Annotated in this window: 57 protein-coding genes and 2 tRNA genes (2 of these 59 cut by a window edge); 22 read left to right on the top strand and 37 right to left on the bottom strand. The window is 32.8% G+C overall.

Going from position 1 to position 57,671, the window contains the following annotated elements; all coding sequences use genetic code 11:
• From fusA to ACFELW_RS05880, 7 genes are all read right to left on the bottom strand, one after another.
• Positions 1–687, bottom strand: the beginning of a protein-coding gene (gene fusA, locus ACFELW_RS05850) for an elongation factor G (protein ID WP_375329922.1). Its footprint begins 1,389 nt before the window's first position; the window shows 687 of its 2,076 coding nt (coding positions 1–687); the start codon lies at positions 685–687; its stop codon lies off the left edge, out of view.
• 18 nt (positions 688–705) lie between these two features.
• Complete coding sequence (gene rpsG, locus ACFELW_RS05855) at positions 706–1,185, bottom strand: 30S ribosomal protein S7 (RefSeq protein ID WP_341749677.1); 480 nt, start codon at positions 1,183–1,185, stop codon at positions 706–708.
• A gap of 19 nt (positions 1,186–1,204) precedes the next feature.
• Positions 1,205–1,591 carry a 30S ribosomal protein S12 gene (rpsL, locus tag ACFELW_RS05860; protein ID WP_341748806.1) on the bottom strand — a complete coding sequence of 129 codons (387 nt, stop codon included), beginning with the start codon at positions 1,589–1,591 and terminating at the stop codon, positions 1,205–1,207.
• Positions 1,592–1,781: 190 nt separating this feature from the next.
• Positions 1,782–2,519 carry an RNA methyltransferase gene (locus tag ACFELW_RS05865; RefSeq protein ID WP_375329923.1) on the bottom strand — a complete coding sequence of 246 codons (738 nt, stop codon included), beginning with the start codon at positions 2,517–2,519 and terminating at the stop codon, positions 1,782–1,784.
• Between the two features lie 34 nt (positions 2,520–2,553).
• Positions 2,554–3,024 carry a crossover junction endodeoxyribonuclease RuvC gene (gene ruvC / locus ACFELW_RS05870; protein WP_375329924.1) on the bottom strand — a complete coding sequence of 157 codons (471 nt, stop codon included), beginning with the start codon at positions 3,022–3,024 and terminating at the stop codon, positions 2,554–2,556.
• Positions 3,025–3,088: 64 nt separating this feature from the next.
• Complete coding sequence (locus ACFELW_RS05875; protein ID WP_375329925.1) at positions 3,089–3,820, bottom strand: 16S rRNA (uracil(1498)-N(3))-methyltransferase; 732 nt, start codon at positions 3,818–3,820, stop codon at positions 3,089–3,091.
• Positions 3,821–4,590: 770 nt separating this feature from the next.
• A complete protein-coding gene (locus tag ACFELW_RS05880) occupies positions 4,591–5,373 on the bottom strand; it encodes a M15 family metallopeptidase (RefSeq protein ID WP_375329926.1) in 783 nt (260 codons plus the stop codon).
• A 277-nt stretch (positions 5,374–5,650) separates the two neighbouring features.
• Between ACFELW_RS05880 and ACFELW_RS05885 the strand changes: the two genes are divergently transcribed.
• Genes ACFELW_RS05885 through ACFELW_RS05895 form a run of 3 tightly spaced genes read left to right on the top strand, consistent with a single transcriptional unit; the run spans position 5,651 to position 7,066 of the window.
• Positions 5,651–6,445: an isocitrate lyase/phosphoenolpyruvate mutase family protein gene (locus ACFELW_RS05885; RefSeq protein ID WP_375329927.1), complete on the top strand. Its 795-nt coding sequence runs from the start codon at positions 5,651–5,653 to the stop codon at positions 6,443–6,445.
• Between the two features lie 20 nt (positions 6,446–6,465).
• On the top strand, positions 6,466–6,594 hold the full coding sequence (locus ACFELW_RS05890; RefSeq protein ID WP_094649133.1) for a DUF1674 domain-containing protein: 129 nt from the start codon (positions 6,466–6,468) through the stop codon (positions 6,592–6,594).
• A 22-nt stretch (positions 6,595–6,616) separates the two neighbouring features.
• The gene (locus ACFELW_RS05895; RefSeq protein ID WP_375329928.1) at positions 6,617–7,066 is read left to right on the top strand and encodes a type II toxin-antitoxin system RatA family toxin; all 450 of its coding nucleotides are present in this window, start codon (positions 6,617–6,619) and stop codon (positions 7,064–7,066) included.
• A gap of 67 nt (positions 7,067–7,133) precedes the next feature.
• On the opposite strand, the gene ACFELW_RS05900 is transcribed toward ACFELW_RS05895, so the two are convergent.
• From ACFELW_RS05900 to ACFELW_RS05920, 5 genes are all read right to left on the bottom strand, one after another.
• Positions 7,134–7,850, bottom strand: a complete 717-nt coding sequence (locus ACFELW_RS05900) for a polysaccharide deacetylase family protein (protein ID WP_375329929.1) — start codon at positions 7,848–7,850, stop codon at positions 7,134–7,136.
• Between the two features lie 89 nt (positions 7,851–7,939).
• Entirely contained in the window at positions 7,940–8,857 is a 918-nt protein-coding gene (gene secF / locus ACFELW_RS05905; RefSeq protein ID WP_375329930.1) for a protein translocase subunit SecF, read from the bottom strand.
• A gap of 17 nt (positions 8,858–8,874) precedes the next feature.
• The gene (locus ACFELW_RS05910) at positions 8,875–9,111 is read right to left on the bottom strand and encodes a DUF2312 domain-containing protein (protein WP_094649130.1); all 237 of its coding nucleotides are present in this window, start codon (positions 9,109–9,111) and stop codon (positions 8,875–8,877) included.
• A gap of 156 nt (positions 9,112–9,267) precedes the next feature.
• Positions 9,268–10,518, bottom strand: a complete 1,251-nt coding sequence (locus tag ACFELW_RS05915) for an MFS transporter (RefSeq protein ID WP_375329931.1) — start codon at positions 10,516–10,518, stop codon at positions 9,268–9,270.
• Positions 10,515–11,417: a DMT family transporter gene (locus ACFELW_RS05920; protein ID WP_375329932.1), complete on the bottom strand. Its 903-nt coding sequence runs from the start codon at positions 11,415–11,417 to the stop codon at positions 10,515–10,517. Before ACFELW_RS05920 ends, ACFELW_RS05915 begins: the two co-directional genes overlap by 4 nt.
• Before the next feature lie 176 nt (positions 11,418–11,593).
• Here ACFELW_RS05920 and ACFELW_RS05925 point away from each other — a divergent pair, with 176 nt between their 5' ends.
• Positions 11,594–12,322 carry an OmpW family outer membrane protein gene (locus ACFELW_RS05925; protein ID WP_341759358.1) on the top strand — a complete coding sequence of 243 codons (729 nt, stop codon included), beginning with the start codon at positions 11,594–11,596 and terminating at the stop codon, positions 12,320–12,322.
• Between the two features lie 197 nt (positions 12,323–12,519).
• Positions 12,520–13,089: a cell cycle transcriptional regulator TrcR gene (locus ACFELW_RS05935; RefSeq protein ID WP_375329933.1), complete on the top strand. Its 570-nt coding sequence runs from the start codon at positions 12,520–12,522 to the stop codon at positions 13,087–13,089.
• A gap of 8 nt (positions 13,090–13,097) precedes the next feature.
• Here ACFELW_RS05935 and ACFELW_RS05940 read toward each other — a convergent pair whose 3' ends face one another.
• The 4 genes from ACFELW_RS05940 to hflK all read right to left on the bottom strand — a co-directional run bounded on the left by ACFELW_RS05940 (position 13,098) and on the right by hflK (position 17,580).
• Positions 13,098–13,853, bottom strand: a complete 756-nt coding sequence (locus tag ACFELW_RS05940; protein WP_094649173.1) for a rhodanese-like domain-containing protein — start codon at positions 13,851–13,853, stop codon at positions 13,098–13,100.
• Positions 13,854–14,047: 194 nt separating this feature from the next.
• Positions 14,048–15,583, bottom strand: a complete 1,536-nt coding sequence (locus tag ACFELW_RS05945; RefSeq protein ID WP_375329934.1) for a Do family serine endopeptidase — start codon at positions 15,581–15,583, stop codon at positions 14,048–14,050.
• A 77-nt stretch (positions 15,584–15,660) separates the two neighbouring features.
• The gene (gene hflC / locus ACFELW_RS05950) at positions 15,661–16,518 is read right to left on the bottom strand and encodes a protease modulator HflC (protein ID WP_094649661.1); all 858 of its coding nucleotides are present in this window, start codon (positions 16,516–16,518) and stop codon (positions 15,661–15,663) included.
• A gap of 6 nt (positions 16,519–16,524) precedes the next feature.
• Positions 16,525–17,580 (bottom strand): FtsH protease activity modulator HflK, encoded by a 1,056-nt coding sequence (hflK, locus tag ACFELW_RS05955; RefSeq protein ID WP_375329935.1) that lies wholly within the window; start codon positions 17,578–17,580, stop codon positions 16,525–16,527.
• Between the two features lie 178 nt (positions 17,581–17,758).
• Between hflK and ACFELW_RS05960 the strand changes: the two genes are divergently transcribed.
• From ACFELW_RS05960 to ACFELW_RS05970, 3 genes are read left to right on the top strand one after another with little or no spacing between them, the layout of a single operon-like run.
• Positions 17,759–18,754 carry an Mrp/NBP35 family ATP-binding protein gene (locus ACFELW_RS05960; protein ID WP_375329936.1) on the top strand — a complete coding sequence of 332 codons (996 nt, stop codon included), beginning with the start codon at positions 17,759–17,761 and terminating at the stop codon, positions 18,752–18,754.
• A gap of 13 nt (positions 18,755–18,767) precedes the next feature.
• Positions 18,768–19,676 carry a lipoyl synthase gene (gene lipA, locus ACFELW_RS05965; RefSeq protein WP_375329937.1) on the top strand — a complete coding sequence of 303 codons (909 nt, stop codon included), beginning with the start codon at positions 18,768–18,770 and terminating at the stop codon, positions 19,674–19,676.
• A 48-nt stretch (positions 19,677–19,724) separates the two neighbouring features.
• A complete protein-coding gene (locus ACFELW_RS05970) occupies positions 19,725–20,279 on the top strand; it encodes a phospholipase D family protein (RefSeq protein ID WP_375330529.1) in 555 nt (184 codons plus the stop codon).
• Positions 20,280–20,511: 232 nt separating this feature from the next.
• Here the strand turns inward: ACFELW_RS05970 and ACFELW_RS05980 are convergent, their stop codons facing one another.
• Positions 20,512–21,390, bottom strand: a complete 879-nt coding sequence (locus ACFELW_RS05980; RefSeq protein ID WP_375329938.1) for a TIGR01459 family HAD-type hydrolase — start codon at positions 21,388–21,390, stop codon at positions 20,512–20,514.
• Positions 21,391–21,560: 170 nt separating this feature from the next.
• Between ACFELW_RS05980 and gyrB the strand changes: the two genes are divergently transcribed.
• The 5 genes from gyrB (at position 21,561) to ACFELW_RS06005 (ending at position 28,787) form a co-directional block, all read left to right on the top strand.
• Positions 21,561–23,990, top strand: a complete 2,430-nt coding sequence (gyrB, locus tag ACFELW_RS05985; RefSeq protein ID WP_375329939.1) for a DNA topoisomerase (ATP-hydrolyzing) subunit B — start codon at positions 21,561–21,563, stop codon at positions 23,988–23,990.
• Between the two features lie 266 nt (positions 23,991–24,256).
• Complete coding sequence (sucC, locus tag ACFELW_RS05990) at positions 24,257–25,417, top strand: ADP-forming succinate--CoA ligase subunit beta (RefSeq protein ID WP_375329940.1); 1,161 nt, start codon at positions 24,257–24,259, stop codon at positions 25,415–25,417.
• 67 nt (positions 25,418–25,484) lie between these two features.
• Positions 25,485–26,405, top strand: coding sequence for an Rpn family recombination-promoting nuclease/putative transposase (locus tag ACFELW_RS05995; RefSeq protein ID WP_375329941.1), 921 nt, complete (start codon positions 25,485–25,487; stop codon positions 26,403–26,405).
• A 169-nt stretch (positions 26,406–26,574) separates the two neighbouring features.
• Positions 26,575–27,453 (top strand): succinate--CoA ligase subunit alpha, encoded by an 879-nt coding sequence (gene sucD / locus ACFELW_RS06000; RefSeq protein ID WP_341759370.1) that lies wholly within the window; start codon positions 26,575–26,577, stop codon positions 27,451–27,453.
• Between the two features lie 266 nt (positions 27,454–27,719).
• Complete coding sequence (locus ACFELW_RS06005; protein ID WP_375329942.1) at positions 27,720–28,787, top strand: hypothetical protein; 1,068 nt, start codon at positions 27,720–27,722, stop codon at positions 28,785–28,787.
• A gap of 401 nt (positions 28,788–29,188) precedes the next feature.
• Here the strand turns inward: ACFELW_RS06005 and ACFELW_RS06010 are convergent.
• Together ACFELW_RS06010 and ACFELW_RS06015 are read right to left on the bottom strand one after the other, a co-directional pair.
• Positions 29,189–29,952, bottom strand: a protein-coding gene (locus tag ACFELW_RS06010; RefSeq protein ID WP_375329687.1) for an IS5 family transposase whose coding sequence is annotated in 2 segments (ribosomal slippage) — positions 29,189–29,595 and positions 29,595–29,952 — 765 coding nt in all. Because the reading frame shifts where the segments join, the coding sequence is not laid out codon by codon here.
• A gap of 98 nt (positions 29,953–30,050) precedes the next feature.
• Positions 30,051–30,814 (bottom strand): IS5 family transposase gene (locus ACFELW_RS06015; protein ID WP_375329714.1). Its coding sequence is split into 2 segments (ribosomal slippage): positions 30,051–30,479 and positions 30,482–30,814, totalling 762 coding nucleotides; the frame shifts between segments, so codons are not numbered across the junction.
• 529 nt (positions 30,815–31,343) lie between these two features.
• On the opposite strand from ACFELW_RS06015, the gene ACFELW_RS06020 reads away from it, so the two are divergent.
• Together ACFELW_RS06020 and ACFELW_RS06025 are read left to right on the top strand one after the other, a co-directional pair.
• Entirely contained in the window at positions 31,344–32,222 is an 879-nt protein-coding gene (locus tag ACFELW_RS06020; protein WP_375329943.1) for an IS982 family transposase, read from the top strand.
• Between the two features lie 343 nt (positions 32,223–32,565).
• Complete coding sequence (locus ACFELW_RS06025) at positions 32,566–33,495, top strand: N-acetylmuramoyl-L-alanine amidase (protein ID WP_375329944.1); 930 nt, start codon at positions 32,566–32,568, stop codon at positions 33,493–33,495.
• Between the two features lie 38 nt (positions 33,496–33,533).
• On the opposite strand, the gene ACFELW_RS06030 is transcribed toward ACFELW_RS06025, so the two are convergent.
• The 11 genes from ACFELW_RS06030 to ACFELW_RS06085 all read right to left on the bottom strand — a co-directional run bounded on the left by ACFELW_RS06030 (position 33,534) and on the right by ACFELW_RS06085 (position 43,085).
• A complete protein-coding gene (locus tag ACFELW_RS06030) occupies positions 33,534–34,598 on the bottom strand; it encodes a pseudouridine synthase (protein ID WP_375329945.1) in 1,065 nt (354 codons plus the stop codon).
• Positions 34,599–35,612: a COX15/CtaA family protein gene (locus ACFELW_RS06035; RefSeq protein WP_375329946.1), complete on the bottom strand. Its 1,014-nt coding sequence runs from the start codon at positions 35,610–35,612 to the stop codon at positions 34,599–34,601.
• A gap of 81 nt (positions 35,613–35,693) precedes the next feature.
• Positions 35,694–36,485: a CPBP family intramembrane glutamic endopeptidase gene (locus ACFELW_RS06040; RefSeq protein WP_375329947.1), complete on the bottom strand. Its 792-nt coding sequence runs from the start codon at positions 36,483–36,485 to the stop codon at positions 35,694–35,696.
• Between the two features lie 116 nt (positions 36,486–36,601).
• Entirely contained in the window at positions 36,602–37,558 is a 957-nt protein-coding gene (locus tag ACFELW_RS06045; RefSeq protein ID WP_375329948.1) for an Rpn family recombination-promoting nuclease/putative transposase, read from the bottom strand.
• A 40-nt stretch (positions 37,559–37,598) separates the two neighbouring features.
• Positions 37,599–38,567 carry an Rpn family recombination-promoting nuclease/putative transposase gene (locus tag ACFELW_RS06050; protein ID WP_375329949.1) on the bottom strand — a complete coding sequence of 323 codons (969 nt, stop codon included), beginning with the start codon at positions 38,565–38,567 and terminating at the stop codon, positions 37,599–37,601.
• A gap of 3 nt (positions 38,568–38,570) precedes the next feature.
• Positions 38,571–39,872, bottom strand: a complete 1,302-nt coding sequence (gene proS, locus ACFELW_RS06055) for a proline--tRNA ligase (protein WP_375329950.1) — start codon at positions 39,870–39,872, stop codon at positions 38,571–38,573.
• Between the two features lie 14 nt (positions 39,873–39,886).
• Positions 39,887–40,465: a GTP cyclohydrolase I FolE gene (gene folE, locus ACFELW_RS06060; RefSeq protein ID WP_341759382.1), complete on the bottom strand. Its 579-nt coding sequence runs from the start codon at positions 40,463–40,465 to the stop codon at positions 39,887–39,889.
• A 17-nt stretch (positions 40,466–40,482) separates the two neighbouring features.
• Positions 40,483–41,823, bottom strand: a complete 1,341-nt coding sequence (locus tag ACFELW_RS06065) for a cbb3-type cytochrome c oxidase subunit I (protein WP_341759383.1) — start codon at positions 41,821–41,823, stop codon at positions 40,483–40,485.
• Positions 41,824–42,020: 197 nt separating this feature from the next.
• Positions 42,021–42,572 (bottom strand): GNAT family N-acetyltransferase, encoded by a 552-nt coding sequence (locus tag ACFELW_RS06070; protein ID WP_375329951.1) that lies wholly within the window; start codon positions 42,570–42,572, stop codon positions 42,021–42,023.
• Positions 42,573–42,699: 127 nt separating this feature from the next.
• Positions 42,700–42,776, bottom strand: a tRNA-Ile gene (locus ACFELW_RS06075).
• A gap of 233 nt (positions 42,777–43,009) precedes the next feature.
• A tRNA-Lys gene (locus ACFELW_RS06085) sits at positions 43,010–43,085 on the bottom strand.
• A gap of 121 nt (positions 43,086–43,206) precedes the next feature.
• On the opposite strand from ACFELW_RS06085, the gene ACFELW_RS06090 reads away from it, so the two are divergent.
• A complete protein-coding gene (locus tag ACFELW_RS06090) occupies positions 43,207–43,938 on the top strand; it encodes a 3-deoxy-manno-octulosonate cytidylyltransferase (RefSeq protein ID WP_375329952.1) in 732 nt (243 codons plus the stop codon).
• Between the two features lie 134 nt (positions 43,939–44,072).
• On the opposite strand, the gene ACFELW_RS06095 is transcribed toward ACFELW_RS06090, so the two are convergent.
• The 4 genes from ACFELW_RS06095 to nuoN form a co-directional block, all read right to left on the bottom strand.
• Entirely contained in the window at positions 44,073–44,999 is a 927-nt protein-coding gene (locus tag ACFELW_RS06095) for a biotin--[acetyl-CoA-carboxylase] ligase (RefSeq protein ID WP_375329953.1), read from the bottom strand.
• A gap of 263 nt (positions 45,000–45,262) precedes the next feature.
• Positions 45,263–45,841, bottom strand: a complete 579-nt coding sequence (locus tag ACFELW_RS06100; protein WP_375329954.1) for an ankyrin repeat domain-containing protein — start codon at positions 45,839–45,841, stop codon at positions 45,263–45,265.
• 109 nt (positions 45,842–45,950) lie between these two features.
• A complete protein-coding gene (locus ACFELW_RS06105; RefSeq protein ID WP_375329955.1) occupies positions 45,951–46,775 on the bottom strand; it encodes a glycosyltransferase family 2 protein in 825 nt (274 codons plus the stop codon).
• A gap of 8 nt (positions 46,776–46,783) precedes the next feature.
• Complete coding sequence (nuoN, locus tag ACFELW_RS06110; protein ID WP_375329956.1) at positions 46,784–48,187, bottom strand: NADH-quinone oxidoreductase subunit NuoN; 1,404 nt, start codon at positions 48,185–48,187, stop codon at positions 46,784–46,786.
• Positions 48,188–48,792: 605 nt separating this feature from the next.
• Between nuoN and ACFELW_RS06115 the strand changes: the two genes are divergently transcribed.
• The 6 genes from ACFELW_RS06115 (at position 48,793) to ACFELW_RS06140 (ending at position 53,620) form a co-directional block, all read left to right on the top strand.
• The gene (locus ACFELW_RS06115; RefSeq protein ID WP_375329957.1) at positions 48,793–49,062 is read left to right on the top strand and encodes a helix-turn-helix domain-containing protein; all 270 of its coding nucleotides are present in this window, start codon (positions 48,793–48,795) and stop codon (positions 49,060–49,062) included.
• Positions 49,063–49,284: 222 nt separating this feature from the next.
• Entirely contained in the window at positions 49,285–50,547 is a 1,263-nt protein-coding gene (locus tag ACFELW_RS06120; protein WP_375329958.1) for a M16 family metallopeptidase, read from the top strand.
• Positions 50,544–51,245, top strand: coding sequence for a uroporphyrinogen-III synthase (locus ACFELW_RS06125; protein ID WP_375329959.1), 702 nt, complete (start codon positions 50,544–50,546; stop codon positions 51,243–51,245). The genes ACFELW_RS06120 and ACFELW_RS06125 overlap by 4 nt, the downstream gene beginning before the upstream one ends.
• Positions 51,226–51,888 carry a hypothetical protein gene (locus ACFELW_RS06130; protein ID WP_375329960.1) on the top strand — a complete coding sequence of 221 codons (663 nt, stop codon included), beginning with the start codon at positions 51,226–51,228 and terminating at the stop codon, positions 51,886–51,888. Before ACFELW_RS06125 ends, ACFELW_RS06130 begins: the two co-directional genes overlap by 20 nt.
• 9 nt (positions 51,889–51,897) lie before the next feature.
• Positions 51,898–52,962, top strand: coding sequence for a tetratricopeptide repeat protein (locus tag ACFELW_RS06135; protein ID WP_375329961.1), 1,065 nt, complete (start codon positions 51,898–51,900; stop codon positions 52,960–52,962).
• A gap of 121 nt (positions 52,963–53,083) precedes the next feature.
• On the top strand, positions 53,084–53,620 hold the full coding sequence (locus tag ACFELW_RS06140) for an invasion associated locus B family protein (RefSeq protein WP_375329962.1): 537 nt from the start codon (positions 53,084–53,086) through the stop codon (positions 53,618–53,620).
• Positions 53,621–53,871: 251 nt separating this feature from the next.
• Here ACFELW_RS06140 and ACFELW_RS06145 read toward each other — a convergent pair whose 3' ends face one another.
• From ACFELW_RS06145 to ACFELW_RS06155, 3 genes are all read right to left on the bottom strand, one after another.
• Complete coding sequence (locus tag ACFELW_RS06145; RefSeq protein WP_375329963.1) at positions 53,872–55,113, bottom strand: AmpG family muropeptide MFS transporter; 1,242 nt, start codon at positions 55,111–55,113, stop codon at positions 53,872–53,874.
• A 185-nt stretch (positions 55,114–55,298) separates the two neighbouring features.
• On the bottom strand, positions 55,299–56,546 hold the full coding sequence (gene hisS / locus ACFELW_RS06150) for a histidine--tRNA ligase (RefSeq protein ID WP_375329964.1): 1,248 nt from the start codon (positions 56,544–56,546) through the stop codon (positions 55,299–55,301).
• 5 nt (positions 56,547–56,551) lie between these two features.
• Positions 56,552–57,671, bottom strand: the 3' portion of a protein-coding gene (locus ACFELW_RS06155) for an amino acid permease (protein ID WP_341759397.1). It continues 275 nt past the right edge of the window; only the last 1,120 of its 1,395 coding nucleotides appear in the window; its start codon lies off the right edge, out of view; the stop codon is at positions 56,552–56,554.

Below are 57,671 nucleotides of genomic sequence, written 5' to 3' on the forward strand. Positions count from 1 at the left end.
TTCCATCAAATGATCGTCAATTTCAGCAACCATTTCAACAAGCAAAGCCCGATATTCTTCAGCTTTTTCTAGCATATCACTAGGAATATCTCCGTATGAATATTCAGCACCAAGAGATTCATCTTTCCAAATTATTGCCTTCATCTTAACTAGGTCAATAACCCCTTTAAAATTTTCTTCAATACCAACTGGCAACTGAATTACTAGAGGTTTTGCCCCAAGACGATCTTTGATCATTTCCACGCATTGGTAAAAATTAGCACCCATTCTGTCCATCTTATTGACAAAACACATTCTAGGTACTCCATATTTATCAGCCTGTCTCCATACTATCTCTGATTGCGGTTCAACACCAGCCACACCATCAAATACTGCTACCGCCCCATCAAGAACCCGCAGAGATCTTTCTACTTCGATAGTAAAATCTACGTGACCTGGTGTATCAATAATATTAATTCTCTTATTTTGCCAGTAACAGGTAGTAGCAGCAGAAGTAATGGTAATACCACGCTCTTGCTCCTGTTCCATCCAATCCATGGTAGCACCACCTTCATGGACTTCACCAATCTTATGTGATTTACCAGTATAGAAAAGAATACGCTCGGTTGTAGTAGTTTTACCAGCGTCAATATGAGCACAAATCCCGATATTACGAGTATTAGCAAGAGAAAATTCCGTAGTTGACATATAACTTAATTACCTTGGTTACGATTTTTTAGGACTAAAATGAGCAAAAGCTTTGTTAGCTTCAGCCATTTTATGAGTGTCCTCTCTCTTTTTAATAGCAACTCCTCTACTATTTGACGCTTCAAATAATTCCTCTGCTAACTTGTCAATCATCATTTTTTCAGAACGTTTATTGGCTGCATTAATAATCCAACGTGATGCAAGTGCATACCCTCTTCTTTCATCGACAGGAGAAGGAACCTGATAATTTGCCCCTCCCACCCGTACTGAAGTAACTTCAAGATACGGCTTAACATTATTCATTGCATTATTGAAAGTTTCATAAGGATCTACCTTATGCTTTTTCTCTATCTTACTAAAAGCAGAATATACTATTCTTTCAGCTAGAGCTTTCTTCCCTTCTTTCATAATATTATTAATGAACCTAGCAAGCAGAGGGCTATTATACTTCATATCAGGCAAGACAACCCTTCTCTCTGCGGCATGACGACGTGACATCTTATCTCTCTATTTCAAATTATTTTTTTACAGCTTGCTGTTTTGCTGACGTACCATAACGTGAGCGTCCTTGTTTACGATTTTTTACACCCTGAGTATCATAAGCACCACGTACTATATGGTACTTAACACCTGGAAGATCAGGAACCCTTCCCCCTCTTACCAATACTGTTGAGTGTTCTTGTAAATTATGACCTTCACCAGGTATATAAGCATTGACATACTGCCCATTACTTAAGCGAACACGTGCCATCTTACGAAGAGCAGAGTTAGGCTTCTTAGGAGTGACAGTTTTCACTATTACACAAACACCTTTCAAAAATGGATTGGATTCTAAAGCCGGGGATTTTGTTCTACGAACCTTCGACTTTCTTCCAAAACGTACTAATTGATTATTTGTTGGCATCCAATACTCCAAAATTATTTCTTTTGACTCTTAATCTATCAATTTTTGAAATGATAAGAATATATAATAATCCTTAAAGCTACGGAAAAACTATATAATCTACCACTTTCACTATTAAGAGGCAACAGGTGGAACTATAGCTAATTTTTTTATAAAAGCAAAGAGTTTTTAACAAACCTCGCTATATTAGCTATTTTTGTGAACTTAAAGTTGCAATTATCCCCCTTAAAGTTTGCAGTTCTGCACTAGATAATTTATCTATACGTGTAAAAATATTCATAATATTTTGCGTCATATGTAATTTCTTCTCAGGAACTTTAAAAAAATTCTTATTATTTAATTCAGTAAATAAATGTTCAAAAAAATATCCTAATTCACCTCTTGACGCTAACTCCTGTTCATTACTAACATTTACTCTCGACTGTTTACTACGAAACAACTCATAACATATAATAATTACCGACTGGGCAATATTCAGAGAGCTAAAATCTCCGGTATTAATATTAATAATCTTATGGGCATAAGTAATCTCCCTATTTTGCAAACCACAATTTTCACGACCAAACATAATACCTACCTTAAGACCTGCCGGACAATCTTGACTTAAATTCTCTGATAGAACATAATCTTTATTGATATTACGTGATGCTACAGTTGTTGCATATAAATAATCAATATCCTCGATACTGGCTTCTAAACTATCATAAATCTTAGCATCATCTATGATATCTATCGCCGATACCGCCACACTACGTGCCTGTTTGTTTGGCCAACCATCTCTAGGCGTAACAATTCTCAACTCTGAAGCATTAAAATTTTTCATTGCTCTGGCAGTGGCACCAATATTCTCCCCCATTTGAGGCTCTACTAAAATAATAATTGGCATACTCAAATCTTTTGAGCCTGGATGTTTTTGATTTCGTGACATATTCTAATACTTAATTATATTATATATTAATTTTTCAAACTTTTGGGGTACAAGCAAAGCAAACATAGGCTACCGCAAGAGCATCTGCTTCATCAAAGTTACTAATAGCAACTGCCCCTGGTAGTAAAAGCTTAATCATTTGCAAAACCTGATTTTTTTCAGCGTGTCCATATCCCACTACTGATTTCTTAATAACATTAGGTTTAAATTCTCGAAAAGCAACATCATATCCTCCAATAAGTGACATAACCGCCCCTCTAGCATATCCCAATTTCAAAGATGATACACTATTCATATTAACAAAAGTCTCCTCCATCGCAACAATAACAGGTTGATGTTGCGTTATTACCTTTTGCAAGGATGCCGTAATGAAAGCTAACCTTTTATGCATCAGCTCACTTGATTTAGTCTTTATCACCCCGCTAGCTAAATATTTCAGAGGATTAGTATCAATTACTCCCCATCCCATACCAGCTAAAGATGGGTCAATTCCTAGTATAACCAAAATTACTCTCCCACTAATAGATTTTTATAAAAAATTATTTAATTCTTCAAATTATTTGAGTATACTAAATATGGTTAGTTATAAATAATTTAATTTGTGCTAAACACGTTGCCACGGCAGTTTCAGTTCGTAGAACATTTGCTCCTAAACTTATTGATAAACTATTGGGTCTCAATGAAAGCATCTTAAGTTCATTTGGTGAAAAGCCACCTTCTGGACCGACAATAACTGAAATATTTGAGTATGATATAGGCATTATTTTTAATAATGTATTATTTTCATCTTCATTTTCATTAGCATATATTATAGAATTATCTAGGTTCTGATCAAGGAAAAGACTAAGTGATGTTAATGGCATAAGAATGGGCGGGGTCAAACGTTCGGATTGTTCTGTAGATTCAATAATACATTTCATCAATTTTTGATTATTAACATTACGAAATTGAGACCTTTCTGTAATTAATGGAATAATTTTTGTCACCCCAAGCTGTACAGCCATATCTATGGCATCTAACATTCTATCACTTTTAATAATCGATATCCCTAAAGTAAGCTCAGGTTCGATTATTGTTTTTCTTAAAATATTAGTAAGTTCAACATGTAAATTATTTTTTGTTATATCGGTAATTTGGGCTATAAACTCACCATCTATACCGTTAAAGATTCTAAAATGATCACCAATTTTTAACCTTAATACTGTTTTAAGGTAGTGGCTATGGTCTTCTGCAAGATTTAACGAATAATTTTCAATTAGTTTGATATTGCTATATATTCTATGAAGACGAGAAATTTTCATAATTTTAACTCCAATGATCAATTATCATAGTACTCTACAATTTTTTATTTATTTCCTTATGATGAGTAAAAAAGCTTACTACTAAGCGTCATTGCGAGGAGCCGCTAAAAGCGGTGACGCAGCAATCCATTGTTGTGTCACCCCTGCTTCAGTGCGGGGTCTAGATTCCCGCCTACGCGGGAATGACAGGGTAAAAAAACGTCATTGCGAGCTGATGTATCCCCACGAAATTCTTGCTATTTTACGCGAGTTGCCAATTAAGTTAGCTCATAAAACCTAGATGTCAAGCAGTTTACGAACTATTTGACACGTGAAAAGTATAATCAAAACGCTATGTATTTTAAAAAATTTCTAATTTTGAGAATTTATTGCATTTTTTGACCTGATTAAATGTTCTTCAAACCTTGTGAAGTCTAGGGTTTACTAAAATCAATTAATTGGCAACTCGCGTTATTTTGCCACAATTTCGTGGGGATACATCAGATTGCGAGGAGCTACTTTAGTAGCGACGAAGCAATCCATGAGAATTAGTATAGATACATCAAGACTATATGGATTGCTTCGTAGGCTCACGCCTTCTCGCAATGACGTTTTTATGCTGTTTTATACTTATAGAATAAAAATTGTAGGGTGTTATTATAAGTAATAGGCAAGCATTGAACGACAACGCCCCCAACTTCTCATCAATTGCCTATACTAAGTTAACAAAATTCTTAGTTAACTTAGTGGAGTAACAAAATTTCTATAGTATGAAGAAATGGTTGTATTAATCACTTCTTTACAATACATTTTGATAAAATTCCATATGCCTGATCTGGCGTTAGGGTTAATATTTCTGGTGATTTTTTTAAACATTGCATAAACATCTTAGAGTCTTTTTTATAAAGCTCAACAAATTGATTATTATTAGGATCAATTTTGTTAAGCATTTGCGGTGTTTTAGTGTAGAACTCAAAAAGAGCACGCCCATCATTATAGTTCATAATGGCTAATAATTGTGCCATAGCTCGAGACGTTTGGAAATGCTGCCAATCTATAGGAGTGTTCCACTTTCCTCCCCAAACACTAAAACCATTTTCAGCGAAAAGATCAATTATTACTTCACTCATCCCAGGTCTAATATTGGTTCGATTGAGATAACTTGATCCTTCTGAAGGTTTTACAGTAACAAGCCCTGCTTGACTTATGTCACTTGGAATAGAAATATAAGGATTTTGAATTGGATTAATGTCAATTGCAAGACCGTATGAATGTACTGAAGGTAAACCGCCTCCTGTAATTTCACGACAACTGAAACTAGAACTATTGTTATCTGCCATACTTCTGTCATCATCACCATCATAATCTTCAATAGTACGCGCTTTAGCAATAGGATATTTTAAATCATATATTTTTTTCAAAATGGCGACAACACGCTCAGAAACAGCATCAAAAACAACTAGTTTTCCATCATGATGTATTACAGAATTAAAATCATAATAAGAGAATTTAATAAGTCTCAATCGATTTAGAGCAACTGGACATCCATCATGCCACACTTTTTTCTTGATCATCTCTTATTTCGATGATTCAGATAAAGGTTCTATGGTAAAATCAGCAGCATTTACTTGCGATATATTTATAAAAAAAATATATAATAATAACAATCTATACATAACAACGCCAAAAATTAATTAATATTCTTGATATATTCCTCCCCCCAAAAAAAGTCAAGCACTTATTGTTATCGACAGATTTTAATAATTAAAATTGTACTTTAAGTAAAAATATATTATTAAGGAAGAAACAACAATGAAAAAAACTAACTCAAACAGAAGGAGATAATATAGTATGAAAAGAAAATTCGAAGATAGTTTGTTTAAAACACTTCACAGAAAGGGTAATCCTTTAGTGTTGTATAATGTTTGGGATGTTGGATCAGCAAAGATTGTAGAGAAGTCCGGGGCGGAAGCATTAGCTACAAGTAGCTTGGCAGTGGCAAACTCTTATGGTTATGAAGATGGTGAAAAGTTGCCCCTTAAATTAGCCTTGCAAAATTTAAAGAATATTATTGAAAAAGTTAAAGTACCTGTAAGTTTTGATTTTGAATCAGGATTTGCATCGGAGTTAAGTGAGTTAACAAAAAATATTGGTCTCATAGTTGAAACAGGTGCAGTTGGTATAAATTTTGAAGATCAAATTATTGGGAAAGAAAAAGCAAGATACTCTATAGAAGAACAATGTAAACGAATTAAAGCAGTTAAAGAAGCTATAAAGGAATCGTTATTTCCTAATATGTTTATTAATGCTAGAACGGATATCTTTCTTCAAAAAGATACATCTGAACATAATGAGCAAGACTTAAAAGAAGCTATAGAACGAAGCAAAGCTTATGCAGAAGTTGGAGCCGATGGGTTCTTTGCACCAGGTTTAGCAAATCATAATTTTATACAACAACTATGTGAATCTTCACCTATTCCTGTTAACATAATGGTGCAGGATGTAACAACAGTAAAAGGTCTCATTGATCTGGGTGTATCTAGAATTAGTTACGGTCCTTTCCCATATATTGCAGTAATGCAAGAATTGGAGAAATCTGCAACCGAAGCGTTAGCGTGTATTATAGATACAAATAAAAAGACGTAATACAGAGGATTAGTACATTTATGGATAACAAAAAAGATACTACCATAAAAGATAAAAAAGAAAAGCCAGAAGAAATAGGTGGTTTTAAAGGTCAAGAACCAACTATCCATGGAGATTGGCAGCATAAAGGCCGGGTAACTGATTTTTAATGCTGCAATTGTAAATTAATTTATGCCAAGTTTTCATCAAGTCAAACTCCTACCATATAATGCCCAAGAATTATTTCACTTAGTTCTTGACGTAAAGTCATATCCTGAATTCTTACCATGGTGTAGGGCTGCTAGAATCATCTCAGAAAATGAGAATCAAATTATAGCTGAATTAGTAATTCAGTTAAAAGGTTTTTCAGACCATTATCAATCAAGAATTATCTACTCAAATGATTTAAATAAGCAGAGATACTCCATTGAAGTCGAGGCAATCTCCGGACCATTTAAATATTTAAAAAATTTATGGCAATTTTCTCAAGAAGATAATGGTAGTAAAGTAGAGTTCTTTATTGATTTTAAAATGAAGTTTGCCATAGTTGACAAATTAGTTGGTATATTTTTTACTGATGCTACTGAAAAAATGGTCGATGCATTTGAAAAAAGAGCCGATAATATGTTGACTAAAGTTTAACTTATGCAGGAAGTCTATTAGTGAGGAGCTACTAAAAGTGGCTCCTCACAATTACTTTTGAAGCTTATCAAGGATTATAATTTTTAATAAAATCAAACTTATAATTTTTCTTACGCAATGCACTAATTAAATTTCGTAAATTCTCTTTACCATTAAAGCAATCTTGGAACATCTCATCATGCATTAATAAAATTAATTTATTAGGTAATGCAGTACCTTGTTCTGCAAATTTATTTGCTATTTCTTCTACTAGATGCTCAACAGATTGTACAGGACAACCATTATTATAGTGCGCCCATTCTAAATCCCATCCATACAGGTAAAAACCATTCTTGTATATACCATCATCATCTATCTTTTCAATGCGATCTTCCTGTTTTGAAATATACGGATCATCTCTACTTAAGTTAGGAAGACGGAATACATTTCTTCCAGGAAGTCTAGTATCAATATGAGAACCTTTTAAACCTAGCGTATCATTATTCTTTTTAAGATCATTAATTACATTTGAAAAATCGTGATAAAATTGCTGATAGTGATTATGAGCATGAGAATAACTATGATTTCCTATCTGAATAAAAGGACTTTTTTTAGCTAGCATCACAATATTTTTTGACCAACTACTAGAATCGTGGTGTAATCCTACCATAAACATGGTAACGGGAATCTTCTCCTCAGTCATAACCGTAATGATATTCTTTGTTCCTTTAAGTGGACCATCATCTGAAGTGATATAAATAGTCTGACTTGCGTATGAATAGACAGAATAAAATATACTTGTCATAAATAGTAATAAAAAAAGGTTGAATCTTGTGAAAATTTTTATAATTGTCATTATACTTACCTTAATTAATTAGATTACCCTAAATCAGGTTATTTGGTTATACTAAATTTCTTGGCAACAAATAACATTAGTATCGGAGCAGATATGAAGATAGAAGAATATGTACCAACTATTATCCCAAAAAATACTAATAAGCTAAAGCTATGAATAGCTTCTCCACCAAATATTACTAAAGCTAGGTTTGCCAACAAGGTTGTCACAACTGTTAAAATGGTTCTAGACAAAGTCTCATTAATACTCTGATTAATAATTTGTGGCATTGTTTTCTGATATGATTTCCGTAAGTTTTCTCTAATTCTATCATAGATAACTACTGAATCATTGACAGAATAACCTATTATGGTAAGAATAGCCGCTATGGAAGTTAGATTGAAGTCTAACCTCATCACACTCATAAAACCTAAACTTAGTATGGCATCATGTAGCAAAGCTATCAGTATACCAAGCCCAAAATACCACTCAAATCTAGCCCAAGTATAAGCCATTATGGCAAGAAAAGAAAGAATTAGAGCCGTTATTCCTGATTTTATCAAATGAGCTCCAACTTGTGGACAAACAAAATCTACTTTACGATATTCAAATTTATAAGGAAATTGGTTGCTTAAAGTCAATTTGATCAGCTCAATATTGTGCATTAAAGTGTCTTCACTATTGCTACCAACTCGTATCGACAAATCATTCTGGTTACCAAAATTTTGCAATACTACTTCACCAATCTTAAGGTTATTAAGTACTTCACGCATTTTGGTTAAATCAGGCGATTGATCAAGCCGTACTTCTATAACAATTCCACCAGAAAAATCAATACCAAAATTAAATTTATAAATTCCTATCCATATAATGCTCACAAGAGACAAAATAATGGACATCGTATAGCTTACTTTTTTAAATCTGATAAAATCAAAATTAACTTGCTCAGGTAATAGTCTTAACGGATATAATTTCATTATTAAATATCTTTAATTTATATACCTAAAGCTTGTCTGTACAATTCTAAGATTGCATCTTGTTCAGCCAGCTTATTTCTATCAAGTTTTTTTAGTTTTAACACAGACTTCATAGCCTTGGTATCAAAACCACTGGAGCTGGCTGCATCAAATACATCTTTTATTGCTTCAGATAATTCAGCTTTTTCTTGTTCAAGCCCTTCTATTTGATTTATATATTGTTCTAATTGTTCTTTAGCTATCACTTCTGTCATAAAATTAAATTTTTTTGTTTATCAAGACATCATAATTATACCATATATTTAGTTAACCCTTTTCGGTTTACCTATAGTATATATTATTTTTATTAGCCACTAAGTAATTTATAGATAATTTTGCTATAAATGCTAGAAAAATCTTTATAATAGTTATTACGCCGTTGAACGATCCTTATAAAAATACAGAGCTAGTAAACTTAAAATAGCACAAGCAATTATGTAATAAATAGACGAAGTAATAGTCCCCGTTTTTTGTACAAGATATGCTATCACTAAAGGCGTTGTCCCACCAAAAATACTAGTTGCTATATTATAAGATAATGATAAAGCCGTATTTCTGACATTGGTTGGATAAAATTCAGCTTGCAGGGCAGGTTCAGGACCAATATAACAGGCAGCTAAAATTGATAATACTATTTGAGATATAATTATAACACAAAAATCGCCAGTTTCAATTGCCTGTATCAAAAATGGGATAACTAAAATAATTACCAATAAATTGAACACAAAAATTTTCTTGCGACCAATTATATCAGACAAATAGCCAGAACATAAAGTAACAATTGCCATGATTATATAACAATAATTAGCTAAGTTATTAACTTCATCATTAGTAAAATTACGATTTATCTTCAAAAATGACATGAGATAAGTAGCTTGTAAATAAAATAGTACTGAGCCTGTGGAATTGATAAAGATGGATATTATCATATCAAACCAATAGACAGAGACAACTTTTTTTAGAGGAGACTTTAATATTCCACCATCTTCCTTCATACTTTGAAAACTAGGAGTTTCACTTGTATATTTCTTGATATAAAGTCCAGCAAATAAAATAAAAATTCCTAATAAAAATGGTATTCTCCACCCCCAATCATCAAATTGCTCTGCTGATAAAAAGCTTTGTATGCATTGTGAAATTCCTGAACCAAACAATAAACCAATACAAATACTGGACATTGATACGCTACTACTAAACCCACGATAGGCTACACCTGCATGTTCAATAACAAATGAAATTGAGCCAGTAAGTGCTCCGCCCATTGATAAACCTTGCAACATTCGAACTAAAATCATCAATATAGTTGCAGTAATACCTATCTCGTCATAAGTTGGTAACATACCAATTACAGCTGTTGGCAAAGACATACAAAATATAGATGCACTTAAAGCAGTTCTTCTGCCAAAACGATCTCCAATCACTCCAAAAAACACCCCACCTATTGGTCTCGTTAGATAACCGAGAGCAAATGCCTCAAAAGCATACAATAAAGACGAGCTAGGGTTTGATCCAGGGAAGAATTTTGCCCCTATAATAGGGGCAAAAAGACTAAATAGAGCGTAATCATACCATTCAAATGCATTTGCTATACCGCTTGCAAAAACTAATTTACGTTTATTCATGTGATAATTTTATCATTTTGCACCATATTTTCTTGTGTAATATTATCTTTCTCAGAATATATTATAAACAATGTTGCAGGGATTACTATCAATGCCCCATATAAATTACTACTTTCAGGAATTTCATTAAAAACAATATATCCAGCTGATGCTGAAATGATTAACTCTAAATATCTATAAGGAGCGATGGCAGTAGCATCAACTAGGGCAAAAGCCTTTAATAGAAAGAATAAAATTAGACTACCTCCTGATCCTAAAATAAATAGCAAAATAAATTCTGAAATATTAGGGGTTTTCCAATACATTATTGATGGTGGTATTGATACTAAAGATGTGATTAGAGCAGAATAAAATAACATGCTAATCATTGATTCTTTTATTACAAATTTTTTGTTAATAATATCTAACATGGCAAAAGATATAGCAGCTAATACAAAAACCAATATTTGTGGGTTAAAATCACTAGCATTAGGTTTCAGAGTAACAACAATTCCAGTAAAGCCAAATAAAGTTGCCGCCCATCTTTGCCAAATAATATTCTCATTTAAGAAGAATACTGCCAAAACCAAGGTAAACAAAGGTATAGCCAGACTAACAATTGTAGCAGTAGTCACTGGCGCAAGCTGTAAACCATAAGTCCAAGATGTCATACCAAAAAATAATAAAACCCCTCTTGCAATATGGACAAAAGGACGATTAGTAATTAGAGTTTGTTTCCCATAATAAAAAATAAACGGTACAAGAATTAATGCACTAAAGAGAAAGCGAAAAAAAGCTACCTCAAAGCTATGTAACCTGAATCCAAGATATTTTGCTGTTATATCATTAGTTACACTAGTTATCATACTTAATACAAACCAACCAATACCAATAAAATAAGTGTTTAATTTATTATTCATATAGACCTAAAATTTTTTAAGTTATTTGTTTTTTATACTTAGTGTTTCTTATATTTAATGTTATAGTATCATCGTTGTTAGACAAGTTTAAAAAATCTTATTATCATTTGATTTCCAGATAAGAAGAATATATATAGTACAGCAATATATTTAAAGCAAGAGAAGGTTTAGTAGTTATGATAAAAGTTGCAAAAAAATTAGGGATATTTCTGTTGGTAAGTTGTGCTAGTATTTCTAGCTTTGCTAATAATGATTCAGCTGATAATGATTATGGTGCTGACTATAATGCTAATTATTATGAGAATGATGGTGGTTTAGTATTTAGGATGAGAGCAATTGGTATAAAATCTAGTGCAAAGCAAACAGATTTTCCTAAGGCTACTGTCAAAGACCCAGTATCGATTGGTACCTTTGCCGAAAATGGTTATGGTATAGAGGCTTCCACCTCAGTATTTTTTGCTAATTATGTTGCCGCAGAGTTATCTTTAGGTTTCGATGTATTACGTAATAAAAATAGTAGTTTACAGAATGTGGCTTATAATTATGGCACCAATCCAGAAGAAGTTGCCAAAAGAAGAGCTCTTTATATGATTCCATTAACTGTTACAGGACAATATCATATAGCTCCTTTTGGTGCTATCAGACCTTATATTGGTGTTGGTTATCATGGAGCTTATTTTATCAATAAATCCAAAGGGTGTACAGTCAAAAATGGTTACGGTGCTGTATTACAGGTCGGGGTTGATTTATACGCTAAGGATGATACATTTATTAACGTAGATGTAAAACAGTATTTTCTTAATACCGAGGTTAATTATAAATCTCCTTTAGTAAAAAAGTCTGTCTCCTCTAAAGTAAAGTTTAATCCGCTAATGATTGCCATAGGTGTTGGTTTTAGGTTTTAGGTATAGTCAATTGATGGGAAGTTGGTGACGTCGTCACTCGTCGCTCGCCTATTACTTATAGGCGTCGCTCCATCGTTCCTAGCACCAAATCCCCCTGAATTGACTATATCAGGGCGATTTAAAAGTCTATTGTTGACTTATCAGCTAGAAGAGATTATATTTTTTAGAAAATCACATATTAATTATATTAGTTTACTATGAATTCACAACAGAAATTACCTATACTGCCTAGAGCAACTGCTATTTGGTTAATTGATAATACTGCATTAACATTTAAGCAGATAGCTGATTTTTGTGGAATTCATGAGTTTGAAATTAAAGGAATTGCTGATGGCGAAGTATCTCATGGTATTAAGGGGTTAGACCCAATCGCTGGCGGACAGTTAACCAAAGAAGAAATCATACGTTGTACAAAATATTCAACTAGTAGTTTAAGGATTTCTGTTAATGTTGCATATGATTTGATAAATACCAAGAAAAAACAACAATCTAAGTACACTCCTATTGCTAGACGTCAAGATAAACCAGATGCGGTATATTGGATACTTAAAAATTGTCCAGAAATTTTAGATAATCAAATTGTTAAGTTAGTTGGTACTACCAAATCTACCATAGATGCTATTCGTGATCGTAGTCACTGGAACATGAAGAATATTCGCCCACGTGATCCAGTATTACTTGGAATTTGTAGCCAAGTGGAATTAGACAAGAATATTGAGCAAGCAAAACTTTTACCCCAACAAGAAGAAAAAACCTCTAAAGAATAGGACTATAGTCAATCACCGCGTTGCAACCAATGCCCTTCAGCCGGCGATAGGTCACTTGCCACAGCTCTCCTATCATCAAATACAAAACATTCTCCTTGCCATAAATTGCTATGATTATGGGTATCTTCTAAATATTGTAAGATACCACCTTTAAGATGGTAAACATCATTAAAACCAAGTTTCTTTAGATAGGCTGTTGATTTTTCACATCTAATTCCACCGGTACAATACATCGCTATTTTCTTGCCAACAAGTAGGTCTTTATTTTGTTCTACCCATTTTGGAAATTGCTTAAATGTCTCTGTTTTTGGGTCTATAGCACCTTTAAAAGTACCGATACACACTTCATAGTCATTCCTAGTATCTATTACTACCACATTATTTTGGCTAATGAACTTGTCCCAATCTTTTGCTTCAATATACTCTCCCTTAAGATTGGCAATATCAATATCGCCAACTGCCATAGCAATAATTTCTTTTTTAAGCTTTATTCTCAATTTTTGAAAAGGATGAATATCACAGTAATTTATTTTAATATTTACATCTTCCGCTAACGTAAGGCTGATAATTTCATCTAATAAAAAATTTACCTGTTCTTTTGCTCCAGAAATTGAACCATTAAACCCTTCAGGAGCTAAAAGAATAGTCCCCCTAACCCCTCTTTTCTTGCCAAGATGTAAAATCTTTGGCAGCAAAACTTCAAGATTTTCTAGTTTAGTAAAACTATAAAAACTTAATACTGATATTTTAACATTATTATCCATAGTAAACATTATATTTTTTAAATTTAAAAAGCATATTTATTTCCAGCAGTCTCCCACAACTATTGTAATTCCAAGTTAAATTGTCATTCCTGCCACTATTGTCATTCCCGCGTAGGCGGGAATCTGGATACCTGCTTTCGCAGGTATGACACTAAGTCAAGCAGAGGTGACATCTTTTTATAAAAATACCAAATCTAATTTGTTACCGGCAAAGCTATAAACATAGAAACACCCCTCCTCTGTACCAATAAGATTATATTTTGTTTCTTCATAGTTCTGGCATTTTCATACAACAAATTTAACTGCTCTATAGAAGCTATCGCCTGTTGATTGCATGCTACTACTAAATCACCAATTTTAAATTTGTAATTTTTTCCATCCTTAGCAAGATCAGTTACAATAATACCATTAGCTTTATTGCCAATGGCGAATTTTTGTTTAAAATTATCGGTTAAATTACTAAAAGTAATATTATTTTTTACAATAGAGGTTTTATCACTCACCTTATCGCTTGCTATTCTAGCCTCTGGTTCCTCTTCTTGACTAATCTTACCACTTAGCTCGTGATTCTTACCATCACGTACGACTACAATTTTTACCTCTTGATCAACGGTAGCTTCAGCAACCATTACCTGTAACCTTCTTGAACTTTTTACTGGTTGTCCAGCAAACTCTATTATTACATCTCCAGGCTTTATACCAAATCTCTCACCTGCACCATCTTTTTGCACTTCCACTACTAATGCTCCATAGGCTTCTTTTAACCCAAATCCTTCAGCTATTTCGTTAGTTACTTCTTGAATTATTATCCCAAGACCACCACGATTAATTTTTCCATTTTGCCTTAGTTGGTTGATAATTGATTTGGTGGTATTAGATGGAATGGCAAATCCAATACCAATATTAGTCCCAGAAGGTGAGAACATTACGGTATTGACTCCTATAACTTCACCATCAATATTAAACATTGGTCCACCGGAATTACCATTATTGATAGCCGCATCAGTTTGTATAAAATCATCTACTATACCACTATCAATATCACGCCCTTTTGAAGATATGATACCAGCAGTGACAGTTCCTCCAAGTCTACCAAAAGGATTACCGATAGCAATAACCCAATCCCCTACCCTAGCTTTACCAGAATCCCCAAATTTTACAAAAGGCAAAGGATTTTCTGCCTCAATTTTTAAAAGAGCAAGATCGGTTTTTTGATCACTACCTACTAATTTAGCTAACATTTCTCTATTATCAGTTAATTTTACGTGAATCTCATCCGCATTAGCAACTACATTATGGTTAGTAACAATAAAACCAGCCGCATCTATAATAAAACCAGAACCAAGCGGAACAGATTTAGGATTTGAATACATTTCATCAAAATTAAAAGGTAAATTAAAACGCTCCAAAAGTTCATTTAAATAATCAAACGGAAAATATTCAAAAGATTTTTTATGAAAATCTTCTGACTTTTGACTATATTGTACGGTATAAACATTTACCACAGCTGGAATAAGTGGCTCAACAATGTCGGCAAAACTATAGCGAGGAGATTCAGAGGCTTTTATTGATGTTACACTAGATTCCTCAGTAGCAGCATCCTTAGTTAACGAAATTTGATTTAATGGAATATTTTCAGCAAAAACAGATGATGCCAACCATAGGCTCATCAGAAAAGCTATAAATAAATATTTTAGTAAATTATTATACTTAATAATATTTTGAACCATATCATCTATTTAATTAACTGTAAAACGTCATAGTCTCGCAATGACATATATGTAAACCAAACGTCATCAATTAACTATTATTTCCCCAAATTTAAATATTTAAATAACTCGGCTTCTGGAGACAACACAAAAGAAGTATCCTCTTTCTTTAAAGTATTTTTATATACTTCCAACGATCTATAGAATTTATAAAATTCTGGATCAACAGAATAAGCAAGGTTATATATCTTGGCTGACTCCCTATCTCCCTCTCCTTTAATGATTTGAGATTGCATATAAGCTTCAGCAAGCAATATTTTACTTTCTTTATCAGCTCTTGATCTTATTCGAGATCCTTCTTCTTGCCCTTCAGCTCTTATTTGAGTTGCCTCTTTTTCACGAGCAGTTTGCATACGGCGATAAATTGCCGCACTATTTTCTTTCGGTAAATCAGCTCTTAAAATTCTAACATCAATTACATCAAGTCCAAAATTTCTTGCCTCTTGATTAACTTGATTTAAGATATTTGACATTATCTCAGACCTCTCATTGGTAAGAAGGCTAGTTAAAGGTAATCTACCTATAACTTTTCTCATTGAAGATTCTAGGTTTTTATTAAGCCTAATTTTAACGCCCTGGTAGTTATGAACAGTTTTATAAAACATCACAGGGTCAGTAATACGAAATTTGGCAAAAGCATCAACGATTACCCTTTTTCCATCAGAAGCAGTTAGCTCCTTTGCCTCTGCCTCTACGTTTAAGATACGTTTATCAAAAAACTCAACATTTTGAATAAATGGAATTTTGATATTTAATCCAGGTTTTTCAATTGTCCTTACCGCTTCACCGAATTGAAATACCACAGCAGAATAACGTTGATCAACAGTAAACAAAGCACTAATAACTGCTAAGAATAATCCAAGAGCTACAAAACTTATATAATAAATTGTCTTCATCCAGTACTACTCCTTAATTTTATTTTGCTGAATTGCCATATGCGGCAAAACGCCATTAGTACCCATAATAACCTTACTGGTATCCGTTAGAATTTTTTCTATAGCTTCTAAGTAAAGACGATCCTTAGTTATCGATTTATTAGCAACATATTGTGTATAGACAGCAGCAAATCTCTTACTATCCCCTTCAGCCTTTGAGATAACTTCTTGCCTGTAACCTTCCGCTTCTTGCAATATTCTAGCAGCTTCACCCCTTGCTTTAGGCAAAATATCATTATTATAGGATAGCGCCTGATTTATTTCCCGTTCTTTATCAGCTTTAGAAGTTTGTACATCCCTATAAGCATCGATTACTTCAACTGGTGGCTCAGCTTTTAGTAGTTGTACTTTTTCAATTTCAACACCAGCATTATAATGAACAAGGATTTCCCTGGTTAAAGCCTCAATTTTATTAGTAATTTCTTGTTTTTGGTCTGATAATATTGAGGAGATAGGGGTATTGCCGATCACTTCTCTTATCGCACTTTCAGCAACTATTTTTACCGACTCTTCTGGATTGACAATATTAAAAATATATTTTTCCAAATTGCTAATATGCCACATTACGTCACAATTTAGTGCAACAATATTCTCATCACCCGTAAGCATAGTGCTTTCAGCCATTATAGCTTTTGTATTATCCATATTAGATCTAAGGTTATTTGCCGATCTATAACCAATCTCAATTCTCCGAGATTGGTTTACCTTCTCAACTACTACCTGTTCAAATGGCAGAGGAAGGTGATAATTCAAACCAGGAGACCCTTTGCGAACAAATTGACCAAACCTCATTACGGCTGCTTCTTCGCCCTCCTTAACTTCATAAACTCCGGAAGCAAACCAAATGGCAACTAATGATAAACACACTAATATCATTATGTTGTTGTTGAAACCAAAATTATTAAAAAATTCCTGGAAATTAAACTTATTTTTTTTCCTTGGTCTAGTAAATATATTATATTCACCTTTTTCATCCTCTTCATAATCTCCCCAAGGAGATTTTTTTAAAATTTGATTAAACATTTTATGCTATTGCTATTTTGTTAATTTGTATATTATATCACTAAATATAGTTAGCACTAATACCTTATAAAATAAATTAGGAGGCGGTCTGCGATAACTAATTAATTATATCTTGTATCTCTAACTGCGTCAAGTTCGTTACCAAAAAAATAACCTATTGTAACCTTATTTAAAAAAGATGATTGATATAAACCAGCAACAAATACTAAATAAAATTTCCAGTATTACCTTTAGTGACAATATGAAATTAATCGATATTATATCTAATATTGTAATTAAGGATAAAAATATTGGATTTGCAATTGATATTTTTGGCAAGGATCCTAAGGAAGTTGATGAAATAAAAATTAAAGCTATCAATAAATTAAATGAAATAGCTAATATTGGAAAAATCACTATAGTTTTAACTAGTAGCAAAAATTTATCTAAAAAATCAACTAGTCCAAAAATTAGGCATTTCATTGATGGAGTAAAAAAGGTAATATTGGTGGCATCTGGTAAAGGGGGAGTTGGCAAGTCTACTATAACCGCATTGATAGCCGAGCAACTAAATCTGGAAGGATATAAGGTAGGAATAGTGGATGCTGACATTTATGGACCATCAATTCCGCAAATATTTGGTATTAGTGATGTGCCAGAAATAGTGTATAATAAAATGACCCCTTTAAAATCTCGGGGCATTGAAATTATTTCTATTGGATTTCTTATTCAGAATAATTCTGCTATTGTGTGGCGTGGTCCAATGGCTAGCAAAACCATTTACCAGCTATTATCTCTCACTCATTGGCAGGAGTTAGATTATTTAATTATTGACATGCCACCCGGTACTGGTGATATTCACTTAAGCATTTTAGAGAATTATCACTTAGATGGAGTAATAATAGTAACTACTCCGCAAAAGATGGCGGCAATAGACGTAGTTAGGTCGATTGATTTATACAAAAAATTTAATTTACCAATTTTAGGTATTATAGAAAATATGAGCTATTTAGTTGAAGCAAGTTCAGGAAAGAAAATCGAGATATTTAGTGGCAATAGTGGAGAAAATTTTGCCAAAGAATATAATATACCCTTAATCTGTAAGATTCCTATTGAACCAAAATTATCTTATAATTGTGACAATAGTATTAGTCTTACCGATATAATTAAACTACCAATAAAACAATTTGTTTAATAAGTAGGATTATATGTCAAACATAATCAAAATAGAAGAAGTGCCAGCTATAAAAAGACCTGATTGGATAAAGGTTAAAGCACCAAATTCGTATCAATATCATGAGACAAGAAAGATAATTGAAAATTTAAAATTAAACACAGTCTGTCAAGAAGCAGCCTGCCCTAATATCGGAGAATGTTGGGCAAAAAAACACGCTACAGTTATGATACTGGGTTCTGTTTGTACTCGTGCTTGCCGTTTTTGTAATGTTAAAACTGGTCGCCCTGATTTACTCGATCCGCATGAACCACAAAGATTAGCTCAAGCTGTGATGAAATTAGGACTTGAACATGTGGTAATTACTTCAGTTGATCGAGATGATTTAGATGATGGTGGAGCTGAACATTTTGCCAATTGTATCAAAGAAATAAGACTAGCTTCACCTAGTACCACAATTGAAGTTTTAACACCCGATTTCCTTAAGAAAGAAGGAGCCGCTGACATAATAGCATCAGCAAAACCTGACGTTTATAATCATAACGTAGAAACAGTACCTTCTTTATACAAAACTATTAGACCAGGAGCTAGGTACTACAATTCACTAAGTCTTTTGCATAATGTAAAAAAATTAGACCCTGAAATTTTTACTAAATCAGGTATGATGGTTGGTCTTGGAGAATCGAACGATGAAATTATGCAAGTAATGGACGATTTAAGAGAAGCTAAAGTTGATTTTTTAACTATCGGGCAATATTTACAACCAACCAAAAATCATGCTATAGTTGATAGATATGTTTCTCCAGAAGAATTTAAATATTTTGAAAGAGTTGCCAAAGTTAAAGGATTCTCAATGGTTTCTGCCAGTCCATTAACTCGTTCTTCTTATCATGCTGGTGAGGATTTTCAAAAATTGAAGGATAATATTAGACTTCCCGTATAAGTCTATCAAATCCCAAAATTACTGTAAACATTATAGAAAATGAAAAAAATATCTAAAAAGCATAATACAAAATTATCAGTGATAATATCATTTTTACTCGGTATTGCTACCGGAGTAGGCTATAATGAAATAAATGATACAGCTTCTTGGCATAGTTTTAATGCTGAAACTGATAATTTGAATGTTTGTTTTACCCCTCCATCTGGTTGTGGATCATTAATAGCAAAAGAAATATCTAAGGCTAAGGATAGTATCTATATTCAAGCATTTGGTTTAACTTCACAAAAGATAGTGGATCAATTAATTAAAGCTAAACAAAACGGTATTGAAATAAGGGTATTATTAGATCGTAGTAACTTACACGATAGATATTCTAAAATGCATGAATTGAAACGAGCTGGTATTGATGTATCAATAGATAAAGTACCAGGTATAGCTCACAACAAAATTATGATTATTGATAAAAGCAAGGTGATTACCGGTAGTTTCAATTTTACTAACGCGGCTGATAATAGGAATGCTGAAAACGTTTTGTTAATAGAAAATAGTGATATTGCAGAAACTTACTTGCAAAGTTGGCTTAGTCGTCGAGCAAAGAATTAGTGTGAGCGTTCACGGAAAAAAAGTTAAAGTACAAGACATCATTGCGAGTAGTCGTAGCCTAAGGTATAGTCAATTGAGGAGAAGTTGGTGACGTTGTCACTTGTCGCTCGCCTATTACTTATAGGCGTCGCTCCATCGTTCCTAGCCCCAAATTCTCCTGAATTGACTATAGCTACTCGCAGTGACAGAGGAAAGGCTGTCTAGAACCTTAATGGGTTAACTATAAAAATTGTCATAATAAATTTGTGGTCAATTGAATAACAAAATTTGGCATTACTCCTTGCTCAGTTGCGGCAATTTTCAAATGTTGTAATTTTTCCTCGATAGTATGATATTGGCTATGAAATATTGTTGCATTACCTGTTAATACTAAAGCCGAGTCAATTTCTAGGTTATTTGCTCCTAAAATATCAGTAAAGAAAGTATCACCTATCATGAGAACACGTTTCAATGAAATATCGGGTAGTTGCTTTAATACTGCATGATATATATCTAGATGTGGCTTGCCGCTATAAATTACCTCGCCACCAAGTTGTTTTATTTTTGCCGCAAAATATCCAGAACAATATCTCCGTATGCCTTGTTGCACAATTCCAAGGTCTGGGTTGGCACATATAGTAATTATGTTTCTTTTTACTACAGTTTTAAATAAATCATCAAACTCATCTAAATCTAAATCTTTTCTTTCATCGCGATGGAGCGTTAACAGAAAAATATTAGCTTCATTTATATTTGTGGTAATAGGTATCTGCAATTCATTCAGAAGGTCATTATCTTCTGAACCAAGATGATAAACCACTGGATTTTTTATACCAAATCTTTTATCACTTTCTAGTATCATATCAATTGCTACTTCACCAGAGCTAAAAACCATTTCTTCCGTTGCGTTAATACCCCAAATCTTATTAATTTTATTAAATAAGGAATCCCTACTACGCGGAGCATTAGTAACAAAAAAAACCTTCTTTTGCTGTTTAATTATTTTATTAATATTATCAACTACTCCAGGATAAAGCTGATTTCCTTCTACTACCACTCCCCAAAGATCAAATAAAAAAACATCATAATCATCCATTACAGATGAAACATTTCTAACATTTAGTTTTGTCATTGTTATATACACTCTATAAGTTTTTTTATAAGATAATTTAACGTTAGACTGAATAATAAACAATAAATATTTTTAGTAAAATAATATTTGTTAATAAACTGCTTGAAAAATATACACTTGCTGTAATTTTGCTGTATAGTTATCTTTTATCTTTATTATTTATGTAGGATATGTCAAATAATCAACAAAAATCAATAGCAGAATTAGAATATGGGGCTGACTCCATCAAAGTTTTAAAAGGTCTTGAAGCAGTTAAAAAAAGACCTGGTATGTATATTGGTGATACTGATGATGGTTCAGGATTACATCATATGATTTACGAGGTTGTTGATAATGCCATCGATGAAGCCTTAGCTGGTCACTGTGATCTAATTAAAGTAATCCTAAATGCCAACGGCTCTGTAACAGTGCGTGATAATGGACGTGGAATACCTGTTGATATCCACGAAGAAGAAGGTATATCAGCAGCTGAGGTTATTATGACCCAATTGCATGCTGGAGGTAAGTTTGACCAAAACTCTTATAAAATATCTGGTGGGTTGCATGGTGTTGGTGTATCTGTGGTAAATGCCCTATCAGAGTGGTTAGAGCTTAGAATTTGGCGAGATAATAAGGAATATTTTATAAAATTTAGAGATGGAACTACTGAAACATCACTCACCCTAAAAGGGGAGTCAGTAGAAAAAAGCGGTACAGAGATTACTTTTTTCCCATCTATTACCACTTTTAGCATGATAGAGTTTAATTTTGCTACTGTAGAGCATAGACTTAGAGAATTAGCATTTTTAAATTCTGGTGTTAGGATATTATTAAAGGATCACCGTTTTGCTGAACAGCAAGAAGTAGAATTTTGCTTTACTGGTGGTGTAGAGGCTTATGTCAAATATATAGACAAAGCCAAGACTTCATTACATAAATGTATATCACTCAATACTAATAATCAGGCAACAGGGATTACTTTTGAATTGGCAATGAATTGGAATGATTCATATCATGAAAATATTTTATGTTTTACTAATAATATAAGACAACGTGATGGCGGTACGCATCTTATTGCCTTTAAAGCAGCTCTTACCAGAGTTGTCACAACTTATACCGAGAATATTGGACTCAATAAAAAAAGTAAAATAAACTTCACAGGAGATGACACTAGAGAAGGATTGTCATGTATTTTATCAGTAAAAGTACCTGACCCCAAATTTTCATCACAAACTAAAGATAAATTAGTTAGTTCTGAAGTCCGTCCTATTGTAGAAAATGCTGTATATACTAAGGTTTTAGAATGGTTTGAAGAGCATCCTAGTGACGCAAAAATAATTATTAATAAAATTATTGAAGCGGCAACTGCTAGAGAAGCAGCCAAAAGAGCAAGGGAATTAACTCGTCGAAAATCAGCCCTGGAAATTTCAAACTTGCCTGGAAAACTTGCTGATTGTCAAGAAAAAGACCCTGCTCTTTCGGAGTTATTTATTGTGGAAGGAGATTCGGCTGGCGGTACAGCAAAGCAGGGTAGAGACAGAAAGTTCCAAGCAATTTTACCATTACGAGGTAAAATCCTGAATGTTGAAAGAGCTAGATTTGATAAAATGTTAAATTCTGAGCAAGTAGGAACGTTAATAACAGCTCTTGGGACAGCTATTGGTAATGAAGATTTTTCTTTGGATAAACTAAGATATCATAAAATAATTATTATGACTGACGCTGATGTTGATGGTTCGCACATCAGAACTTTATTGCTTACTTTCTTCTACCGGCATATGCGGCAATTAATTGATAAAGGATATTTATATATAGCCCAGCCGCCTTTATATAAGGTGAAAAAAGGTAATAACGATTTTTATTTGAAAAATGAACAAGCTTTGCAAGATTATTTAGTAAAAAATACTATTAGTGATGCAACAATTATGTTGTATAATGGACGAGAGATCAGTGGTTCTGATCTTGAGGAGATAATCAAGAAAGCTATCCGGTTCGTTACATTACTTGATCAAGTTGGCAAAAAATTTAATCGGCAAATTGCAGAATGTTTAGCTATCAAAGACTTGTTAGGTAATCAAATATTTGCGGCAGATAAGACAAATGAAATAAACCAGGCTTTGAATATTTTAAATCTTGGTGATATATCACCTGATAAAACAGATTGGCAATTTGTAGTTAGCACCAATAAAATAGAATTTTTCCGCTTTGTTCGGGGACAAAAAGAAAGTAAAATTTTATCAAAAGAACAGCTTGAATCTTTTGAATTTATTCAGCTAGCCAAATCATTTACTCCGCTTGCAGATTTATTTATTGAGCCAACAAAGTTATTAATTAAAAACCAGGAACATATTATTACACTGTCTAGTATGCTGATGAATTATATATTGGAAAGCGGAAAAAAAGGTATAGCTATTCAGCGTTTCAAAGGTCTTGGGGAAATGAATTCTGATCAGTTAGGAGAGACAACATTAGACCCTCAAAGAAGAACTTTATTGCAAGTTAAAGTACATGAACAAGATAGTGCTGAAGTAATTTTTTCAACATTAATGGGAGATATTGTTGAACCTAGAAGACAATTTATTCAAGCAAATGCCTTGAATGTAATTAATTTAGATGTTTAATCTAGATTAGAGGATACGGAGTAATGATACAGGATGATTAAAAGTGGATCGCTTCATCGGCTCACGCCTCCTTGCAATAACGTTTAGGTTGCATATATGTCATTGCGAGACCACGCAAGTAGGACGTGGCAATCCATATTTATTGGAAATGAAAAAATAAGCAATATTGCAAAAATAATGAAAATAGCTATTAGCAAATCATAAAAATCTGTTATATTTATAGATATATAAAAACCTAAGATTAAATTATTTAAAAAATTATAAAAATGAATATTCATGAATACCAAGCAAAGATGATCTTGAAGCAGTATGGTATACCTACTTCTACAGGAGTTGTGATATCGCAAAAAGAAGATATCGATAGACTAATTGATGGTTTAGAAGCAGAAATATATGTGGTCAAAGCCCAAATTCACGCAGGTGGTAGGGGTAAAGCTGGTGGTGTAAAAGTTGTAAAAAGTAAAGAAGCGGCAAAAAAGGCAGCTCATGCGATGTTTGGAATTAACCTAATAACTCATCAGACATCATCTGCTGGGCAGAAGGTTCGTCGTTTATATATTGAATCTGGCTGTGATATTTTGAAAGAATATTATTTTAGTGCTGTTTTTGATCGTAGTAATAGTAAAGTAACTTTTATAGCTTCTACTGAAGGTGGTGTAGATATTGAAGAGGTTGCTCATAATACCCCACAAAAAATTATCAAAATATCAGTTGATCCGGCAACGGGTATACAACCATTTCATTGTCGTCAAATAGCATACAAGCTTGGCTTTAAAAATGAACAAGCAAAACAAATGATGAAAATTGTTGAGTCAACCTATCAAGCTTTTATTGCAACTGATGCTAACCAAATTGAAATTAATCCATTAATAACAAAACCTGATGGTAGTTTATTGGCACTTGATGCTAAGATTAACTTTGATGATAATGCATTATTTAAACATCCTGATATTTTAAATATGCGAGATAGTGATGAAGAAAATGCTCTTGAAATGCAAGCAAATAGCCTTGGTCTTAGTTATGTCAAGATGGATGGTACTATTGGTTGTATGGTGAATGGTGCTGGATTAGCTATGGCAACAATGGATATTATCAAGCTTTATGGTGCTGAACCAGCAAATTTTTTAGACGTTGGCGGTGGAGCTGATCGTGAGAAAGTAACAGAAGCACTAAAAATAATTTTATCAGATATGCATGTACAAGGAGTTTTAGTTAATATTTTTGGTGGTATAATGCGTTGTGATATAATCGCTGAAGGGATTATTGCTGCAGTAAAAGAGATTGGTATCAAAGTTCCACTGGTTGTACGTTTAGCTGGCACCAATTTTAAATTAGGTAAAAATATTTTAGCAAATTCTGGTTTAAAAATAATTGCTGCAAATGATTTAGCTGATGCTGCCGTTAAAATTGTTGCTGCGGTAAAGTAATTGTATGAACTTAGGCATTATTACGAAATAATTTTTTAACTTTAGTGCCAAAACATCCTGGGAAATTATGACTTCATACAAGCCAAAACATGACAAAATCTTTCGCAAATCTATGGAGAATCCAATAGTTGCTCAAGAATTTTTGGCAACTCATTTGCCGAAGGATGTGTTGGCTTTAATCGATAGCACATCTTTAAAATTAGAAAAAGATAGTTTTATTGAGTCAGACCTTTCTGAAACTATTTCTGATGTATTATTTTCTGTTAAGTTTAATGATCAGGATGGCTATATTTTTTTGCTATTGGAACATCAAAGTACTGTTGATAAAATGATGGCATTTAGGTTATTTAAATATATGATTAATATTTGTGATCTATATTTAACTACTAATCATAAAGCTAAAAGTCTTCCATTAATTTATCCTCTAATACTCTATAATGGCAAGAAGAAATATAACGCACCGCTCAATATATGGAATTTATTTAGCCATCCAGATTTAGCCAGAGGCTTTTGGATAAATGATTGTCAGCTTATTAACGTACATGACATTCCCGATGAAGAACTCAAGAAAAAAATATGGTCTGGAATTTTGTTATTTTTCCTTAAGTACATCCACGAACGTCAATTACTGAAAAGATGGCAAGAAATCTCTCATCTCTTGCCTAGATTGAGTGAAATAACAATAGGCTATGACCATATAAGAAATCTATTACAGTATACTTTGATCTTTATTGAGCAAAATGATAAAATAGAGTTAGAAAAAATATTAAAAAATAGTTTAACTAAAGAAAAAGGAGAAGAACTTATGCCTAGTATAGCTCAAGTATGGAAAGAAGAAGGGATTCAAATCGGAGTACAGGATGGTATTAGAATCGGAGAAGCTAAATTAATAAAAATGATGATAAACAATAGTAGCTCTATTGATGAAGTAGCGAGAATTACTGGACTATCTATTACTAAAATCAATGAATTACTGAAACTACAGTAAATTAATCATTGTAACAAAATAATTTTTTAATTTCTAGGAACTAATTAAGATTGGGTTCTGTTATAACCCAAGATGTTTCGCAAAATTAAAAGGGTACTTTATTACAGCTTCTTAGTCTCAAAAGAGGTCTATTTTAATAACTATCTTAAAGAATACGGAAAAGGCATGTATGTCAATATTAGTTGATAAAAACACAAAAGTAATTTGTCAGGGTTTTACTGGTTCCCAAGGGACTTTTCATTCTGAACAAGCCATTAATTATGGTACTAAAATGGTAGGAGGTGTGACTCCTGGAAAAGGTGGTAATACTCATTTAGACCTACCTGTATATAATACAGTGCATGAAGCAGTTGAAAAAACTGAGGCTACTGCCAGCGTTATTTACGTTCCACCACTATTTGCGGCTGATTCAATTTTGGAAGCTATAGATGCAGGTATTAAATTAGTAGTGTGTATTACAGAGGGTATACCAGTACTTGATATGATAAAGGTCAAAAGGGCATTAGTCGGATCAAAAACTAGATTAATTGGTCCTAATTGTCCCGGCATTATTACCCCTGACGAGTGTAAAATTGGCATAATGCCTGGTTATATTCATAAGAGAGGAAGAGTTGGCATTATATCTCGGTCAGGTACTTTAACGTACGAAGCAGTAGCACAGACTACAGCTACTGGTCTTGGTCAATCCACCTGTATTGGTATTGGTGGAGATCCAGTTAACGGTACTGATTTTGTCGATTGTATTGAAATGTTTTTAAAAGATGATGAAACCGAATCGATTATTATGATTGGTGAAATAGGTGGAGATGCTGAGGAAAAAGCTGCTGAATTAATAAGAAGTTCAAAGATTAAAAAACCAATAGTTAGTTTTATTGCCGGTATTACCGCTCCTGAAGGGAAAAGAATGGGGCATGCTGGGGCAATTATTTCTAATGGACAGGGTTCAGCTGAACAAAAGTTGGAGGCTCTACAGAGTGCAGGAGTTACTATCACTAGATCACCAGCTGATATTGGCAAAACTATGTTTGAATTATTAGGAAGAATTTAAATTTAAGAGAATACACACATACGTCATTGTAATGATACATAAGCCTCAAGCGTCATTGCGAGGAGACACTTTAGTGGCAACGAAGCAATCCAAAGAAGTAACTAGAAATGGCTTGCTTCGTCGGCTTACGCCTCCTAGCAATGATGCTTAAGGCTTATGTATTCCTTATAATGACCTCTTGTACTTTTTTGCAATTTTTAAATTGCCATGAGGGCTATGAGTAAGGTAAAGTTATTTATTGAATTAGCATATTAAGCGGAGACTAAATGCTTAGCAAACTGTATAACGACCTTATTTTACAGATTAAAGCCAATAAATATGATTTCTTAAGGTTTGATCTGATCAAACAAGATGCAATAAAGTATCTTGCCGCTCAGCTTACTGCAAAATATGATACTGTGATTATTATAGGCTTTGGTGCATCTTGCCTAAATGTTAGAGCATTGTTAAGTATGAAGACAGTAGCGACTAAAAAGCTAATATACCTTGATAATTTAGATCAGTTAGCAATTGATAAAAAATTGGCAGCAGTTAACTTAGATAAAGCTGTGTTTTTTTCATTGAGTAGGTCTGGGAATACCAATGAAACCTATTTATTAACTAAGTATGTTTTAGAAGTTTTGCACGTTCCCTCTCAAAATGTTTATGTAATAGTACCGTTTAGTAATAGCTTGTTATATAATTTAGCGAGGTCTTTTGGTGCAAATTGTTTAGAACATGATAATGTAAGTAGTGGAAGATTTGGTATAATTTCTAATGCTTCTTTGCTACCAGCGGCAATTGTAGGAGTTGATATAGATAAAGTTGTTGCAGCTGCTTCCCAGAAAATATCAGATATTATCCTTGATGGCTCTAATATTTGTGAGATAGCTGAGTATTATCTCAATCAATATTCTTTAAATAGACATATGTTAGTTATGTTTAATTATAGTTACCAATTAGATGGCTTATGTAGATGGCAGCAACAAATTATAGCTGAATCGCTTGGCAAGAATGGTTTTGGTATAACTCCTATAATAGCAAAAGGGACATTCGATCAGCACAGTCAGTTGCAACTTTATTTAGAAGGTCCGGATGATAAATTTTATAAAGTTATTACTAACAATAAAGAGAACTCAGAGATTGCAATGAGCTTAGCTGCTCATGCTAACAATATATATAATGCATTAGTGCAAGTCAAGCGACCAGTGATGCTAGAGAATTTTGTACATATCGATGAGTATGCAATTATAGATCAAATTATTCACACAATGTTGAGTACTATGCTAATTGCTAATTACCTAAAAATCGATCCATTTAATCAACCATCTGTTGACCAATACAAGAAGATATAGTTAAAGTATACTAAATTACCGCGAGGAGTTGGCGAAGTAATCACCCCACCTTCCAATAGAGAATGTGGGGTATGATTTGAACCATGTCAACCTTACCATCTTTGCAACTCTTTTTTACCATTGAAACCCTAGTACTCATAAGCTTTTCTCCTATAATTTTAATTAATATTTTAAAGATTATTTGAACTTAATTATTACTCAATTTATCGTGAAAATTGGGGCAAATTCTTAAAAATCTGCTATAAAAACGCTATAAAAACATTATTTTTATTAAATTATTACCCTAATATTCAAAAAAATATGTTAATTTGAATACTTAATTAACTTTATATATTAGAAAACAATTAGGTTAATTATGCTAAATAATTATGTAACAAATTTAGTTTAGCTAGGGTATGTCGTCACGAGATTTGAGCCCACATTAGTAAAGCCCTTAAACAAAGACCCGCCATGTATGATTTTGTATTTTTAGCATATCTTGTTGCTATACCACGCCATTCTTTAAATTTTTGAAATGTATTTTCAATAATGTGCCTTAGCTTATATAGATATTTATCTATCTCTCTTTGAATCTTCCTGTTTCTTTTTGATGGTATTACAGGAATTATGTTTGCATTCACAGCCGATTCTATTATGGCGTTTGTATCGTAAGCTTTATCAGCCATAAGATGTTGTGCCTCCATATTCTGGATTAACTCACAAGCTTGAGTACAATCATTTCTGGAACCTTCTGTAACAATAATTCTGACCGGCATACCATACGCATCCACGGCCATATGTACCTTTGTATTGAGCCCCCTTTTGTGCGACTAACCGTTTGATTCCCGCCTTTCGCTCCAAGTCCTGCTTTGTGAGTTTTTACAAATGTAGAATCTATCATTAACCATTCAAAATCAGGAGCATTTATAAAAATATTTAGCAAATTCTCCCATATCCCATTATCACGCCATCTACAGAATCTTCTGTGTACATTCTTCCAATTGCCATAATCAGGAGGCAAATCTCTCCATGGAGCTCCCGTTCTAAATATCCACATCACTGCATTTATAAAAGTTCTATTGTCTCTTGCAATACCTCCCCAACAACCTTTCTGACCAGGTAAATTACTTTCTATCTTATTCCAAAGCTCATCGCTTATATCATGTCTTCTATGTGCTAAACTCATTGCTTCTTATCGCCTATTTTTATTACTACAATTATAATAACAAATCACATAAAATTATGCAATCACAATCTCGTGACGACATACCCTAGGGCGTGTCATCAATTAAGTAATATTACAGAAGAAGCCAAATAAATTGCTCCCAGAAAATTCTGAGCTAGTTTATCATAACGCGTAGCAATGCCTCGAGATTGTTTAAGTTTTGCAAAGAAATTTTCAATTAAATGACGATACTTATAAAGCTCTACATCATATTCTACAGGAAATTTACGATTCTTCTTGGATGGAATTACAGGAGTGCAATTCTTATCTTTTATCTTATTCCTCATTCTTGCCTTAGCATCATAAGCCTTATCTGCAATTACGGTATCCGCTTTTGTCAAAGTTTCCATTAAAGCATCAGAACCTTGTAAATCATGCGACTGACCAGGGGTTAAATAAAAAGCTGTCGGATTTCCTAAAGCATCAACAGTTGCATGAATTTTAGTTGATAAACCACCTTTACTACGACCTATTGCTTGGTCATCTACTATGACTTTTTTTTAGCTCCGGCACTATGTTGATGTGCTCTAACAATCGTTGAATCAATCATACTATATTCATTATCTGCATCTTGTGCAAGTAGTTCAAAAACCTTCTTCCATACATCTTTTTGGCTCCAACGTGTATGTCTTGTATGAATTACTCTAAAATCTCCAAATCTTTCTGGTAAGTCTCTCCACGGTATACCAGCACGATATCTATATAATACAGCTTCTACGAATAATCTATTATCTTTGGCACTTGCTCCTACGTCTCCTTCTTTTCCAGGTAAAATATCCTTTATCCTTTCCCATTGATCATCTCTTAAAGCATATCTGCGCATTGGTCACCTTCTTATTTTTTTACCAATATCTAATTTGCCTCATCCTAATATTTATGTCAACTTAATTGATGACACGCCCTAGATATATACCACCAGTTCATTTCATCTTCCTAAAAATACAACAACCATAGCTTAGAATAGTAAAAATGTTACCCCTCTTGAAAGCTATAATAACAATTTTAGCAACTGTTACTAGATTAACTCTATTCTAAATAATTTAAAAAATTTTTCTTAATTGTGAAAATTCCCCTTTACTATGGGGAAAAATAATAGTATTCCTGGAAGACGATACTACGTGATGTGGTGTCAAGCACCGAGGTTAGAAGACAATCTAACAAATTTTACTCTAACCTCAGTGTCTATTTTCCGAAAAACAAAAAACAGGATTCAACTTTATGCCTTCCTATATTAAAAATCAACACAAAACCACTTAATATATAACGCGAGTTGCCAATTAATGTAAGTGTAGAAGGTAGACTTTAAGAGGAGTATAGGTTATTTTATGATTTCCAATAATAAAAAATAACCTATGAAAAAAGATTTTACTACAATTTATTGTTTTGTCGATGATTTTATAAAAAGTTTGTCAAATAATTTTCCTGCAATTAATAGTAGCATAGCTAGACCAGGTATAAGTAATTATTTATCCACAAGTGAAGTGCTAACAATATTACTTGGTTACTATGATTCTTGCTACGACTGTTTTAAACATTATTACCAAGAGGCAATTATGCACGACCATCAAGAAGATTTTAAGCTTGTTAGTTACCAACATTTTACCAAATTAATAGGTAGAAACATGCCATATTTACTAGTATTATTGCATCATTTACTTAAGGAATGCACAGGGCTTTCTTTTGTTGATGCTACTAGTATAGCGGTATGCCAAAACTATCGCATCTATTCACATAAAGTTTTCCAAGGAATAGCAGCACGTGGCAAAAATACCAAAGGATGGTTCTTTGGCTTTAAATTACATTTAATTATTGATACAGATGGTAATTTGGTCAAGCTATCTTTTAGCAGTGGCAATAAAGATGATCGGAAAGGGCTAGAATCAATGATTAGTGGAATTTTTGGTAAGGTTTTTGGAGATCGTGGGTATATATCCCAAGAATTATTTACTGACCTATATTCGCAAGGTATTCAGCTAATAACGCGAGTAAAAAAGAATATGAAAAACATGTTAATGCCTATCATGGATAAGATTATACTGCTGAAGAGAGCTTTAATAGAAAGCGTAATAGGCAAACTTAAATTTCTTGATAAACTAGAGCATTCTAGGCATAGATCGGTTACTAATGCATTTAGCCATATGATATCTTGTTTAATCAATTATCAGCTGCAGGATCGTAAACCTTCTATCAAAAAATTACTTCCTATAGAAGCTTTTTATAACCAAAATTAATTGGCAACTCGCGTTAATTAACAAAACCTTTTTTCTCCTGCTTTTTCTATACACTTATCTTTAACTATTTTCCGAAGTCAGGAGGCAAAGCCAAGTTAACCATAAAAAATATTGACGCTACCGTTACTCCAAACGTTACGACTAATCATAAATCTGAGCCTTATAAAGATAACGCTGATATTAATAACAATAAACGGGAATCTGCCAAAAAATGGCAAAATAACAAACCATCTAATGAAGATGAAACAGTAACTAAAGAACGGAAATACTTTAATTAAGACTATTGACTTAATAAAAAATCAATACTAAACTTAAAGTTCTACTTAATTTAGGAGGAAAAGTTATGTCGAAAAAACCAGAAATATTGACAGATTATTTAAGAAATAATGCAGAAGGATTTTCACTTGCTTCAAAAGGACAGGAAACAGACATAGAAGATAATAAATGTAATTTTTACACGGATAGGCGAGAAGGCTCCTCTCCTCAATATATTATGCAGACTTATTCTGTTGGTGATCTTCAAAGAGCATTATCCAAAATGCTTTCTAATGAAGAAAACATTTCTGAATCAAGAAAGCTCGGCGTATCTGTGAATTACCTTATAGATAAAGATGGTTCAATATACCAGTTGGTTCCGGATAGTAAAAAACCTTGGACTGCAGGCCAAGGATCTTTAAAAACCGGTAGTAAGTTAAATCAAGATATACCAAATGACATGAAGAATGTTATGAATGATTATTGCATAAGTATCATGTCTATAAATAGCGGTAAAGAACCTCTAACGGCAGAGCAACTTGAAGCTAACCTGTTGCTAACTAAATATTTACGTGATGAATATAAAATTGAGAGAGCGAATGTAGTTGCTTTAGCAGATTGGACTGCAGGAAGGCATATTGCACCAGGTCCATATTTTTCATGGGAGGAATTCTCTAAATATGAGTTGGGTTTATGGTCTAACGTAGAGCGTAAAGCTAATCCTGAAGTGATAATATCATGGAAGAAAAAAGCTGACTCTAAAGAGGTTGTAGAAGATATACAACAACAGCTTGCAGAGTTAGGAATGGTTACACCGCAGGAGGGAGCTTTAGACCAGGCTACAATATCCAATATGCTTGCTTTCAATCTACATCATTTTGGACCTCAAATTTTAAGTAATCATAAAGATATGTATGATTATCTTCTTTGGGAAAATTCAAGTAATACTGATGCAAGAGGAGTATTAGGGGCGTGGAATGAAAATAGTCAAGCCGTATTAGATGATATTCTGAGTTAATTGTTGAAGTTATAATCGACCTTGCATCTTTTAAATGCTTATCTATTGCAAAAAATACTAAAATAACTTGGTAAGGATGTATCAATTATTATTTCTTTACCAAATATTTTCTCAGGTAAGATTATTTTTTTGGCATGTAGTAACATCTCCTTGGATAAAGCTATTGCTTCTAAGGTTCCATATTTTCTGTCACCTAATATGGGACAAGCTAGCATTTTCGCATGGAATCGAAGTTGATGCATCCTGCCAGTAAGAGGAGTAAACTCAACCAAGGTTAAACCATTAGACCTCTTGCAAAACTCTACTTCTGCTGCTAATTTGTACGTCGATGCGGCACTCGAATCCTCACGTACGCTAGAGTACGCTGCGGTTCGAGGTGAAGTGTCTCCTACAAATCCTTGGGCATAAACGAGTTTTGCAAGAGGTCTACTATCTAAATTCTTAAGGAATTTATAGCGGGTTATCGATAATTTACCATTTTCCTCATCATTTTGCACAGTTTCATACGCCCCCCCCCTATTCTTACCTATCATACCACTAATTTCTCCCTCGGATTGTGGAAGCTTACCTAAAACTACCGCTATATAGGTTTTTTGAATATCCTTCTCCTGAAAGGCTTTAACTAATTTTATACTACTTGCATAATTTTTAGCAATTAGCAATATTCCTGAAGTATCTTTGTCTAACCTATGAACTAACTTAAAATCTGCCCCCCGACCATTTAAATATTGCAATGCATCATCTATAGATAGAGTTATCTTGCTACCACCTTGGGTGGCAAGACCTGACGGCTTATTGATTGCTATAAACCAGTCATCTTGATAAATTAGATAATCCTTCAACAATTTACCAGCTAGTTTAATCGCTGAACTGGTAAAAATCCTATCAGAAGTTTTCAGAGTTTGTAAATTTAAACTATCCTCTATAAAAATTTTATCACCAACATTTATTCGCAGATTGGCTGCTACCTTACAAGAATTAACCATTATCCTCTTAAACCTTAAGGCACGCTCAATCACTCCTTGAGTAAGACTAGGATATAATTTTTTTAAGTAACGATCCAACCTACAAGGCAGTTCTAGATCAACATTTAATATTGCCACTTATGCACTCTTTAATAAAAAATAACTCCACAATATACAAGATAACAGTATAATTGCACAAATCTGATGGAATAAAGCTATTAATACAGGTACTGAATATAAAATAGTAGTTATGCCAGCTAACATTTGTAATAGCAATATACCAACAATGTAATAAGCTGCTTTATTTAATTTAGGATGTTTAGTTTTTATTAAGCTCACTACTAAAAATCCAGCACTAATACAAACTATATATGCTCCCATTCTATGAAAAAACTGAATAACCACAGGGTCGCTTAAACTATCTATAGTAAGTAGTTTAAACGTTAGTTCTTCAGGTATAAAATTATTACCCATTAGTGGAAAGCTATTATATACCTGCCCAGCATCAAGACCTGCAACCAATCCCCCTAAAAAAATCTGTATATAAACTATACTAATAGTTACTAAACAACATAATTTTGCTGAACTCAAACTTATCGTTTGTTCATTTAGTAAAATATCAAAACTATTATTCATCAGTTGATAGAACAATAAATTATAGATGATAATCGCTATAATCAAATGCCCAGCTAAGCGGAAATGACTAACATATGGCTGCAAAATTAGCCCACTTTTTACCATATACCAACCCATAAATCCTTGAACCGCAAATAATAACAATATCCCCAAATATACTGGTAGTGATCTGCTAGCAATTTGCCTAGTCACCAAAAAATATACCAACGGTATCAGATATAATAAACCAACAACTCTCCCAGCAAAACGATGAATAAATTCAATCCAAAAAATAAATTTAAACTCTGAGAGAGTCATATTAACATTTTTTTGCTTATATTCGACTGATTGCTGATATTTACTAAACTCATCCTGCCACTCAGCATTATTGAGTGGTGGGACAATACCTGATACTGGCTTCCATTCAACAATTGATAAACCAGCATCAGTAAGCCTAGTAAGCCCACCCCAAAAAATCATAAAAACCACCATACAGCAGCATGCAGCCAACCAAGGCTTTATTAATAGTTGTGACATTAAACCCAATATCTTTGATATCTATAATATAACAGATTTTTTTGATCCACTAATAGCTGTTTTATGATTTTGGATAACTTTTCAAAGCTTATTGATAGCTGGATAAGTAAAAAATAAAATATGGGTTAAATTAAGCATAAAATGAGCAAGTATGCTTGCTTCAATTCTTTTCGTTACTTTATATATCCAACCATATGAAACTCCAGCTATTGTGGCTAAAATTACATATTTTAATCCTCCTGGATAGTGCATCACTCCAAAGAAAAGTGCAGGTATTAGTATGGCTATATCCTTAGAATATTTATATTTTAACTGATTTAATGATTCTTGGAAAAATCCTCTAAATAATCCTTCCTCAGCAACGCATGTAAAAAATAAATTATTGATTACCCATATCCATAAATTTTGTGGTATCTTTGGTGCAAATTTGATGTACTCAAATGCAATAGATAACACTATTATTACTAATAGAATAATTGGTAATCTATAAAAAACTTGCAAGAGTAATATTTTCAGTTCGCTACAAGTAGATGCTAAATCTAAAGTTAAACCTATAATAATTAAACCGACAATTGTCTTATCTAAGTTTAAATATAGTGTAAACGGTAAAGCATCTGGAGTGAGTTGTATTTTATCTAAAACTAATAAATTATCAAATCCTGGAATTAAATGCAGTTCTAACATTAATCCAAGTACGAACACTAAACTCCATAAGACATATTTCAATTTAGTAGAAGATTTATGATACGAAAATACTAAATAAAAAAACAACAAAATTGCTAAAATAGCAAACAGGCTTGCTATATTACTAACAAAAGATAAGACTAGAGAAATAGATAGAAATAATTGCCATGGTTTAAATTTGCCTTTCACAGGAAGCCATAATGATATAACACTAATTAGTAATGTTATATATGTAAGATATTTTAGCCAAATATTTCATCTATAATTGATTTGGGGTAATGTTGCACAGCCTATAGCTAACCAGTTTATTGCATTTTCAATAGTTCATTGATTTTAGCAATAGATAGTCCTGTAATTTTCGCTACTGCTTCAATGGAGCTACCATTATTTATCATCATTTTTATTAATTTAGCTTCCCCTTCGGCTCTACCTTTGGCTTCACCTCTAGCCTCTCCGATTTTGATACCATCTTGGAGTCCGATTTGAATCCCTTCTTCTTTCCATACTTGAGCTATACTAGGCATAAGTTCTTCTCCTTTTTCTTTAGTTAAACTATTTTTTAATATTTTTTCTAACTCTATTTTATCATTTTGCTCAATAAAGGTCAAAGTATAGCTCAATAGATTTCTTATGTGGTCATGGCCTATTGTTATTTCACTCAATTTAGGCAAGAGATGAGAGATTTCTTGCCATCTTTTCAGTAATTGACGTTCGTGGATGTGCTTAAGGAAAAATAACAAAATTCCAGACCATATTTTTTTCTTGAGTTCTTCATCAGGAATATCATGTACGTTAATAAGCTGACAATCATTTGTCCAAAAGCCTCTGGCTAAATCTGGATGGCTAAATAAATTCCATATATTGAGCGATGCGTTATATTTCTTCTTGCCATTATAAATTATTAAGGGATAAATTAATGGAAGGCTTTTAGCTTTATGATTAGTAGTTAAATATAGATCACAAATATTAATCGTATATTTAAATAACCTAAATGCCATCATTTTATCAACAGTACTTTGATGTTCCAATAGCAAAAAAATATAGCCATCCTGATCATTAAACTTAACAGAAAATAATACATCAGAAATAGTTTCAGAAAGGTCTGGCTCAATAAAACTATCTTTTTCTAATTTTACAGTTGTGCTATCGATTAAAGCCAGTACATCTTTAGGCAAATGAGTTGCCAAAAACTCTTTAGCAACTATTGGATTCTCCATAGATTTGCGAAAGATTTCGTCATGTTTTGGCTTGTCTGAAGTCATAATAAAATTTGCTTATATAGCTAATCTAATAATTCATTACTTACTGTACTTTCAGTAATTCCTTGATTTTAGTAATAGATAGTCCAGTAATTCTCGCTACTTCTTCAATAGAGCTACCATTATTTATCATCATTTTTATTAATTTAGCTTCTCCTCTAGCTTCTCCCCTAGCTTCTCCCCTAGCTTCTCCCCTAGCTTCTCCGATTCTAATACCATCCTGTACTCCGATTTGAATCCCTTCTTCTTTCCATACTTGAGCTATACTAGGCATAAGTTCTTCTCCTTTTTCTTTAGTTAAACTATTTTTTAATATTTTTTCTAACTCTATTTTATCACTTTGCTCAATAAAGGTCAAAGTATAGCTCAATAGATTTCTTATATGGTCATGGCCTATTGTTATTTTACTCAATTTAGGCAAGAGATGAGAGATTTCTTGCCATCTTTTCAGTAATTGACGTTCGTGGATGTGTTTGAGGAAAAATAACAAAATCCCAGACCATACTTTTTTCTTGAGTTCTTCATCGGGGATGTCATGTACGTTAATAAGCTGATAATCATTTGTCCAAAAGCCTCTGGCTAAATCTGGATGGCTAAATAAATTCCATATATTGAGCGATGCGTTATATTTCTTCTTGCCATTATAAATTATTAGGGGATAAATTACTGGAAGGCTTTTAGCTTTAGGATTAGTAGTTAAATATCGATCACAAATATTAATCATATATTTAAATAACCTAAACGCCATCATTTTATCAACAGTACTTTGATGTTCCAATAGCAAAAAAATATAGCCATCCTGATCATTAAACTTAACAGAAAATAATACATCTGAAATAGTTTCAGAAAGGTCTGGCTCAATAAAACTATCTTTTTCTAATTTTACAGTTGTGCTATCGATTAAAGCCAACACATCCTTCGGCAAATGAGTTGCCAAAAACTCTTTAGCAACTATTGGATTCTCCATAGATTTGCGAAAGATTTCGTCATGTTTTGGCTTGTCTAGAGTCATAACTTACATATAAGAAAGAATTTTAGAGAGGTAGGTGACAACATTTGCTACTGTTAACTCTTCTATTATTCCTGTTCTACGATCTTTTAATTCAACCACATCTTTCTCAGAGTTTTTGGAACCAATAATTATTTGGTACGGTGAACCTATAAGATCATGAGTGGCAAATTTTTTACCAGCTCTCTCATTTGTATCATCGTATAATACCTCTATTTTATTCGCTACAAACTGATCATATAGATTTTGTGATAGTTCATTGCATTTACTATCAAGTATATTCAAATTTAATATTGATACCATAAAAGGAGCAATATTTGGAGGCCATATAATCCCTTTATCATCATGACTTGATTCGATTATAGCGGCTAAAAGTCTTGAAATACCTATACCATAGGAACTCATTTCCACTGGCACAAGACTCCCATCACTAGCATTTACTAGAGCCTTCATTGCTTTAGAATATTTTGTACCAAGATAAAAAATATGCCCAACCTCTATAGCCTTACTACTAGCAAGATTATCTTCTGTTAACAAACATTTATCATGAACATGTTTTTCTTCTGCTACCGCATATAAGGATTGTAATTTTTCAATATCTAAATTTTCCTGATCTATTAAAGATAGAAATTTTTTGTCATAAAAAATAGTACTCTCACCATTAGTGGCAAGAATATGGAACTCATGGCTTAAATCCCCACCAATCTGACCATTATCAGCAAGTACTGGGATTACACGGAGCCCTATATCACGAAAAGTTTGCATATATGCTAGATACATCTGATTATAAGTTTTGATCGCACTTATTTGATCTATATCAAAAGAATACGCATCTTTCATTAAGAACTCTCTACCACGCATTACCCCAAAGCGAGGTCTAATTTCATCCCTAAATTTCCACTGAATATGATATAAGTTTTTTGGCAAATCTTTATAGGACTTAATATTATTTCTAAAAATATCGGTAACCATATCTTCATTAGTAGGTCCAAATAATAAAGTATTATCGTGGCGATCTTGGAATTTTAGCATTTCCCTACCGTAATTCTCAAATCTTCCAGATTCCATCCATAAAGATGCTGGTTGAATACAAGGCATTAATATTTCAATGGCACCTACTTTATTCATATTAAGTCGAACAATATTCTCAACATTTTTTAGGGCTTTTAATCCCATAGGCAACCAGCTATAAATTCCAGCAGATTGTTGTCTTATCATACCACTTCTAAGCATCAATCTGTGAGAAACTACTTGAGCCTCTACTGGCTCTTCCTTTAGCACGGGTAAAAAATATTTTGATAGTAACATAGCTCTTTCTTTGATTATTTTTTGGCAATAATATTTAGAAATTCATGACGATATTTCTGCTGCTCTAAATATATACCAGTATAATGCATAGTATTCATAATACTATCATTTTGCATAACACCTCTAAGAGTCATGCAACTATGTAATGCAGAAATCCTGACCGCAACACCCATAGGCTTAATATATTTCTGTAATGTTTCAGCAATTTGTACTGTCATTTTTTCTTGAATCTGTAGTCTTTTTGCAAAAACATCAACTATTCTGGCAAATTTACTGATACCTATTATACAATTATCTGGTATATAAGCTATATCAACCGTACCATTTATTGGTAACAAATGGTGTTCGCAAAAAGAATTAAACTTTATGTCTTTTAATAGAATGAAGTCCTGAAAGTTACCAGTTTCATAAAATTTAGTAGATAATATTTCTTCTACATTTTTATTGTACCCACAAAACATTTCTTGGTAAGTTTTTACTACTCTATCAGGAGTTTTTACTAGCCCCTCTCTATTTGGGTCCTCACCAATAAATCGTAATAAAGTTTTAACTGCTTCTCTGGCTTCTTCTATAGTAGGTTTTTTCAAGGTCATTATTTTTATTATACTAATTATTTCAATACCATCTTTTTACCACAAATAACAACAAACATCAAGCCACCAACAATAGCGATTAGTCCTCCACCACCCATTACACCCATTAGCAACTTACTGCTAATAGTCATTTCTACTCCTGGTGTTTTTCGCATCACCCCGTACCCACCAGCCAAAAGAAGAGCTATAATATGTAACATTTGTCCGATAGTTAAAGTAATAATTGCTGCAGAGGAATATGAATTTTTCTTTTGTTCATTATTACATGCATTGTCACATAAAAGAAAGCTAAATCCCATAAATGCCACACTTATTCCAACAATTGAACCATGATAGTGGGCAGGAACAGTAACGTTCATACTGGTAATTAACACGCCAATAAACCCTCCAGACAAAAATAATATGCTAGAACAAATGATGCTTGCTTTTATAAGAGAATTTACCACTAGTTTATGATTATGGCTAACTAGCTCATAAAATATTAGTATCAAAGACAGAACTGGGGCTATTCCGCCACCATATTTCATTTGTTTAGTATAATATTCTTTGAATTCAGCATCTATAATATCATATGATAAGTGTCCCCAAATAGCTGCAATACTTATCAAAAAATTTAAATATAATAATATCAGATATAATTTGTTAAATCTTAGCTCTTTATTTACCCAAGTATTGGATAATGCTATCATTACTAATATCATAATTTGCGTGTAAATAAATTGCAATAAATGCCCCCCACTCCAGAAAAGCAATTCATAGTAAAATTCTATATCAACTGGCACAAGCTTAATAACTTGTTGTAGTTGATAATAAGAACAAATAAAACATACCCATACTAATATCCACATTATTGCAGTAGAAAGGATAGTAAAATTGATCAATTTTTGACTTTTTAGGTTCTTAATCGTTGCTAGGATGACGTTTGATGAAAATAACAATACCGATATACCAAATAAACTAATTCCAAGAATAAACATTATATTCTCCAGCATTGGTATGTAATTATTCATTACAGGAAGATTTTGTCCACAAAGTGGTGATAAAGCTATTAGTGCAGTGCCAAAAAATGCTATTATTACATATGTTATACTGGAAGTTGTTGGCTGTAAATTATGGCTCCAAATACATGCTGTAACGGATATCAACCAAACTAGGATTGATAAATTAACATGAATAACCAAAGCTGATTTAAAGATTTCTGTATTAGGAAATAGGGTAACTAATATTGGAGTGCGGAGCATTACCAATATTATTGAATACACCCCAGCAAGAGCAAGCGAGATTACCCCATTTCTAAGCCAGCAAATAGCTAACTTATTACGGCTTAATTGATCAATTATATTATTCTCAAGATTCATAAAGAGAAGAAAACCATCTTTTTGCTTCTAGCCATAATTACAGTTTATATATTATGTTCTAAACATAAACCCTAAGTGCAGCAAGTGCTAGATAAATTAGCTCAACACACTTCTCATAAGCTGACTTCAGCGTTTCTTAGCTTCATGAAAAGACTAAAATAACTCCAGGTAGAAAAATAATGAAAAAGATTGATGCGTCACGAGGTTCTTATCATGAGGTAGGATTTATGTCCGTCAAAGAAGCCCCCTTGCATTTCAAAGCTCCCTACTTCCTTAAAACCAGCCTTCTTATAAACATGCTTTGCACGAGGATTGTTTTCGTCGGGGTCAATTAAAAATTTATCTACCAATGGTTCAACTGCAGACTTAAAGAATTCACAAAATGCAGTAAGTGCATCACTTGCAAGACCTTTACCAAGCAAATCTTTATTACCTATACCAAAATCGATACTAAAAGTTTTACCAGTTTTGGAGATATTAGCATTCTTAAGCTCAGAATTTTCTTGATCAATGCACTCTTCTGCTGTCATAATTAAGCAAAAAGGCGTATTGTCATAGTACCCGATCCAATACGTAAAGACACCATCAAAATAACTCGAAGACCTTCTTCGCCCATCTACAAAGGTAATAATATCCTCACGATGTTCTTGGCTATTGTCCCAAAATTCTTGCATATGTGGCTCATCAAGCCATGAGAAAATCATCTCTTTATGTTCCGGTAGGGCTTTGCTGAATGTAATAAGGTTCATTTAAATACTATTTTTATATATCTACCGTTTTATTTTACACTTATAGTATTTACTTTCAAAATATATTTTTATACTATTTTTCAGTTTTAACAGCTTCATCAAGTACTAAAGCACAAGATAGTTACGATGGTGGGTTTGAGAAGACTTGAACTTCCGACCTCACGCTTATCAGGCGTGTGCTCTAACCAGCTGAGCTACAAACCCATTAGACCTCTTACACAACTCTACTTCTGCTGGTAATTTGTACGTCAATGCGGTACTCGAATCCTCACGTACATTTAAGTACGCTGCGGTTCGAGGTGAAGCGTCTCCTTCAAATTCCTCAACATAAGCGAGTTTTGCAAGAGGTCTATTACTAGGAGGCGGTCTCCTAGTCTCCGCCTTTAAATATTGGCGGCGGTATTCATATACAATTAAGGGGGTTAACTACCCTGAAGTGGTGGGCTCGCCGGGATTCGAACCCGGGACAACCTGATTAAAAGTCAAGTGCTCTACCAGCTGAGCTACGAGCCCCAAACATAATGCTTAAAGACAAATTGTGTCCCAAAACAATATTCCAACACGCTTTACTTTATCGTTTAAAAAGGCTATCATGTCAACAATTATTTTGGTAAATATCTTTAAATGGTAACTTATGCATTCTGATGTTGCAATTATTATCCCTTCAAGACTTGATTCTGTTAGGCTTCCTAAGAAACCTTTACAATTGATAGGGGAACTGTCAATAATTGAACGCGTTCTAAGACAAGTACACTTAACCAAACTAAAAAATATTTATGTAGCAACTGACTCAGAAATTATAGCTAAAAAAGTTACTGATTGTGGTGGGCAATTGATTATGACAAACCCAGACTGCCAGACTGGTACTGACCGTGTCTATGAGGCATTTCAGGCAATACCTAACAATCATAATATTAATTATATCCTAAATGTCCAAGGTGACATGCCTTTTATAGAACCGGAATCAATTATTAAAGTTATTGAAAGCCTAAAGTCTAGTGACCATGATATTATGACCCCAGTAGTAAAAGTTGGTATAAACGCCGTAAATGGCAATAGTAATGTCAAAGTTATTACTGACCATAATGATAAGGCTCTGTATTTTTCTCGCAGTCTTATTCCTTATGGCTCTGAAGAATTTCTATATCACGTAGGAATGTATGGGTTCCGCAAAGAAGCATTAATTAAATTCATAAACTTACCTGTCTCAACTTTAGAATTAAACGAAAAATTAGAACAACTAAGAGCCTTACAAAATAATATGTCCATAGGGGTATGTTATGTTAATAATATCCCCATTTCTGTTGATACCCCAGAAGATTTAAACAAAGCTATCAAATTTTATCAACAATTTAACCAAGGCTAATATTCTCCCGTCTATTAGCGAGACCACGCATAAGCGTCAATTTAAGAAAACAATAATTGAGAAACCGTCATTGCGAGCGAACGTATGTGAGCGTGGCAATCCATTTTTGGTTACTTTCTGGATTGCTTCGTCAGCTACGCCTCCTCACAATGGCTAGTTGGATTAGCTATAGGCAGGAAGTTTAATATCTCGGGACTAAGCAAGGTAATTATTTTCCCATCCTCAAGCTGAATTCTTATACCTCCATTTTCATCTATATCTTTAAAAATCCCTGAGATTTTTGTGTTTCCATCATTTACACTAACCATCTCGCCCAACTTATAAGCATTTCTAAGCCAATATTGTCTTATTTTACTAAATCCCTGTTCTTTCCATCTACTAAAATATTTTTCAAAATTAATCATCAAGATATCTAATAAATATTCTGTATCTTTTACTTCTATATTCTCATCAGATAAATTGGTTGCCAGTTGCTCAATATTTAAAGGATTTTCCTTGATGTTAATGCCAACACTTATAATAAGATAATTATTAGACCTCTTTCTAAACTCTACTTCTGCTGGTAATTTGTACGTCGATGCGGTACTCGAATCCTCACGTACATTAGAGTACGCTGCGGTTCTGCGTTCCGCGTCTCCTTCAAATTCCTCAGCATAAGCGAGTTTAGAAAGAGGTCTATTGTTATTTATACTAATAGATTCAAGCAATATACCAGATACTTTTTTGTCGTTTATCAAAATATCATTGGGCCATTTTAATTTGATAGAATTCTCTGAATTAGCTGTAAGAGAAGTAATAGTTTTATACACAACAATAGCCATAACAAAAGATAATTGAGGAAGATAACTGAGATTAATTTGATGCTTTAATAATATACTAACATGCAAATTCCCTAGATTAGAATGCCAAATTTTGTTATTTCTTCCACGCGATTTTGTTTGATTTTTTGCTAATATTACATAATTCCTATCAAGACAAGCCTTAGCCATCCTAATAGCTTCAGAACTGGTACTATCTATTTCATCAAAAACTAGTAACTTATATTTTTTCTGCCAAGACATAATTACCTCATAAAATTCAGGGTGATTTTAAAAGTCGTAGAAAAACAGTATAAAAATCCAAAGCATCATTGCGAGAAACCACTTTACTGCGACGCAACAATCCAAAAAGTAACCAAAATTGATTGCTTCGACCATTACATGCTCTCGCAATTACATATATGTACTCCAAACGTCATTGCGAGAAGGCTTAAGCCGACGAAGCAATTTGTAAGTTAAATATAAACAATTAAAATTTTGTCAACATAATAGAGCCTAGCACTAAATTAAAAAATATCAGATAGCTCTGTTGTCATACCATCGCCTGATAATACTATATCATTATTAGGTACATCGTCATATAAAGAATTAGCAATATTATTACTTATTACTTTAGATAAGGAATTTACATTGTTAGATAATTCTTTTAAATTACTACTTATCTTAGGTGACAAATGCACTTGTTGTTGATTATTTAAAGTGTGTAAAGTGCGTAAACTGTCTATATGCCACCGCACTGCATCAACCAAAGAATCTGTGCTTGTCATTTTGAAATCATGATTTTCTAATAGTGGCTGTATACAAAGCCTTGCAAAAATAACATTTGCAATACCAATATCTGATGCTGTCTTACCATTATTATTAGCTATATCTGATTTTGCTCCCCATTCTAATAATATTTTAGCCATATCAGGGTGATTATTTTTTATTGCAAGGTGTAATGGAGTATTACCAAGTTTATTTTGAATGTTTACATTAGCTTTAGTAAGTAAATGATTTGTTAAATCTATATCACCTTTTTCTACAGCTTTAAATAAGGCATAACCCCCGTAGCGTGCTTTATAAAAAAGTTGTTTCAATGACATATTTACCTCTTAATTATTTAGTGATTTCTTATTCCATCTAAATAAACCGTTTAATACGGTTTATTTAGATGCTGGCACTATATAATAAAATTTCACCTTATGCAAGCACTTATTTTAATAATTCCATGTTTTCTTGGTTTTTATCATGTTTTTTATTATTTAAAATCTCTCTTGCTTTAGCAAGCCTTATAAACCGTCCAAAAGCAAGAATCATAGAGTCAACAAAACCATCAAAACCAAATACCCAATATCGTCTTATAAAGAATGATTTTAAAAAATAAAAAATAATTTCTGTAGCAATTCTTATTTTTGATGGATTCCTACCTAGTTTGACGAAATCTTCTGCCTGCTCGGAAGAATAAAAATTTGCCTTAGCTACCATTTGCTCAATTGACATGCCAGACCTATGATAAATTATACCATTTAACTCATAGATTTTGTCTTGTGGGTTAATATCTGGGTTAAATAACACCGAATCATGAGTAGTAGTACTCATATTATTAGAAAAACTACTATATTTACGGTTATATAATCTGATGAATTTATGATAAGGAGCAAAGCGACGAACTTTATGATCGTTACGGTGCAATATAACATTTTTAGTACGATAAGCTAAATAATTAGCTTGAATATTTGAAGCAAATATAAATTCTATTTCATCCTGTAATTCTTTTGACAACTCTTCATCAGCATCAATATTTAATATCCAATCATTCTGACATAAACTCTCACCAAAAGCTTTTTGTTTAACATAACCACCCCATTCGTTAAAAATCACTTTGGCACCTAAATTTCTAGCAATTTGCACTGTATCATCAGTGCTACCACTATCAACAACAATAAGCTCCTCCACAATGTCCTTAACACTGTTAATAGCTCTTACCACTCTAGCAGATTCGTTTTTTGTAATAATAAAGGCTGAAATCTTAAGCATATTACCCTTTAACTCATAAAGAAAGAAAAAATTAACAGAAATCCTATAACAAGGCAACTGACAAACCTTAAGCCTTGATATGTTGGTATTGACTCTGGCTGCAAACTTTCACTTACCTCAAAAAAGTACATAGACCTAACTATTTTGAGGTAATAATAAGCTGCTATAATACTGGTACCAATAGCTATAAATGCTAGAGTAAATTGTTCCTCTACAATAGCCTGATAAAAAATGAAATATTTACCAAAAAATCCTGCCAGTGGGGGAATACCAATCATCGAGAACATGATAATGGTAATCCCAGCAGCCAAAGCCTTACGACTATTCGCCAGACCCTTAATATCATCAAAATTTGCCGTATCAGCTTTTCCTCCCAGCAGAACAATTAAACAGGCAAAAAAGCCTAAAACGGAAGCAGCATAAATAAATATATATATTAATGCAACATTATTACCTTGCTCACTATGCAAAGCAATCCCCATCAGAACATATCCAATATTTAGAATAGTGCTATAGCCCATTAGCCTTTTGAGGGAGGTTTGTCTAATAGCACCACCTGCCCCAACCAACATCGACAAAATTGCTGTTATTTTTATTAAATCAACTGAAATTTGTTGATAACCACCAACTACCATCGTCATTATATTTAATAACACCACTACATTGCCAAATTTTGTAGCAGCAGCAAAATAGGTAACTGAAGGAATTGGTGATCCTTCATATACATCTGGTGTCCAAGCATGCAAAGGACCACTAGATAATTTAAAGAAAATACCACTTAAAAAAAGTACTAAGCCACTTACTAACCCAATATTTGGCTGCGGTGATTGATTTAATTTTTGTAGAATATTACTATAATCTAAACTACCACCAAATCCGTAAATAAAAGACATCCCAAACAATGTCAGACAACTAATCAAACTACCTAGAATAAAGTATTTTAACGCTCCTTCTGATGATTTAATATTATACAAACTAAAGCCAGCTAGTACATATGCTGCTAGTGCTTGCAATTCCATAGCCACAAATAATAGCAGGAAATTACGAGCCGATATAGTAATAAAAATACCAACAGTCGAAAGCAGCACTAAGGTTATAAACTCTGTCTTAAATTTTTCATTAGTGATCTTACAATAATCATTATAAATTATCATGGTCATCACCGAAAAAAGTAAAACACAAGATTTACAAACACCAGTAAAGCTATTAGTAGCAAAGGAATTACTAAAAGCTACTGCCTCACCCTGAACGCAAGCAATAAAAAGTACAATCGATAATAATATCGTAATATTAGTAATGATTCTAGTTTTTTTGCTAAATAATACAGCAGATAATTGAGTAAGCAAAGCCACTAAGGTCAGCATTATCTCAGGCAAAATAATTATAAATTGTTTTAAAATTGGGCTTATCATATTTTAAGTTTTTGGATTTAGTATAATATAAATAGTTAATATATACTATAAGATCACTAGCACTAAGTATAATATAAAAATATTTAATTTTACATGATAGCTAACCAGGGCAATATTACACCAAATTCACAGACGTCATTGCAAGACTACGTAGTGGTTGTGGCAATCCATTTCTAACTATTTTCCTGGATTGCTTCGTCGGCTCATGCCTCCTCACAATGACGGAGGAGCTATCTAGCACATTAACGGGTTAGTTATATATCATCGTATCCGCGAAAACCCTTTGAATAAACTATACACCCATAAAGTCAGTATAATGTTTTTATCAATATCAGTTTAAAATAATATTTGACTTTATACGTCAATGACGTAATAATATTGATATGGAATATATAAAATCTCCTTTGTTTAATAAATTTGTTAAGTTCATATTTAACTGATGATGATTACGCAGACTTTCAATGGCATTTAGCCTTATACCCTAAATCAGGAGATATTATTCCTGGCAGTGGAGGACTTAGGAAAATATAAGATGAATGGCTAAAGAACGAGGCTGAAAACATTCCAGCTGCTATTTTAAAGAAAATAAAAGAGGAGTTAGGATTATGAAAATAAGACGAGATATCGGAACAGAAATTTTACAATCCATTCAAGAGATAAAGACAGGAAAGGGTAATGTACAGAAAATAGAAACAAAAGATGATATAGTGAATATTAGAAAGTACTTACAACTATCTCAAGTAGATTTTGCTGTTTTAATGGGGATTAATGTTAGAACATTACAAGAATGGGAACAAGGGCGGCGTAAACCTATGGGATCAGCTATATCTTTATTAAAAATAGCATCTAAACATCCCCAAATTTTTATTAACTAATTCACCTTACGCATAGCACTTAAAAGCCATAGGGAAAATAACCTGGCATCATTGCGAGCGAACGTACTTGAGCGTGATAATCCATGAAGTGATTAGATTAGAAATGAATTGCTTCGTCGCCACCAAAGTGGCTCCTCGCAATGACGGTTGGGGCTTATGTACTCCTTCCAATGACAACGTAATACTAAGCTATACTCTTTAAACTAATAAATAAGTAATAAAATGACCTTTAACTCAAGCAAACTTAACAATGGACTAACTGTTGTTACTTACCATATGCCTAATATAAAATCCGTAGCTATTAATCTCATTGTTAATGTAGGTAGCCGCTATGAACAATATTCAGAAATAGGGATATCTCATTTTCTTGAACATATGGCATTTAAAGGAACAACAACTAGAACTGCTAAGCAAATTGCTGAAGAATTTGACTCTATAGGAGGGCAGTTTAATGCTTACACCGGTCATGAACAGACTGTTTATTACTCAAAAATATTGAGTGAGAATTGTTATACTGCTCTAGAAATATTGGCAGATATCTTGCAAAATTCAGTTTTTTCAGAAGAAGAAATAGCCAAAGAATATCAGGTGATTTTACAAGAAATTGCTTGTGTACAGGATAATCCCGATGAGCTTATTCACGAAAAATTTTACAGTAGTGCTTATGAAAATCAAGCACTTGGTCGGTCAATTTTAGGAACTTATGACAGTTTAGCAAAATTTGATAAGGAACATTTTAGCAATTATATTGATAAACATTATAATGCCGGAAATATTTACTTATCAGTGGCAGGAAATGTTGAGCATCAACAAATTGTAGAATTTGCTGAAAAATTATTTTGTTCATTAAAAGATAAACCAAATAATCATTTTGAAAAAGCTAGATACACGGGGGGGCATAGTGTTATTACCAAAGAACTTGAGCAAACTACCTTGGTTCTGGGGTTCGAAAGTGTACCCTATTTTAACATACAGCAATTATATCATACTCAAGCTCTGTCACTAATACTTGGTAACGGTATGTCATCAAGATTATTTCAACAAATCAGAGAAAAGCTTGGACTTGCCTACTCAATTGGTAGCTATAATAGCTCACACTATGATAGTGGGATTTTTGGCATATATGTTTCCACTAGTCATGATAAACTGCCATTTCTTGCAGAACAATTAGTCAATGAAATTAACAATATTTCTGTAGATATCAAAGATTCGGAAATTGATCGGGCTAAAATACAATTAAAAACTAGTATCCATATATCCCAAGAAGATTCATCTTATAAGTCAGAAGAAATTGGTAAGAATTTTGCTGTTTTTGGCAAATATTTACCTATTGAGGATACTATTGAATATATTATGAATATAACAAACCGAGATATCATAAATATTGCTAACAAAATATTTGCTAGCAAACCTACTTTATCTATCATTGGCCCTAATCCACTTGCCATAGATTATCAAAAATTATCTAATGATCTGGCTCTATGAAATCGGTGCTATTAACTAGAAGTTCAGAAGATAATTACGACATTATTCAAGAGTTGCAGCGTAATCATCAATGTAGCTTTAACTATATATGCTGTCCTTTATTGGAATATCAAACTTTGCCATTAGATGGTACCCTTTTATACGATTATCCTAATGTCATTATCACTAGTAAATTTGCTGCTAAAATTCTAGCTGGACACCAAAATATCGAAAAGAAGAATATTTGGATAGTCGGTAATTCATCAAAATTAATTCTAGAACAAAATAATTTTATAGTGCAATATGTTGCTAGCAATGTACAAGAGCTGCTAGAAAACATTCCACCAGAAATATATCACCAAACCGTATATTTATCGTCAAATGAAATTACCCAAGATTTACCTCAAGCGATTAAAAGACACATTATTTATCAGGTAAAATATGCAACTAAGCTGCAGCACATAGCAGAAATTGAAAAGGGCATCAATTTTATTCTACTATATTCACAGAACTGCACTAAGACTTTTATTGAATTATTAATAAAAAATAATTTGCTAGAATCCTTAGCCAATAGTTTAGTTATTACTATAAGTAAAAAAGTAGCAAATATTATTAGCTCTTTTACTAAAAATGTGGTTTATTGTGATAATGGACAACCTCAGCAAATGTTAGAATTATTAATTTATAATGCCCAAAATAATGCAAAAATCAGAAACTAATATAATAAAAGTCCGTAGAAACAATTCTATTATTTTTACAATTATTTTGGTTATATTATTTGCCATATCGGTAACTTATATGACTTTTTTAAATAATAAAAAGACGGATTCTAAGTTATCTAATAACGCAACAATACAAGAAACAACCATACAAGAAATCCCCCCATCTTCAGATACTACCAATTTAGAGGAGAATGCACCTCAGGAAGATAATAGTTTAAATCAAGATAATTCTTCTGTAAGTACCCCCCACCAACCAGAACAATCTAAAGCCCCTTCCAATGTTTACAGTAATTATTTACTTAGCATCAATCTTCTGGTAAAGAATTTTCTGCAAGATAAAGATTATACAGAGCAACTTTATCAAATTGAAACTATGGAGTTACCTGCAAAAATAAAAAATATTTTGATAGATATGCACTATTATAATAAAAATTATTTACTTGATAATAATTTAGGTTTAGTAAGGGTATTTCCAAAAACCGATTGCTGGATCAAGCAATTTATCAAAATTGAAGAAAAATCTAGTAGCCTCAAAGATAAAGAAAAGCTGAAATTAAAAATAATAGGAAACCTAGATTATTTTATTAATTTCTTTTATTCAGAAGAACTACAACAAGAAAATTACAACAAGAATTCGTAGAGTAAACTAATGATAAGATTATTGATAATTTGTATTACATTTTTGTTGTTATATTTTAGTTTTTCTATGTTAAATCAACTTGATTCCAGGTTAACTTTAAACTTATATGACTATTATATAGAAACAACATTTTTTACTTTCGTTATTTTATATATATTACTTACACTTTCTACTGTTATTTCTTTTAAAATATTATGTTTAATTATTAATCTACCTACTAATTTAAAAGCTCTTTTCTTTGCTAAAAGAGCCAATAACGATAATTACTTACTAATGAAAGCTATGGCAGAATACGTTTCTGGTGAAAAATTAAAATCAGCAGTAACGAGCCAAAAAATATCTTACCGTTTAAGCCAGGAAAATAAGGTGTTTCATACTTTACTTTTAGCAGAATCAGAACTAGATATTTCAGTAAAAATAAAATATTTTCAGGAATTAGAACAATCTAAACATTATATTCCTTTTGTTACCAAAAGACTCGCACAAATACATTATCAGAATAATATGTATGACATAGCTGAGAATTATGCTGTTAGATCGTTTAACCTAAATGAATCTGATAGTGAAACTTTAGAAATTTTACTTAATTGTTATGCCAAACTTGCTCTATGGACAAAATTTGTTTTTGTGGTATCTAAACTTAGCAGAGTTGACGGACAGAAACTAGAGGCTCTTAAAAACAAAATAGCTGATTATTATGTTATAGCTGCTAAAAATATGTTAGAGACTAACCAAACAAAAGAGGAGATATATTATTTAGAATCAGCTATTAAACTTATAGCTTCCCATATTGAAGCACTAAATCTTTATCTATCTTTAAACTCCTCTAAATGGAGTAATAAGAATATTGAGTTATTACAAACTGCCTTCACAGCAAGCCCATCTTTTGAAATTGTAGAATTATATAAGAAATTTTCTACCAATGACTCCTCGGAAATTTATGACGATCTAGCAAATTTAGTCGATCCTAAAAAATATTTAGGATTATTTTTGGCGATAGCTGCTTATTTAGATTTACCAGAAAAGATTCAAAATCTTAAACAGGAAATCAACATTTTTATCGCAGATGATTGACAAATGCATTAAATTTAGATATATTTCAGTTTTTAAGTTCGAATAAGCACGATTTCTGTATGGAACAACGGTTTGAGCTTATCTTTGCCTACCGGATAATATTAAATAATTAGTAAAATTTATGACAAAATGTGTTAAAAAATCATTGTTTGTTACAGCTGGTATTGCTGTAATGGGTTTAGGGTTATTTTTGGGTAATCCTAATAGAGTTGATGCTGCAGTTAAAGAAGGGCAAGCATTTTCAGATTGGGTAGTTAAATGCACCACAAGTACTGATAAAAAACGGGTTTGTTTTTTAAATCAGGCTCTTAATTCTACTAAAGATGATAAACAACAGGTGGTGGCTATATATCAAATAGGCTATTTTGGTAGCGGTAAGGAAAGAAGTTTAAGAATGGTACAAATAGTTCCTCCTGACGTTTCTGTTACTCCAGGTACATCTGTTATCAGTTCCAAAAAATTAGTTGCTCCAGGTAAGTATGTTAATTGCACAAAAGATTCTTGCCAGGCTATTGCTGATATATCAGACAGTGATCTTAAAACCATTTTATCAAGCGATGGCAATCCTGTTGTTGGTTTTATGAATTCAGTCGGTCAACAGGTAAATTTGCCCTTTTCTACAAAAGGACTTAAAGAAGGCTTGAAAGCTTTAAAATAGTAATTTGGTGAGCGTTAAAATACAAGACGTCATTGCGAGCGAACATATGTGAGCATGGCAATCCGGTGAAGCTTGTCATATTGCTTCGTCGACCTGCGGTTTCCTCGCAATGACGGCTGTGGACTTATGTACTCCTCTCCAATAGACGCTTGGCGTTCAGATTTTTTATTCATCATAAGAAAATAGCAAAAAAATTCGTGAACGCTCACATTTGTTATACAAGTTTTTGTGTAAACAATCCTTGAAATCATTCACTTCATTTTTACTTTTAGTAATGAGCTGATTTTTAGTAGCAGAAGGAGGGAAGGGATTGTTGTGATAATAATAAATGTAAAAAAGTTTTGCCATCCGAATTGTACAACAATATATCCTGAAATAGCTGGAAAAATCGATCGTGAAAATCCCATCATAGAAGTGAAAAACGAATATTGTGTAGCACGAAATTTACCTTGACAAATTGAAGCAATAAAAGCAATGTAGGCTGTCATAGTCATTCCACCAGTTATACTCTCAAAACCTGTCGTAATAAAGAATAAGGGTAGATTTTTACCATAAATCTCTTGCAGAATAAATAATGTATGTGCTATGGCATGAATTACTCCAAATATCAGCAAGCTATCCAAGATATTCTTTTTTCTCATCACTGAGCTAGCTATTAGCCCACCAATTATTGCAGATATTATGCCAAAAAATTTCCCTGCACTAGCTATTTCAAATTCGTTATAACCAATATGTATCAGAAAAGGATTAATCATCATACAAATAAAATCATCTGGTAATCTATATAAAATAAGGAAGATTATTATTAAAAAGATTAAATAAAAAGATCCTACAGGTCTCAAGATATTTTGTATAAAGTTTGAACTATTTACCTTATAATCCTGATAAGTTTGGGAAATTAAGTCATGCTTTAATCGTAAGATACTCACAACTAAAATAGCAGAGCAAATAAGTACAGAAATGGCAAAGATTTTATATATATTATTCCATCCCAAGTAGCTTGATAGATAAATAGCACCGGAACCTGATATTAGCATACCGATACGATAGCCAAAAATATAAATTCCAGAAGCAGCTCCTTGGGATTCTTTGGCAATAATTTCAGTTCTAAATGCTCCTAAGACAGTATCTTTAGCTGAACTTAAAAATGATATTATCAATCCTACCAGTGCAAACAATATTAGACTATGATTAGGATCCATGGTGCTTAAAAGAAAAATAGCCAATGCCAACAAAATTTGAATCAGACAAATCCAAGATAATCTATGACCAAGTAGCTTACTTAACCAACCTAACTTTACAGTATCAAAAATAGGAGCCCATAAAAAATTGATAGAATAAGGTATTACGATAACAGCAAACATTCCAATAGATTGTAAATCAATATTTTCTTTAGCAAGCCAATAGTTTAAGGTGTTGCCTGTAATCATTAAGGTAAATCCGCTAGTTAAACCAAACAACCAAATAATGAACAATTTTGCAGGAGTTAACATAAGTATCTATTAAGAAAAAGTAAACGTTCATGGAAAAAAAGTTAAAGTACAAAACGTCTATTAGCGAGAAGGCATCAACTTAAAAAAACAATATTGAAAAACCGTCATTGCGAGGAGGCGTTAGCCGACGAAGCAATCCACTCTTTTATGGATTGACACGCCACCTACGGCATACCCTACAATTTTTATACATTAACTAATAATTCTACAATTTGCTCAAATTGCAATAGATATTCTTGCTCTTTATCAAGATCTTTTAATTTGAAACTATTACTCATTTGTTCATTATCACCAATAAAAATGGCATATTTAGCTTTCTGTAGATTAGCCCGGATCATTCTCTTGGCTATTTTGCCTTTGGCGTCTAAGGTAACAGAAATATTTTTTTGGCGTAATTGATTGGCTAAGATTAAACAATATTCTAAATTATTGTCACTAATAGGAAAGATAAATACTGGTCTGGCTTTAGATATGTTGTATTCTCTCATTAAAGCAAGCCTTTCGATTCCAGCAGCAAAGCCAATGGCTTTTGTCTCTGACCCGCCCATAATTTTGCTCAACCCATCATATCTTCCACCAGCAAGAATTGTCGACTGACTGCCAAGTTTGCTAGTAGTAAACTCAAAAGTTGTATGGCAATAATAATCAAGCCCCCTTACTAGCCTTGGGTTAATGATATATTTTACATTCAGTAAATCTAAGTATCTTAACACATCGTCAAAATATCTTGCAGTATCACTATTATAGTATTGAGACATTAAAGGGCTATTCGCAACTATTTTTCTATCATTTTCATCTTTTGAATCTAAGATCCGCATCGGATTTTTGACGAGTCGCTTTTGGCTATCTTCTGATAATTCTGACTTATAATCATTGAAATACTCTACCAGCTTTTGTTGGTAGATGGTACGAGTTGCAGCACAACCAATTGAGTTTATTTCTAAAGTTGTATCTTTATCTATTTCTAAAGCCTGAAGAATATCTAAAGCAAGCCTAATTGTTTCAGCATCGTTACTCGATCCTTCTTCTCCACCAATATACTCAAAATTTATTTGATGAAATTGCCTTTGTCTACCAGCCTGTGGTCGGTCATAACGAAATACTGGACCGCTTGAAAAGAACTTAATAGGTAATGTTTGTTGCAGGTTATTAGAGATAAAAGCCCTAATAATACCGGCTGTAAACTCAGGTCTAAGAGAAATATTATTATCACTCTTATCAAGGAAATTGTACATTTCCTTGCTTATTACATCAGAAGTTTCTCCAAGTGTACGGTCAAAAACTTTAGTATATTCAATTATCGGCGTACTCATGGCTTGATAACCATAAAGTTCACCAATATGTTTTGCTGTGTTAATTATATAATCGTGAATTATATAATCCGCAGGTAGTAGGTCTTTAGTACCACGTAATGGTTGTAGTGCATTACTCATACAAATTAAACTTGTCGTTTCATAAAGAACAATCTAAGAATATACAGAACAAACATTAGTGCAAACCAATATATTAATAATTGCCCTGCAATCATCAAATTAAAGTTACTATCAAACATTTGTATAGATAGTAAATATAGGCAAGCTATTAAAACAAATGGTATAATGATACATGCAGCAGGACATTTAAATGGTCTTGGAACATTTGGCATTTTTATTCTAAACAACATGACTATTACGGCAACTACTGAGTAATCAATTAGAGCCCCCATAGATGATAACTGAAAAAGAATTTCAGATGGACAAAATCCTCCTAATAATGCAGCAAGAGCAGAAAATATTAAGATAGTAATATAAGGACTATCGTATTTTGCATGCAGTTTTGCAAAACTCTTTGGCAATAACCCATCTCGGGCAATTACATAAAAGATACGAGATGTACCATAAATATTCATCATCAGTACTGTAGTCATACCACATACTGCTCCAGTAGCAACGATGGCAGAACCAATATTACTATTATTCAAGCTAAGAGCATAGGCAAGTGGCTGGTCATTATTAAGTTGATCAAAAGGGGCTATACCAGTGACTAGCCCAGCTATTATAACGTATACTATCGTTGCAATTACTAATGATCCAATAATACCGATCATTAAATCTCGGTTAGGGTTTTTGCATTCTTCAGCTGTAGCAGCTATTGTCCCAAAACCGGTCATAGCCAAAAATAGGATAGATGCCCCAACTAGCATATTATTGAAGCCAAAAGGTAAAAAGTTTTGCAAATTTGTCGCATCAAAATACGGTGTGGCAAACACAATAAACGCAAATATAGCTGCCATTTTTACAAATACTAAAATAGCATTTAGTTTTTTACTATCTTTCGTTCCTAAGTACAAAATAAAAGAGACAAACACTACAATAAGAAAAGCTGGTAAATTTATTATTCCACCATTACTAGGCACGGTCGTTAAAGCTTTAGGTAAATCTATTCCACCAGCTGACAATATACCCTGAGCATATCCTGACCAGCCAGCTGCAACCGCACCAGCAGCAAAACCGAGTTCTAATATAATAACGCTACCAATTAACCAAGCAAATATTTCACCAAAAGCTACATAAGAATAA

This window comes from Candidatus Tisiphia endosymbiont of Nemotelus uliginosus (assembly GCF_964264755.1).
Taxonomy (GTDB): domain Bacteria; phylum Pseudomonadota; class Alphaproteobacteria; order Rickettsiales; family Rickettsiaceae; genus Tisiphia.

Coding starts and splice junctions, on each gene's coding strand:
- rpsG (WP_341749677.1), bottom strand. CDS start 1,185: ATGTCACGTCGTCATGCCGCAGAGAGAAGGGTTGTCTTGCCTGATATG.
- rpsL (WP_341748806.1), bottom strand. CDS start 1,591: ATGCCAACAAATAATCAATTAGTACGTTTTGGAAGAAAGTCGAAGGTT.
- ACFELW_RS05865 (WP_375329923.1), bottom strand. CDS start 2,519: ATGTCACGAAATCAAAAACATCCAGGCTCAAAAGATTTGAGTATGCCA.
- ACFELW_RS05875 (WP_375329925.1), bottom strand. CDS start 3,820: ATGAAAATTTCTCGTCTTCATAGAATATATAGCAATATCAAACTAATT.
- ACFELW_RS05880 (WP_375329926.1), bottom strand. CDS start 5,373: ATGATCAAGAAAAAAGTGTGGCATGATGGATGTCCAGTTGCTCTAAAT.
- ACFELW_RS05885 (WP_375329927.1), top strand. CDS start 5,651: ATGAAAAGAAAATTCGAAGATAGTTTGTTTAAAACACTTCACAGAAAG.
- ACFELW_RS05890 (WP_094649133.1), top strand. CDS start 6,466: ATGGATAACAAAAAAGATACTACCATAAAAGATAAAAAAGAAAAGCCA.
- ACFELW_RS05895 (WP_375329928.1), top strand. CDS start 6,617: ATGCCAAGTTTTCATCAAGTCAAACTCCTACCATATAATGCCCAAGAA.
- ACFELW_RS05900 (WP_375329929.1), bottom strand. CDS start 7,850: ATGACAAGTATATTTTATTCTGTCTATTCATACGCAAGTCAGACTATT.
- secF (WP_375329930.1), bottom strand. CDS start 8,857: ATGAAATTATATCCGTTAAGACTATTACCTGAGCAAGTTAATTTTGAT.
- ACFELW_RS05910 (WP_094649130.1), bottom strand. CDS start 9,111: ATGACAGAAGTGATAGCTAAAGAACAATTAGAACAATATATAAATCAA.
- ACFELW_RS05915 (WP_375329931.1), bottom strand. CDS start 10,518: ATGAATAAACGTAAATTAGTTTTTGCAAGCGGTATAGCAAATGCATTT.
- ACFELW_RS05920 (WP_375329932.1), bottom strand. CDS start 11,417: ATGAATAATAAATTAAACACTTATTTTATTGGTATTGGTTGGTTTGTA.
- ACFELW_RS05925 (WP_341759358.1), top strand. CDS start 11,594: ATGATAAAAGTTGCAAAAAAATTAGGGATATTTCTGTTGGTAAGTTGT.
- ACFELW_RS05935 (WP_375329933.1), top strand. CDS start 12,520: ATGAATTCACAACAGAAATTACCTATACTGCCTAGAGCAACTGCTATT.
- ACFELW_RS05940 (WP_094649173.1), bottom strand. CDS start 13,853: ATGGATAATAATGTTAAAATATCAGTATTAAGTTTTTATAGTTTTACT.
- ACFELW_RS05945 (WP_375329934.1), bottom strand. CDS start 15,583: ATGGTTCAAAATATTATTAAGTATAATAATTTACTAAAATATTTATTT.
- hflC (WP_094649661.1), bottom strand. CDS start 16,518: ATGAAGACAATTTATTATATAAGTTTTGTAGCTCTTGGATTATTCTTA.
- hflK (WP_375329935.1), bottom strand. CDS start 17,580: ATGTTTAATCAAATTTTAAAAAAATCTCCTTGGGGAGATTATGAAGAG.
- ACFELW_RS05960 (WP_375329936.1), top strand. CDS start 17,759: ATGATTGATATAAACCAGCAACAAATACTAAATAAAATTTCCAGTATT.
- lipA (WP_375329937.1), top strand. CDS start 18,768: ATGTCAAACATAATCAAAATAGAAGAAGTGCCAGCTATAAAAAGACCT.
- ACFELW_RS05980 (WP_375329938.1), bottom strand. CDS start 21,390: ATGACAAAACTAAATGTTAGAAATGTTTCATCTGTAATGGATGATTAT.
- gyrB (WP_375329939.1), top strand. CDS start 21,561: ATGTCAAATAATCAACAAAAATCAATAGCAGAATTAGAATATGGGGCT.
- sucC (WP_375329940.1), top strand. CDS start 24,257: ATGAATATTCATGAATACCAAGCAAAGATGATCTTGAAGCAGTATGGT.
- ACFELW_RS05995 (WP_375329941.1), top strand. CDS start 25,485: ATGACTTCATACAAGCCAAAACATGACAAAATCTTTCGCAAATCTATG.
- sucD (WP_341759370.1), top strand. CDS start 26,575: ATGTCAATATTAGTTGATAAAAACACAAAAGTAATTTGTCAGGGTTTT.
- ACFELW_RS06005 (WP_375329942.1), top strand. CDS start 27,720: ATGCTTAGCAAACTGTATAACGACCTTATTTTACAGATTAAAGCCAAT.
- ACFELW_RS06020 (WP_375329943.1), top strand. CDS start 31,344: ATGAAAAAAGATTTTACTACAATTTATTGTTTTGTCGATGATTTTATA.
- ACFELW_RS06025 (WP_375329944.1), top strand. CDS start 32,566: ATGTCGAAAAAACCAGAAATATTGACAGATTATTTAAGAAATAATGCA.
- ACFELW_RS06035 (WP_375329946.1), bottom strand. CDS start 35,612: ATGTCACAACTATTAATAAAGCCTTGGTTGGCTGCATGCTGCTGTATG.
- ACFELW_RS06045 (WP_375329948.1), bottom strand. CDS start 37,558: ATGACTTCAGACAAGCCAAAACATGACGAAATCTTTCGCAAATCTATG.
- ACFELW_RS06050 (WP_375329949.1), bottom strand. CDS start 38,567: ATGACTCTAGACAAGCCAAAACATGACGAAATCTTTCGCAAATCTATG.
- proS (WP_375329950.1), bottom strand. CDS start 39,872: ATGTTACTATCAAAATATTTTTTACCCGTGCTAAAGGAAGAGCCAGTA.
- folE (WP_341759382.1), bottom strand. CDS start 40,465: ATGACCTTGAAAAAACCTACTATAGAAGAAGCCAGAGAAGCAGTTAAA.
- ACFELW_RS06065 (WP_341759383.1), bottom strand. CDS start 41,823: ATGAATCTTGAGAATAATATAATTGATCAATTAAGCCGTAATAAGTTA.
- ACFELW_RS06070 (WP_375329951.1), bottom strand. CDS start 42,572: ATGAACCTTATTACATTCAGCAAAGCCCTACCGGAACATAAAGAGATG.
- ACFELW_RS06090 (WP_375329952.1), top strand. CDS start 43,207: ATGCATTCTGATGTTGCAATTATTATCCCTTCAAGACTTGATTCTGTT.
- ACFELW_RS06095 (WP_375329953.1), bottom strand. CDS start 44,999: ATGTCTTGGCAGAAAAAATATAAGTTACTAGTTTTTGATGAAATAGAT.
- ACFELW_RS06100 (WP_375329954.1), bottom strand. CDS start 45,841: ATGTCATTGAAACAACTTTTTTATAAAGCACGCTACGGGGGTTATGCC.
- ACFELW_RS06105 (WP_375329955.1), bottom strand. CDS start 46,775: ATGCTTAAGATTTCAGCCTTTATTATTACAAAAAACGAATCTGCTAGA.
- nuoN (WP_375329956.1), bottom strand. CDS start 48,187: ATGATAAGCCCAATTTTAAAACAATTTATAATTATTTTGCCTGAGATA.
- ACFELW_RS06115 (WP_375329957.1), top strand. CDS start 48,793: ATGAAAATAAGACGAGATATCGGAACAGAAATTTTACAATCCATTCAA.
- ACFELW_RS06120 (WP_375329958.1), top strand. CDS start 49,285: ATGACCTTTAACTCAAGCAAACTTAACAATGGACTAACTGTTGTTACT.
- ACFELW_RS06125 (WP_375329959.1), top strand. CDS start 50,544: ATGAAATCGGTGCTATTAACTAGAAGTTCAGAAGATAATTACGACATT.
- ACFELW_RS06130 (WP_375329960.1), top strand. CDS start 51,226: ATGCAAAAATCAGAAACTAATATAATAAAAGTCCGTAGAAACAATTCT.
- ACFELW_RS06135 (WP_375329961.1), top strand. CDS start 51,898: ATGATAAGATTATTGATAATTTGTATTACATTTTTGTTGTTATATTTT.
- ACFELW_RS06140 (WP_375329962.1), top strand. CDS start 53,084: ATGACAAAATGTGTTAAAAAATCATTGTTTGTTACAGCTGGTATTGCT.
- ACFELW_RS06145 (WP_375329963.1), bottom strand. CDS start 55,113: ATGTTAACTCCTGCAAAATTGTTCATTATTTGGTTGTTTGGTTTAACT.
- hisS (WP_375329964.1), bottom strand. CDS start 56,546: ATGAGTAATGCACTACAACCATTACGTGGTACTAAAGACCTACTACCT.